The 55,900-nt window shown below is 55.1% G+C and carries 59 protein-coding genes (2 of these 59 only partly in view); 31 read left to right on the top strand and 28 right to left on the bottom strand.

Going from position 1 to position 55,900, the window contains the following annotated elements; translation table 11 throughout:
• The 3 genes from ACVLVH_RS06500 to ACVLVH_RS06490 all read left to right on the top strand — a co-directional run.
• On the top strand, positions 1-593 hold the 3' portion of the coding sequence (locus ACVLVH_RS06500) for a DUF808 domain-containing protein (RefSeq protein ID WP_101763943.1). The gene continues 310 nt to the left of window position 1, outside the view; 593 of the gene's 903 nt are visible here — the last part of the coding sequence; the start codon falls outside the window, past its left edge; its stop codon occupies positions 591-593.
• Between the two features lie 44 nt (positions 594-637).
• Positions 638-772, top strand: a complete 135-nt coding sequence (locus ACVLVH_RS06495; RefSeq protein WP_255253243.1) for a hypothetical protein — start codon at positions 638-640, stop codon at positions 770-772.
• A gap of 182 nt (positions 773-954) precedes the next feature.
• On the top strand, positions 955-1,134 hold the full coding sequence (locus ACVLVH_RS06490) for a YodC family protein (RefSeq protein ID WP_101763944.1): 180 nt from the start codon (positions 955-957) through the stop codon (positions 1,132-1,134).
• Between the two features lie 48 nt (positions 1,135-1,182).
• On the opposite strand, the gene ACVLVH_RS06485 is transcribed toward ACVLVH_RS06490, so the two are convergent.
• From ACVLVH_RS06485 to yodD, 3 genes are all read right to left on the bottom strand, one after another.
• Positions 1,183-2,403 (bottom strand): glycosyltransferase family protein, encoded by a 1,221-nt coding sequence (locus ACVLVH_RS06485; protein WP_101763945.1) that lies wholly within the window; start codon positions 2,401-2,403, stop codon positions 1,183-1,185.
• Positions 2,404-2,429: 26 nt separating this feature from the next.
• The gene (locus ACVLVH_RS06480; RefSeq protein ID WP_309836655.1) at positions 2,430-3,227 is read right to left on the bottom strand and encodes a mannosyl-3-phosphoglycerate phosphatase-related protein; all 798 of its coding nucleotides are present in this window, start codon (positions 3,225-3,227) and stop codon (positions 2,430-2,432) included.
• A 358-nt stretch (positions 3,228-3,585) separates the two neighbouring features.
• Positions 3,586-3,819, bottom strand: coding sequence for a YodD family peroxide/acid resistance protein (yodD, locus tag ACVLVH_RS06475; RefSeq protein ID WP_498949006.1), 234 nt, complete (start codon positions 3,817-3,819; stop codon positions 3,586-3,588).
• Positions 3,820-4,132: 313 nt separating this feature from the next.
• Here yodD and ACVLVH_RS06470 point away from each other — a divergent pair, with 313 nt between their 5' ends.
• On the top strand, positions 4,133-4,291 hold the full coding sequence (locus ACVLVH_RS06470; RefSeq protein ID WP_007891469.1) for a YqaE/Pmp3 family membrane protein: 159 nt from the start codon (positions 4,133-4,135) through the stop codon (positions 4,289-4,291).
• Between the two features lie 68 nt (positions 4,292-4,359).
• Entirely contained in the window at positions 4,360-4,554 is a 195-nt protein-coding gene (gene dsrB, locus ACVLVH_RS06465) for a protein DsrB (RefSeq protein WP_101763947.1), read from the top strand.
• A 123-nt stretch (positions 4,555-4,677) separates the two neighbouring features.
• On the opposite strand, the gene ACVLVH_RS06460 is transcribed toward dsrB, so the two are convergent.
• The 15 genes from ACVLVH_RS06460 to fliF form a co-directional block, all read right to left on the bottom strand.
• Positions 4,678-6,381 carry a methyl-accepting chemotaxis protein gene (locus ACVLVH_RS06460; protein ID WP_498949003.1) on the bottom strand — a complete coding sequence of 568 codons (1,704 nt, stop codon included), beginning with the start codon at positions 6,379-6,381 and terminating at the stop codon, positions 4,678-4,680.
• 142 nt (positions 6,382-6,523) lie between these two features.
• Positions 6,524-7,159 carry a transcriptional regulator RcsA gene (gene rcsA / locus ACVLVH_RS06455; protein WP_008105413.1) on the bottom strand — a complete coding sequence of 212 codons (636 nt, stop codon included), beginning with the start codon at positions 7,157-7,159 and terminating at the stop codon, positions 6,524-6,526.
• 629 nt (positions 7,160-7,788) lie between these two features.
• The gene (gene fliR / locus ACVLVH_RS06450; RefSeq protein ID WP_280171821.1) at positions 7,789-8,577 is read right to left on the bottom strand and encodes a flagellar biosynthetic protein FliR; all 789 of its coding nucleotides are present in this window, start codon (positions 8,575-8,577) and stop codon (positions 7,789-7,791) included.
• Entirely contained in the window at positions 8,577-8,846 is a 270-nt protein-coding gene (fliQ, locus tag ACVLVH_RS06445; protein ID WP_008105408.1) for a flagellar biosynthesis protein FliQ, read from the bottom strand. Before fliQ ends, fliR begins: the two co-directional genes overlap by 1 nt.
• Positions 8,847-8,886: 40 nt before the next feature.
• Entirely contained in the window at positions 8,887-9,618 is a 732-nt protein-coding gene (fliP, locus tag ACVLVH_RS06440) for a flagellar type III secretion system pore protein FliP (protein WP_061723562.1), read from the bottom strand.
• Complete coding sequence (gene fliO, locus ACVLVH_RS06435; protein ID WP_192411593.1) at positions 9,618-10,013, bottom strand: flagellar biosynthetic protein FliO; 396 nt, start codon at positions 10,011-10,013, stop codon at positions 9,618-9,620. The genes fliP and fliO overlap by 1 nt, the downstream gene beginning before the upstream one ends.
• A gap of 2 nt (positions 10,014-10,015) precedes the next feature.
• Positions 10,016-10,426 (bottom strand): flagellar motor switch protein FliN, encoded by a 411-nt coding sequence (gene fliN, locus ACVLVH_RS06430; protein ID WP_498949002.1) that lies wholly within the window; start codon positions 10,424-10,426, stop codon positions 10,016-10,018.
• A complete protein-coding gene (gene fliM, locus ACVLVH_RS06425) occupies positions 10,419-11,426 on the bottom strand; it encodes a flagellar motor switch protein FliM (RefSeq protein WP_064739115.1) in 1,008 nt (335 codons plus the stop codon). Before fliM ends, fliN begins: the two co-directional genes overlap by 8 nt.
• 4 nt (positions 11,427-11,430) lie before the next feature.
• On the bottom strand, positions 11,431-11,916 hold the full coding sequence (fliL, locus tag ACVLVH_RS06420) for a flagellar basal body-associated protein FliL (RefSeq protein ID WP_101763951.1): 486 nt from the start codon (positions 11,914-11,916) through the stop codon (positions 11,431-11,433).
• A 129-nt stretch (positions 11,917-12,045) separates the two neighbouring features.
• Positions 12,046-13,308 (bottom strand): flagellar hook-length control protein FliK, encoded by a 1,263-nt coding sequence (locus ACVLVH_RS06415; RefSeq protein ID WP_498948999.1) that lies wholly within the window; start codon positions 13,306-13,308, stop codon positions 12,046-12,048.
• Positions 13,305-13,748, bottom strand: a complete 444-nt coding sequence (fliJ, locus tag ACVLVH_RS06410; protein WP_064739112.1) for a flagellar export protein FliJ — start codon at positions 13,746-13,748, stop codon at positions 13,305-13,307. The genes ACVLVH_RS06415 and fliJ overlap by 4 nt, the downstream gene beginning before the upstream one ends.
• A 19-nt stretch (positions 13,749-13,767) precedes the next feature.
• Complete coding sequence (fliI, locus tag ACVLVH_RS06405; RefSeq protein ID WP_008105395.1) at positions 13,768-15,132, bottom strand: flagellar protein export ATPase FliI; 1,365 nt, start codon at positions 15,130-15,132, stop codon at positions 13,768-13,770.
• Complete coding sequence (gene fliH / locus ACVLVH_RS06400) at positions 15,132-15,833, bottom strand: flagellar assembly protein FliH (RefSeq protein ID WP_498948997.1); 702 nt, start codon at positions 15,831-15,833, stop codon at positions 15,132-15,134. Before fliH ends, fliI begins: the two co-directional genes overlap by 1 nt.
• The gene (fliG, locus tag ACVLVH_RS06395) at positions 15,826-16,818 is read right to left on the bottom strand and encodes a flagellar motor switch protein FliG (protein ID WP_101763955.1); all 993 of its coding nucleotides are present in this window, start codon (positions 16,816-16,818) and stop codon (positions 15,826-15,828) included. Before fliG ends, fliH begins: the two co-directional genes overlap by 8 nt.
• Positions 16,815-18,545 carry a flagellar basal-body MS-ring/collar protein FliF gene (gene fliF / locus ACVLVH_RS06390; RefSeq protein WP_101763956.1) on the bottom strand — a complete coding sequence of 577 codons (1,731 nt, stop codon included), beginning with the start codon at positions 18,543-18,545 and terminating at the stop codon, positions 16,815-16,817. Before fliF ends, fliG begins: the two co-directional genes overlap by 4 nt.
• 258 nt (positions 18,546-18,803) lie before the next feature.
• Between fliF and fliE the strand changes: the two genes are divergently transcribed.
• Together fliE and ACVLVH_RS06380 are read left to right on the top strand one after the other, a co-directional pair.
• Positions 18,804-19,115 carry a flagellar hook-basal body complex protein FliE gene (gene fliE / locus ACVLVH_RS06385; protein ID WP_008105389.1) on the top strand — a complete coding sequence of 104 codons (312 nt, stop codon included), beginning with the start codon at positions 18,804-18,806 and terminating at the stop codon, positions 19,113-19,115.
• A 128-nt stretch (positions 19,116-19,243) separates the two neighbouring features.
• Positions 19,244-19,951 carry a YnfC family lipoprotein gene (locus ACVLVH_RS06380; RefSeq protein ID WP_498948996.1) on the top strand — a complete coding sequence of 236 codons (708 nt, stop codon included), beginning with the start codon at positions 19,244-19,246 and terminating at the stop codon, positions 19,949-19,951.
• 31 nt (positions 19,952-19,982) lie between these two features.
• Here ACVLVH_RS06380 and ACVLVH_RS06375 read toward each other — a convergent pair whose 3' ends face one another.
• A complete protein-coding gene (locus ACVLVH_RS06375) occupies positions 19,983-21,194 on the bottom strand; it encodes a diguanylate phosphodiesterase (protein ID WP_498948994.1) in 1,212 nt (403 codons plus the stop codon).
• Between the two features lie 120 nt (positions 21,195-21,314).
• Positions 21,315-21,962, bottom strand: a complete 648-nt coding sequence (locus ACVLVH_RS06370; RefSeq protein WP_110866416.1) for a S24 family peptidase — start codon at positions 21,960-21,962, stop codon at positions 21,315-21,317.
• A 144-nt stretch (positions 21,963-22,106) separates the two neighbouring features.
• Between ACVLVH_RS06370 and ACVLVH_RS06365 the strand changes: the two genes are divergently transcribed.
• The 4 genes from ACVLVH_RS06365 (at position 22,107) to ACVLVH_RS06350 (ending at position 23,812) form a co-directional block, all read left to right on the top strand.
• A complete protein-coding gene (locus ACVLVH_RS06365) occupies positions 22,107-22,496 on the top strand; it encodes a hypothetical protein (protein WP_007891426.1) in 390 nt (129 codons plus the stop codon).
• Positions 22,477-22,806, top strand: a complete 330-nt coding sequence (locus ACVLVH_RS06360) for a hypothetical protein (RefSeq protein WP_192233531.1) — start codon at positions 22,477-22,479, stop codon at positions 22,804-22,806. Before ACVLVH_RS06365 ends, ACVLVH_RS06360 begins: the two co-directional genes overlap by 20 nt.
• A gap of 82 nt (positions 22,807-22,888) precedes the next feature.
• The gene (locus ACVLVH_RS06355) at positions 22,889-23,389 is read left to right on the top strand and encodes a hypothetical protein (protein ID WP_498948992.1); all 501 of its coding nucleotides are present in this window, start codon (positions 22,889-22,891) and stop codon (positions 23,387-23,389) included.
• 156 nt (positions 23,390-23,545) lie between these two features.
• Positions 23,546-23,812 carry a hypothetical protein gene (locus tag ACVLVH_RS06350; RefSeq protein WP_101764034.1) on the top strand — a complete coding sequence of 89 codons (267 nt, stop codon included), beginning with the start codon at positions 23,546-23,548 and terminating at the stop codon, positions 23,810-23,812.
• A gap of 20 nt (positions 23,813-23,832) precedes the next feature.
• On the opposite strand, the gene ACVLVH_RS06345 is transcribed toward ACVLVH_RS06350, so the two are convergent.
• Positions 23,833-24,072: a DinI-like family protein gene (locus ACVLVH_RS06345; RefSeq protein WP_101764035.1), complete on the bottom strand. Its 240-nt coding sequence runs from the start codon at positions 24,070-24,072 to the stop codon at positions 23,833-23,835.
• A gap of 63 nt (positions 24,073-24,135) precedes the next feature.
• On the opposite strand from ACVLVH_RS06345, the gene iraP reads away from it, so the two are divergent.
• Positions 24,136-24,429 carry an anti-adapter protein IraP gene (gene iraP / locus ACVLVH_RS06340; RefSeq protein ID WP_061717593.1) on the top strand — a complete coding sequence of 98 codons (294 nt, stop codon included), beginning with the start codon at positions 24,136-24,138 and terminating at the stop codon, positions 24,427-24,429.
• A 197-nt stretch (positions 24,430-24,626) separates the two neighbouring features.
• Here iraP and ACVLVH_RS06335 read toward each other — a convergent pair whose 3' ends face one another.
• From ACVLVH_RS06335 to ACVLVH_RS06325, 3 genes are all read right to left on the bottom strand, one after another.
• The gene (locus tag ACVLVH_RS06335) at positions 24,627-24,950 is read right to left on the bottom strand and encodes a DUF6388 family protein (protein WP_101764036.1); all 324 of its coding nucleotides are present in this window, start codon (positions 24,948-24,950) and stop codon (positions 24,627-24,629) included.
• A 154-nt stretch (positions 24,951-25,104) separates the two neighbouring features.
• Positions 25,105-26,397 (bottom strand): ABC transporter substrate-binding protein, encoded by a 1,293-nt coding sequence (locus tag ACVLVH_RS06330; protein WP_277973749.1) that lies wholly within the window; start codon positions 26,395-26,397, stop codon positions 25,105-25,107.
• 8 nt (positions 26,398-26,405) lie between these two features.
• A complete protein-coding gene (locus ACVLVH_RS06325; protein WP_277973748.1) occupies positions 26,406-27,950 on the bottom strand; it encodes a methyl-accepting chemotaxis protein in 1,545 nt (514 codons plus the stop codon).
• Between the two features lie 195 nt (positions 27,951-28,145).
• On the opposite strand from ACVLVH_RS06325, the gene yedD reads away from it, so the two are divergent.
• Positions 28,146-28,613 (top strand): lipoprotein YedD, encoded by a 468-nt coding sequence (gene yedD / locus ACVLVH_RS06320; RefSeq protein ID WP_137386035.1) that lies wholly within the window; start codon positions 28,146-28,148, stop codon positions 28,611-28,613.
• Between the two features lie 128 nt (positions 28,614-28,741).
• On the opposite strand, the gene fliT is transcribed toward yedD, so the two are convergent.
• Genes fliT through fliD form a run of 3 tightly spaced genes read right to left on the bottom strand, consistent with a single transcriptional unit; the run spans position 28,742 to position 30,939 of the window.
• Positions 28,742-29,095, bottom strand: a complete 354-nt coding sequence (gene fliT / locus ACVLVH_RS06315) for a flagella biosynthesis regulatory protein FliT (RefSeq protein ID WP_312182535.1) — start codon at positions 29,093-29,095, stop codon at positions 28,742-28,744.
• A complete protein-coding gene (fliS, locus tag ACVLVH_RS06310; RefSeq protein WP_498948989.1) occupies positions 29,095-29,502 on the bottom strand; it encodes a flagellar export chaperone FliS in 408 nt (135 codons plus the stop codon). The genes fliT and fliS overlap by 1 nt, the downstream gene beginning before the upstream one ends.
• 12 nt (positions 29,503-29,514) lie before the next feature.
• Positions 29,515-30,939 carry a flagellar filament capping protein FliD gene (fliD, locus tag ACVLVH_RS06305; protein WP_192411602.1) on the bottom strand — a complete coding sequence of 475 codons (1,425 nt, stop codon included), beginning with the start codon at positions 30,937-30,939 and terminating at the stop codon, positions 29,515-29,517.
• A gap of 337 nt (positions 30,940-31,276) precedes the next feature.
• Between fliD and ACVLVH_RS06300 the strand changes: the two genes are divergently transcribed.
• From ACVLVH_RS06300 to ACVLVH_RS06235, 14 genes are all read left to right on the top strand, one after another.
• The gene (locus ACVLVH_RS06300) at positions 31,277-32,992 is read left to right on the top strand and encodes a FliC/FljB family flagellin (protein ID WP_498948987.1); all 1,716 of its coding nucleotides are present in this window, start codon (positions 31,277-31,279) and stop codon (positions 32,990-32,992) included.
• A 179-nt stretch (positions 32,993-33,171) separates the two neighbouring features.
• Positions 33,172-33,762 carry a response regulator transcription factor UhpA gene (uhpA, locus tag ACVLVH_RS06295; protein WP_498948985.1) on the top strand — a complete coding sequence of 197 codons (591 nt, stop codon included), beginning with the start codon at positions 33,172-33,174 and terminating at the stop codon, positions 33,760-33,762.
• Positions 33,762-35,258, top strand: coding sequence for a signal transduction histidine-protein kinase/phosphatase UhpB (gene uhpB, locus ACVLVH_RS06290; protein ID WP_277973742.1), 1,497 nt, complete (start codon positions 33,762-33,764; stop codon positions 35,256-35,258). The genes uhpA and uhpB overlap by 1 nt, the downstream gene beginning before the upstream one ends.
• An 8-nt stretch (positions 35,259-35,266) precedes the next feature.
• Positions 35,267-36,595, top strand: coding sequence for an MFS transporter (locus ACVLVH_RS06285; RefSeq protein ID WP_498949054.1), 1,329 nt, complete (start codon positions 35,267-35,269; stop codon positions 36,593-36,595).
• 137 nt (positions 36,596-36,732) lie between these two features.
• Positions 36,733-38,124 (top strand): hexose-6-phosphate:phosphate antiporter UhpT, encoded by a 1,392-nt coding sequence (gene uhpT / locus ACVLVH_RS06280; RefSeq protein ID WP_256696734.1) that lies wholly within the window; start codon positions 36,733-36,735, stop codon positions 38,122-38,124.
• Positions 38,125-38,335: 211 nt separating this feature from the next.
• Complete coding sequence (locus tag ACVLVH_RS06275; RefSeq protein ID WP_101764045.1) at positions 38,336-39,304, top strand: HNH endonuclease signature motif containing protein; 969 nt, start codon at positions 38,336-38,338, stop codon at positions 39,302-39,304.
• Between the two features lie 143 nt (positions 39,305-39,447).
• Positions 39,448-40,170 carry an RNA polymerase sigma factor FliA gene (locus ACVLVH_RS06270; protein WP_007891379.1) on the top strand — a complete coding sequence of 241 codons (723 nt, stop codon included), beginning with the start codon at positions 39,448-39,450 and terminating at the stop codon, positions 40,168-40,170.
• Positions 40,171-40,221: 51 nt separating this feature from the next.
• Positions 40,222-40,725 carry a flagella biosynthesis regulatory protein FliZ gene (fliZ, locus tag ACVLVH_RS06265; RefSeq protein WP_007891377.1) on the top strand — a complete coding sequence of 168 codons (504 nt, stop codon included), beginning with the start codon at positions 40,222-40,224 and terminating at the stop codon, positions 40,723-40,725.
• A 131-nt stretch (positions 40,726-40,856) separates the two neighbouring features.
• On the top strand, positions 40,857-41,843 hold the full coding sequence (locus ACVLVH_RS06260) for a D-cysteine desulfhydrase (RefSeq protein WP_498948982.1): 987 nt from the start codon (positions 40,857-40,859) through the stop codon (positions 41,841-41,843).
• A 105-nt stretch (positions 41,844-41,948) separates the two neighbouring features.
• A complete protein-coding gene (gene tcyJ / locus ACVLVH_RS06255) occupies positions 41,949-42,749 on the top strand; it encodes a cystine ABC transporter substrate-binding protein (protein WP_101764047.1) in 801 nt (266 codons plus the stop codon).
• The gene (tcyL, locus tag ACVLVH_RS06250) at positions 42,749-43,417 is read left to right on the top strand and encodes a cystine ABC transporter permease (protein ID WP_064739084.1); all 669 of its coding nucleotides are present in this window, start codon (positions 42,749-42,751) and stop codon (positions 43,415-43,417) included. Before tcyJ ends, tcyL begins: the two co-directional genes overlap by 1 nt.
• Positions 43,414-44,166 (top strand): L-cystine ABC transporter ATP-binding protein TcyN, encoded by a 753-nt coding sequence (gene tcyN / locus ACVLVH_RS06245; RefSeq protein WP_064739083.1) that lies wholly within the window; start codon positions 43,414-43,416, stop codon positions 44,164-44,166. The genes tcyL and tcyN overlap by 4 nt, the downstream gene beginning before the upstream one ends.
• A gap of 236 nt (positions 44,167-44,402) precedes the next feature.
• Positions 44,403-45,491, top strand: a complete 1,089-nt coding sequence (locus ACVLVH_RS06240) for an acyltransferase family protein (RefSeq protein ID WP_498948981.1) — start codon at positions 44,403-44,405, stop codon at positions 45,489-45,491.
• Positions 45,492-45,959: 468 nt separating this feature from the next.
• Positions 45,960-47,042, top strand: a complete 1,083-nt coding sequence (locus ACVLVH_RS06235; protein ID WP_498948979.1) for an acyltransferase family protein — start codon at positions 45,960-45,962, stop codon at positions 47,040-47,042.
• A 70-nt stretch (positions 47,043-47,112) separates the two neighbouring features.
• Here ACVLVH_RS06235 and putA read toward each other — a convergent pair whose 3' ends face one another.
• Entirely contained in the window at positions 47,113-51,057 is a 3,945-nt protein-coding gene (gene putA, locus ACVLVH_RS06230; RefSeq protein ID WP_498948978.1) for a trifunctional transcriptional regulator/proline dehydrogenase/L-glutamate gamma-semialdehyde dehydrogenase, read from the bottom strand.
• Positions 51,058-51,505: 448 nt separating this feature from the next.
• On the opposite strand from putA, the gene putP reads away from it, so the two are divergent.
• The 4 genes from putP to efeB all read left to right on the top strand — a co-directional run.
• Positions 51,506-52,990, top strand: a complete 1,485-nt coding sequence (gene putP / locus ACVLVH_RS06225) for a sodium/proline symporter PutP (RefSeq protein WP_192411612.1) — start codon at positions 51,506-51,508, stop codon at positions 52,988-52,990.
• A 208-nt stretch (positions 52,991-53,198) separates the two neighbouring features.
• Positions 53,199-54,032, top strand: a complete 834-nt coding sequence (efeU, locus tag ACVLVH_RS06220) for an iron uptake transporter permease EfeU (protein WP_101764052.1) — start codon at positions 53,199-53,201, stop codon at positions 54,030-54,032.
• 54 nt (positions 54,033-54,086) lie between these two features.
• Positions 54,087-55,202, top strand: coding sequence for an iron uptake system protein EfeO (gene efeO / locus ACVLVH_RS06215; RefSeq protein WP_110866396.1), 1,116 nt, complete (start codon positions 54,087-54,089; stop codon positions 55,200-55,202).
• A 2-nt stretch (positions 55,203-55,204) separates the two neighbouring features.
• Positions 55,205-55,900, top strand: partial view of an iron uptake transporter deferrochelatase/peroxidase subunit gene (gene efeB / locus ACVLVH_RS06210; RefSeq protein ID WP_498948976.1) — the 5' portion only. Its footprint extends 582 nt past the window's final position; only the first 696 of its 1,278 coding nucleotides appear in the window; the start codon lies at positions 55,205-55,207; the stop codon falls past the right edge of the window.

Raw genomic sequence — 55,900 nt, 5'->3', positions numbered from 1 at the left:
AGAAAGTGCTGCATAGCCTCAATCACGATAAGGCTGAGCAGAGTCCGGAGGCGCGTCAGCAGCGTCTCGACAAACTGGCGCAGCAGGATCCGCGGGCGTTTGAAAAGGACAAAGTAAAAGGCGCAGTGCGCACTGACTTTATCCTCTCGGCGGAGATTGTCGCCATCACGCTGGGCATCGTCTCAGAGGCGCCGCTGCTGAATCAGGTGCTGATTCTCGCCGGTGTCGCCATTCTGGTGACCATTGGCGTGTACGGCATCGTGGCGATGATTGTTAAAATTGACGATTTGGGCTTTTGGTTAAAAGAGAAATCTTCCACGGTCGCGCAGGCCATTGGCGGCGTATTGCTGGCCTTTGCCCCCTGGTTGATGAAAGCCTTAACGTTAGTCGGCACGCTGGCGATGTTTTTGGTTGGTGGCGGCATTGTGGTGCACGGCATCACGCCGCTGCATCACGCCATTACGGAATACAGCGCCGGATTCAACGGTTTGGTCTCGGCACTGCTGAGCAACGGCGCCAATTTGGTGATCGGCTTTATCATTGGGTCGATCGTGCTGTTGGGCGTAAATCTGATTGCTAAGCTGCGCGGCTAGCAGTTATAAAGCGCTGTAAATTTTTAATCACGGTCAGGAGAACGATGATGAACGACGATATGTTTGAATTTGATATCGATGCACAGCTGGAACAGGCTGAAGCCAAAGCGGCAGAAAAAGCCAACGAAGTGCCTGCGGATATCAGCGACGAAGCGGATTGCGAAGGCTGCAAAATCTAATTTTCCTGTCCAGGACGTGCTATCAAAGCCGACAATAAATTTTGTCGGCTTTTTTTATTTACAGAGTTTTTAACTGCTTATTCTGATTTAGTAGCAGTAATAGATTAATCGTATAGGAAAAAATCGGTCACAGCTGCTATACCTAAATTCGGTCATTTAACGATGAAAGAGGGAGGTGCGGTATGATCTTTGCAATCAGTGACGAAGTTCAGCACAAACAGGGCGGACCCACCATGGTGGTCACCGGCTATGCCAGCGGAATGGTAGAGTGTCGTTGGTATGATGGTTACAGCGTGCGACGTGAGGCGTTTCGCAGTGATGAACTCAGTCACGTATCGAGCGCGCAACAGCTGGCCAGTTAAACACATTCGGGACGATGCCTGTCGTCCCGAATGTGGTTCAACCCTGCATTACACCTTACCGTCGTTATCCTCTTCCACCGCCTGATAAATCCGCTGCAGAATATCCGGGAAAGCCGATTGCACGCGACTCCAGCTGGGAATAAAGGGTTTCTCATTCGGACGCTCAATAAAGGCTTGTCCGGCATCGAGAATCGCCTGAGTGAACATCTCTACCGCCGCTTCCTCAATGTGCTGATCAAACTTGAGGCCGTTCATGGTGGCTTCGTGGTTGTAGATCTCCATCATGTCCAGCGCATTACGGTAGTAAGTGGCTTTCAACACCCGGAACGAATCGCTGGTGAGCGGCACGCCCATGGTGGCCAGCTTACGCAGCAGCGACTGCACAATGTCATTGCTCATGCGTTTCAATCCGCCGGTACCATCATCTTCGGCCAGCGGCTGATGCTTGTGGTCGTAGTTATCGGCGATCTCAACCTGGCAGGTCTGACGCGTGGTGTAGTTACGATAAATCTCCGACAGCACGCCAATCTCTAATCCCCAATCGCCGGGAATCTTGATGCCGTTGAGCACATGCGTGCGCATGGCAAACTCGCCAGAGAGCGGATAGCGGAAGCTGGTGAGGTAATCAAGATATTCCGAGTGACCGTAGACTTTCTGCAAGGAGCGCAGCAGCGGACCGACCAGCAAACGACCGACGCGGCCATTCAGCTTGCCGTCGGCGACGCGCGCATAAAAACCTTTGCAGAACTCATACTGAAACGACGGATTGGCCAGCGGATAGAGTAAACGCGCCAGCATGCCGCGTTCATAGGTGACGATATCGCAGTCGTGCAGCGCCACGCACTGAGTGCGGTCGGAAGCCAGCGTGTAGCCAGTACAGAACCACACATTGCGCCCTTTGCCGGGTTGGCTCGGCGATAAACCCTCTTTATCCAGTTCGGCATCCAACGCTTTCAGGCGCGGCCCGTCATTCCATAAAATGCGATGGCGCTGCGGCAGGCGGGAGAAGAACTCACGCGCAAACAGAAACTGGTCGCGATCGGCGCGGTCGAGGCCAATCACAATCTCCTCCAGGTAAGGTACCTTCGCCAGTTCGTTAACGATATTATCCAGCGCCGGGCCTTCCAGTTCCGAGAACAGCGACGGCAATATCAGCCCCATTTTGCGTTTGCGTGAGAAGCGCACCATCTCTTTTTCCAGCGATTCGACGCTGCGGTGGGTGAGATTATGGAAATTAGTAATGACACCATTCTGGTAAAAATCACTCATCGTCTCATCCTTTTGGTTAAAGGCCGTTACTCATTCGGCGCAAGAAAATAGTCCAGACCTTCACGCCAGCCCTGCGGACCGACGTGCGCGGTGTGGTAAACGTTCTCAGTATCGGTGCGTTGCAACTCCACCGGCGTTTTACTGAAGCCTTTTATCACCACGGCATAATCAACGCGCTCCAGCATCGGCACATCGTTAGGACCATCGCCCAAGCCGATTGTGGTGCGCGCTTCTCCTTCCTGCGCGGCGAGATGCTGCTGAATGTCCGCCAGCGCGATACCTTTGCCGGTGCCGGCGGGCATCACATGCCAGAAACGCCCGCCCTGGGTTAACGCCAGATTGTGTTCTGCCAGCGCCGCGCGGAATTCCGGTAAACGCTGTTCGTCATCGCGCCACAACACCACTTCCGACGCTTCGCGCAGGCGGCTTTGGCTGGCTTCGGTAAGGGTTAAACCGGTAAAACGTGCGACTTCGGCATCACTAAATTCATGAAAGCCGTTGAAGCGAAATCGTGCCTGCAACGCCTGCAGCGTCTGGCACAGCGCATGATAGCTGGCGCTGGTTTCGATCGGCGGCGTGTGTTCACCGCCCAACACCACGCGCGCACCGTTTTCAGCAATAAAGGGCGCACCGACAATGCCTAACTTCTTTTGTAGCGGAATAATCTCGGCCGCCGTTTTGCTGGAACAAATCACCAGCGGAATCTGATGTTGTTGCAGACGCGCCAGCCATTCACTGGCCGCATCCCAGTTATAGTCATGATGATCCAGCAATGAGCCATCAAGATCGGTAATGATCATCAGGGAAGAGTTAAGACTCAGCATCATCACACTCCTTACGCCAGTGGCATCCGTAAAGCGAAGAGTAATCAGTATAATAGCGGAATCGCGATCACACTTTTTCCCGCGACCCGGCCAGCGACATCCAGGATAATTCTTAAATGGCAAACGTGACGGAAGGCGCGATGCACATTTCGTGCACAGCTGAAACCAGCAGTGACGCGGCGCGTAGGACGATTCACATGAATGCTTATACAAAATTGTTCGATTTACATGCAGGGATGAGTCTTGTCTTAATCAGACTAAGGCGTAATCTGACAGGGTGTTAAGAATTCCCTGGTGTAACGAACTTACTGATTTACTTTACCCGGCCATCCCGCCGGGTATTTTTTTGAAATCGATTTCAGCGGTTCACTTCGCTGCTGGCGAAGTCGCGAATGTCGAGTTCGAAGGCTTCCGCTAGCTCGGAGTAAGAGTCATAGGCTGCGCCATTTACCGTAACGCGATGCGCGTCTTCGGCTTCCATAAACTCTTTTACCTCGCCCGACGTTCTCTTCTGAATCGCTTCCAGCAACGCATCAACATCGACATTCACTTCGCGCTGAACTGTCTCGCTGTACTCTTTTGCAGTGGTCATGGCGGCCTCCCGGAGGCAATCGGATCTACACCAGTATAGTCGTTGGTGAAAAGAGGGCGCGGAGGGCAAATGGCAGGCAAAAAAAAGCCCGCGCTGCGCGGGCAAAAATCCTTGTTACTTTTAGGTTGACTGCGCCTTTGGGGTTGGTGCAGTACCGAGAAGTGTACGAGCAGGCTGCGTCAAAAGTCTCTCTGCGAAACGTTAAGAAAGCGAAAAAGCGCATCTTGACAGAGTTTTACCTGCCTTTAAGTGCACAGTGCGTAACAGCGACTATGCTTAGCGATTGATTGTTAAGTGATATCAGGGAGTGAATATGGACTTTTTACGTATTGTCATCGCCATCTTGGTTCCGCCACTGGGCGTATTCTTGCAAGTCGGTTTTGGTGGGGCTTTCTGGCTCAATATTCTGCTGACGTTGTGCGGCTACATTCCAGGCATCGTGCATGCGGTGTGGGTTATCGCCCGACGCTGATCGCGATCAGGCAGTGTTGATTATCTTCCGTTAAACTGTGTCGCAGGACAATTTGTGGAGAGTAATCAATGAAGGTTAACGATCGCGTTACGGTTAAAACCGACGGCGGCCCGCGCCGTGTGGGTACGGTGCTGGCAGTGGAAGCATTCAATGAAGGCATCATGTATCTGGTGGCGTTAGAAGATTACCCGCTGGGGATTTGGTTCTTTAATGAAAGCGATCATGCTGAAGGGGTTTTTGTGGAGCCGTATGAAGAGGCTTGATTGATTTTTCCCTCACCTTTCCCCTCTCCCGCAAGCGGGAGAGGGGAAAGATCGGCGCACCATCCACTCCTTTGCCAATATGTGGGAGAGGGCCGGGTGAGGGACAACGCGCACTACCTCAAATCAAAACGTTTCCCAGTTATCATTCCCTGACGTCGCCAATGCAGGACGTGGCGCCAGATTTGGCGTACGCAACGCAGACTGCGCCGCTTTAGCCACGTGCGCCACCGGCGCGTCATTCAAACGGAACACCGCCACCGCTTGCGTCAATCTGCCGGCCTGATCTTCCAGCGAAGCCGCTGCCGAAGAGGCTTCCTCAACCAGCGAGGCGTTCTGCTGCGTCACGTTATCCATCTCGGTCACCGCCAGGCTCACCTGCTGGATGCCACGGCTCTGCTCATCCGACGCGGCGGCAATCTCCGCCATAATGTCCGTCACGCGCCGCACCGCTTCAACAATCTCGCTCATGGTATTACCGGCTTCACCGACCTGGCGTGAACCGTTGGTGATCAACCCTACCGATTCAGCAATCAGCGTTTCAATCTCTTTCGCCGCCTGCGCACTGCGTTGCGCCAGGTTACGCACTTCGCTGGCCACCACGGCAAAACCACGGCCTTGCTCACCGGCACGCGCCGCTTCCACCGCAGCATTCAGCGCCAGAATATTGGTCTGGAAGGCGATGCTGTTGATGACGTTGGTGATCTCGGCAATCTTTTTCGAGCTGCCAGAAATATTGTTCATGGTTTGCACCACGCCGCTCACCAGATCGCCACCGCTGCGCGCTTTGCCTGAGGCATCGGCGGCCAGCTGGCTGGCGTGATGGGCGTTCTCGGCGTTCTGTTTCACCGTGGCGGTGAGCTGCTCCATGCTGGCGGCGGTTTGCTCCAGCGCGGAGGCCTGCTCTTCAGTACGTGATGAGAGATCGGTGTTACCGGCGGAAATCTCGCTGGAACCCTGATAAATCGCTACCGCGCCTTCTCGCACCGTACCAACGGTACGCACCAGCGAGGCCTGCATTAGCTGCAGGTTATGCAGCAAGCTACCAATCTCGCTGCGGCCATAGGCTTGTTCCGGCACGGTGAGATCGCCTTGCGCGATACGCTCGATGCGATCGACGGACTGACGTAGCGGGGTGATCACCACGCGACGCAGGAACACGAAGGTCAGCAGCACCAGCAGCAAGGCGGCAACAAACGCCACCGCCATAGCAATAAAGCCAATGCGTGATTGATGCGCGGCTTCGGCATTAATCGCTTCAGCGCGGTCAGTACGGATTTTAATCGCCTTCAGCAGCACGGCGTTGTAGGCATCATCCAGTTTGCGCGTGACGTCAGTTTCCTGCGCCACAATGCCTTCGAAGCTGCCCTGTTTAGCCGATTCAATCATCGGCTTGAGACCTTTATCAATATAAGCATTGAAGCTGGCGGTCAGCGGTTCATCGAGTGCAATATCCGCCGGCGTTTTCGCCTTGCGATCCATATAGAGTTTAAAACCTTCGCGCGCTTGTTTAATACGCGTCTCGGTGCGCGCTAAATCGGCACGATAACCATCCATTTCACCAATACGCGCGGCGGCACCGGATTGCAGCACATTGAGTCGCGCAGTACGCAGATGGTTAGAACTGTTAGAGATGCCCATACGAATTTGAATTTCTTCGGTGGCATCGTTCAGGGAATTATTACTCTGAATCAAAAAGTAGCTGGCGAGTCCAATGCACAGGGCAAAAAGCAGCAGAATGCCACCAAAGATCATACTGAACAAAGGCATCAGGCGCAGGTTCTGCCAGATGCTGAGCTTATATTGCTCATCAATCGATGCTGTTTTCATATCCTTGCTCTCATGTAGGTAGGTGTTATGAGAATAAGCATCGGCAGGCAGGGAGAAAGGATTAGGCAGGAAAGTGGGATCAAACTCTCAAAACGTGAAAAGGGCCAATCAGATGATCAGCCCTTTTATTCACTATAGGTAATTATCGCACGTTAACATAAATCCCTGAGGTGACATTATCAGTCAAACGGACGACATGATAAATAACCTGCTTATTATGGGTTTTAATTTTACGTTTAATATTACCTTTATGTGACGATACGGTTTTGGCTTTAATTTGCATGTTCTCAGATATCTGAATGGTGTCATGACCTGACATCCACATTTTCAGCATATTTGATTCAGTCTGACTTAATGTCAGTGGATGCACGTCGAGCCCGGCAGAAATACGCGGCGAAGCGTTGAGTTTCTTTTGCAAATAGGTGCCTAACAACGAATCCAACGTCGAAGTTTTTATCGATTTTGATGTAATAATCAGGTTCTTACGAACGTAGAGGTATTCCTCAAAATGGATATTCGAGATCGCCATGAAAATAAAGAATAAGGTATCAGGATGCTGCATGATAATAGCACGAATACGATCGCTGGAATCAGATTCGTGAATAAAGCACTCTTCGTTGATAAACACAACGCCCGGCTTAATTTGCTCACATCTTTGTTGCAATTGGTCGATATCCGAGACAGGAGTAATATTTTTCTTTTTAACTCCTTTCGCAGACATATAGTCAGACAAACCCAGGCGTGTGTAATTACATGAATCCATAATAATCGTTGGCATTATAGCGACCCTCACCAATTTGTTATCCGTTTAAATCAACGATGAATACGCGTTTGCGGTACGAGAGAAATTTCCAAAGACACTTTTTTATTCTGCTCAGCAGATTGGCGATAGTTGTCCATGCGCCATCATGACTCTTCCCTGAACCGTGCTGCGAAGTTTTTTTTATAGTACATCCACGTCACTCTCATCTCAGCCATAGTGGGAATGGCTAAGGATTTGCATTAAGTGTTTTATTCGCTCTGTTTTGAGAGCCCTGTCACTATCGCGCAGATCACAGACAAATCTGATAGGACAAATCTTAAAAACATTTGTGTGGCGAAAGTATGACGCTTCAGCGAGCGTTGACAATGCCGGAAAAAAGGGATTTAGACAAGAAAAATCGCTGTGAAATTTTTTTTGTTTAAAAACAGCCCTTTGAGCATTTAATCAACCGATTCAACAGGTTTAACCCCTTAGGAATCGTCTGACTAAAATACGCGAAGCGCGGTTTAATAAGAATAATTTTCACCAAAAATGCGCACTTATCAGAATTTCCTCAGTTGATTTCTGAGAAATATGGTTCAGAAAATGCACTAACAGATTTTGAATGCTTAACTATTACTTAAGGGCGTCTACAGAATAGTTAATCAACGGGCGCGGGAAAGTTCTGACACAAACTGGGCGAGTAAATCAAAGACTTCGCTAAACAGATGTTCGCAGAAGGGAGCAAGCAGCGGCATCATCAACCCTACGCTGAGGATGCCCACCGTTAAGGTAATCGGGAAGCCAACCGCGAAAATAGAGAGTTGTGGTGAAACACGGTTTAACAAACCTAGTGCCATGTTTAGCGTGAGGAGCAGAACTATTAAGGGCAGCGCTAACATCATGCCATTAAGGAAAATTAATCCCGCGGATTTCACCAACGCCATAAAAGCATTGGCGTTGAGCGGCTGATCGCTGATTGGCAACGTATGAAAACTGTCCACCAGCAGTGAAATCAGCCACAGATGTCCGTTGAAGGTAAGAAACAGCAGCATGGCCAGCATATCGAGAAAACGAGCCAGCACCGGCATGTTCAGGCGGCTGCCCGGATCGAAGAAGGTGGCGAAGGACAATCCCATCTGCAAACCAATCACTTCCCCCGCCATGCGCACCGCCGCAAAGGCGAACTGCATGGTCAGGCCGATGCTCACGCCAATCAGCAGCTGTTGCAGTAGCAACCAAAATCCCGCGGGTGTAAACAGGGTCGCCTCCACCGGCGGTAGCACCGGCAGGATGATCCAGGTGGTCAATACCGCGAGGCCAATCTTGACGCGTTTGGGAATCGATTTTTCGCTCAGCACCGGCGCGCTGGCGAACAGCGCCAGCATACGCACCATCGGCCAGAAGAATTGTGCGACCCAATGGATCAGCTGGCTGCTGTCGAGGTTAATCATTAGCCAATAATGTACGGCAGATTGCTAAACAGCGTGCGAATGTAATCCAGCATCAGATTAAGCATCCACGGACCAGCGATTACCGCCGTAGCGGCGACGGCCAGAATCTTGGGGATAAAGGAGAGCGTTTGTTCGTTAATCTGGGTCGCGGCTTGCAGCACGCTGATGATCAACCCGCTGATCAACGCCACCAGCAACATCGGCGCGGCCATCAGCAGGGCTACACGCATTGCTTCCTGGCCCATAACCATCACTGATTCAGGTGTCATGCTGCACTCCTCGAGAAAGAAAGGTGAGGGCGAACGCCACTCAAGAGTAGAAACTTTGCGCCAGTGAACCCACCAGCAGCTGCCAGCCATCCACCAGCACGAACAGCATCAGCTTGAACGGCAGGGAAATGGTCGCCGGCGGCACCATCATCATCCCCAGCGCCATCAGTACGCTGGCGACCACCAGATCGATGATCAGGAACGGAATGAACACGGTGAAACCAATCTGGAAGGCGGTTTTCAGTTCACTGGTGACATACGCCGGCAGCAGAATACGCATCGGAACCGCTTCCGGACCCTGAATCGGTGCGGTGTTGGCCAGACGGGCAAACAGCGCTAAATCGGCTTCGCGCGTTTGACGCAGCATAAATTCACGCAGCGGCTGAGCACCTTTGTCAATCGCGTCCGCCATACTGATTTTGTCCTGGCTGAACGGCAGATAGGCGTCGGAGTAAATCTTGTCGAAGGTCGGCGCCATGATAAAGAAGGTCAGAAACAGCGCCAGGCCGAGCAGCACCTGGTTTGGCGGCGCCGACGGCGTGCCGAGGGCGTTACGCAGCAAACCAAACACAATAATGATGCGCGTGAAGCTGGTCATCATCAGCAGCACCGCCGGAATAAAGGTCAGCGAGGTGATGAACACCAGCGTCTGTACCGGCAGCGACCAGCTCTGGCCACCGTTCGCCAGCGGCTGGCTGATTAAGCCTGGCAGCTGCGCATGCGCAACCGGTGCCAGCAACAGCAGCGGCAAGAGAGGAAGTAATCGACGCATCATTGTGGTTTTCCGGGACGTTTAACCAGGTTCTGGAACAGCTGACGAAAATCCTGTGGCGCAGCGCTTTGATTTGCCCGTTCTTCCGGCGGCAGCGGCGGTAACGAATGCAGATGGGTGATCTGCTGGGCGGTCACGCCCAACACCAGACGCGCATCGGCGGTATCGACAATGACCACACGCTCACGCTGGCCAACCTGCACCGTCGCGCTGACTTTCAGCGCCTGGCCGGTCACCGTTTTCGGTGCAAAGCCAAGGCGTTTGGCCAGCCAGCCGCAGCCGAGAATCAGCAGAACAATTACTGCCAGCACGCTGCTGACCTGGCCAATCACCGAACCGGTTGAGACCACCGGCTGGCTGGGTACCGGTTGTTCGGCTTGCGTGTGTTTTAACATGCTTAACGGCTCAGACGACGCATACGTTCAGACGGGGTAATGATGTCGGTGATGCGCACGCCATATTTGTCGTTCACCACCACCACTTCACCCTGCGCGATCAGATAACCGTTGATCAGAATATCCAGCGGTTCCCCGGCCAGGCCATCCAGCGCCACCACCGAACCCTGCGTCAAGCGCAGCAGCTCTTTAATGGTCATTTTGGTGCGACCCAGTTCCACGGTCAGTTTGACCGGGATATCCATGATCAGATCGATATCCTGCAGCGAGCCGCTGATGCCAGGATTTTCCAGCGACTTGAACACATTTTCAGTTGGATCTGGCGCGCTGGTGGTGGTTTGTTCGTTCATAGCTGCAGCCCACAGATCGTCCGCGGAGATGTCGTCGTCGGACGGTTTCTTGTTGTCACTCATCGGGCTGTTCCTCGTTCAGCGAATTCAAAATCGGGTTAATCAAATGTTCTACACGCAGCGCGTACTGGCCATTGATGGTGCCGTATTGGCTGGTCAGCACCGGCACGCTATCGACGTGAGCGATGATGCGGTCCGGCTTCTCAATGGGCAGGACGTCACCGGGTTTCAGCTGCAAAATACGTGACAGGCGCAGCGATGTTTCGGCGAAATGGGCAATCAGCTCCAGCTCCGAGTGCTGCACCTGTTTCACCAGATTGTCGCGCCAGTGATTATCTTCCCGGCGTGAGTTTTCCAGTGGGGGATTGACCAGCAGCTCGCGCAGCGGCTCAATCATCGAAAACGGAATACAGATATTGAATTCACCGACCAGGTTTCCAATCTCTACCTGGAACGGCGTGTTCACCACGATGTCATTCGGTGAAGTGGTGATGTTGGTGAACTTCACCTGCATCTCGGAACGCACATACTCCACTTCCAGCGGATAAATCGCTTTCCACGCGTCGCTGTAGCCATCCAGCGCCAATTTCAACATGCGGCGAATCACGCGCTGTTCGGTATGGGTAAATTCACGTCCTTCAACTTTGGTCGGGAAACGACCGTCGCCGCCAAACAGGTTATCGACAGCAATAAAAACCAGGCTCGGTGAAAACACCACCAGCGCCGTGCCGCGCAGCGGCTTCAGGTGAATCAGGTTCAGGTTGGTTGGCACCGGCAGGTTGCGGGCGAACTCGTGGTACGGCTGAATCTTGATCGCACCCACACTAATATCGGGGCTACGGCGCAGCAGGTTAAACAGCGCCATACGGAAATGACGGGCAAAGCGCTCGTTAATGATCTCCAGCGCCTGCAGACGCTCACGTACGACGCGGCGCTGAGTATTGGGATCATAGGGACGGATATCGCCATCGGTCCCTTTGGAACTGTTCTCTACTTCCGCACTGTCACTGTCGCCATTAAGCAGCGCGTCAATCTCAGCCTGGGAGAGAATGCTATCGCCCATTAAATCACCTCAAAATGAAGGCGGTAAACAGCACGTCATTGACAACCTGAGCCGGTTGGCCTTTTACCAGCGGCGGCGCCAGCACCTGTTTGATCTGCTCAACCAGGGCCTGTTTGCCTTGCTCTGTAGCCAGAGCCGTCGCGCTTTGACGCGAAAGCAGTAACAGCAGACGGCTGCGCACTTCCGGCAGGTAATCGTTCAACCGACGACGGGTATCCTCATCGGGCAGACGCAGGGTGAACCCCACGTACAGCACACGGTCGGGATCGTTGTCAGGATTGACCAGGTTTACTGTAAACGTATCCATTGCAAAAAATACGGGAGCAGCCGGTGGCTCGACTTTCGCCGCGTCCGGTTGGCTGCCTTCGTGTTTATTCATCATTCGCCAGACTGCATAGCCTGCCACGCTGCAAGCGGCCAGCGTTACAATCAGTAACACCGGTAGTAGTAGTGAACGTTTGCGGCCTTTAGCTTTCGCGTTATCAGACATCTTGCAGTTACTTCCTGTGAATTATGGGCAAGCCTCTCGGCTTACCTGGACAGATTATCCCGCGTCTTAAGTCAAACAATGGGAAGAAAAGACGCGGGTTTTACGCTTACCTTCAGCGTTTAGCGGCTATCAGGCAAAGATATCGACAGCGCCGTTACCGGCCGCGCGCGCTTGAAGGGCTGCCGGGACGGCAATAGGCGTTATCTCGTTGTCACTGTCCTGGGAGAGGGTAAAGCTGCCGTGCTGTCCGTCACGACGTCCTTCCTGCTGGCCCTGATAACTCTGGCCCTGTGCGAAGGCGTCGCTGCTGACGTTACTCTGTCCCAGGTTTATTCCGCTCTCCGCCAGCGCGCTACGCAGCTGAGGAAGAGCCGCTTCCAGCGCGGCCCTCACTTGGCTGTGGCTGGAAACCATATTTAACTGTGCCTGATCCTTATCAAGGGTCAGGCTGATCTGGATAGCGCCCAGATCCTGCGGATGTAGACGCAACTCGGCGTTCTGCTGCCCGTTGCGGCTAAACATCACAATCTGCTGACTCAGCGCCTGCTGCCACTCGCTGCTGCCGAGCTGCGCATTCAGCATGGGCGTCGACGGCGTGGTGCTTGTCGAAGCGGTGCTGCTTACCAGCGAGCTGGTGGCGCTGAGCGGTGCGCTGGTGAATGGTGTCACCGGGTCATCACTGCTCTGCGCGGCGCTGCGCGCTTCCGGCTTACTCAGCGCATTCAGCACCTGCTTAAAACTCTCATCCAGCGTCAACCCGCTGCTGTTACTGGCGGTGGTGCTGACGCTGCTGCTCTGCGTGCTGCTGGCCGTTTGCGTTAAGAGCGTTACAGCATCGCTGGATTTCTTCTGTGCGCCATCCTGCTGCGCGTGCTCTTCTTTTACTGCACCGTCCAGGGAACCCCTTAACAGTGCGGTATTAAGCGAAGCGCGAGTGTCGGTTTTCCCTTCGCCTGCGCTGCTACTTACGCTGGTTGGGCTGGTGCGGTTCTCTACCGCCACCGGCAACATGGCGAATAACGCCTGCACATTCTGTAAGTCGCTGGCAGTTAACGAACTTGCCTCACTCTTGTCTTTATCATCGGCTGATTTCAGCGTGGCTTTAGTGTTTTCCGGCTGTAAAAGTGCGTTTAACGCATCGGGTTTCTCCAGCGCCTGTAATAACGCGCTTAGCGAAGCCTTACTGACGTCTTTTTCATCAACTTCTGCTGTCAGATCAGTCGATTGCGTGTTAACAGCTTGTTGCTTTACCAGCGTCAGCAAGCGGTTGCCGAGTTCAGTAATAAATCCCTGCGGCAGCGACTCCGCGCCCTGCAAAACATCTGATGAAACTGAAGTGTCAGCGTCTCCCAAAACCGAGGTTTGCGTAGCAACTGTTGGCAGCGTAATCATTCGCCTTTCCTCAATGCGGCCCGTTGGGCAAATTCATCCATCCGTTTCTGATCGAGACGGTTTTCTTGTCGTAATGCGTTTTCCTCAGCGCGCGTAATCAGCGTTTGATAAGCATTGAGCCGCTTATGCTTTTCACGCCAGTTGCTCAGCGCGCTGTCGAGGCGTTGATTCCACTGGGAAAGCTGTTGGCGATGCTGTTCGATGGCTTTTTCCAGCGTCTGAATAAACTGGTGATAATTGGTCCAGCGCGTGCTGGCGATGCCGCCGGACATATCCTGATTGAGCTTGTTGCGATACTCATCCTGATAATCCAGCAGCATGCTGAGTTGTTCGTCGGCCTGCTGCACACCCCGGCGCATATCGCCAAGGTGAATCACCGCACTCTCCAGTTCCTGCTCCGCCATATCGCGCAGCTTGTTGATCGCACTGGCCGTTTTCATCACTTAACCTCGTTTGGCGTTAACCGAACATCGCCTGCAGATGCAAACAGGCATCGTCGTAGTCGCTGCGTTCGAAAATGCCCTGATGCAGGAAGGCTTCCATCTCCGGATAGAGCTTGATGGCGCGGTCCAGCATCGGATCGCTGCCTGCGGCATACGCACCCACACTCACCAGATCGCGGTTACGCTGGAAGCTGGAGAGCAACTGTTTAAACTGACGCACGCGCGCGTAGTGCGTCTCATCAATTAATGAGGTCATGGCGCGGCTGATTGACGCTTCGATATCAATCGCCGGATAGTGACCGGCTTCCGCCAGACGGCGCGACAGCACGATGTGGCCGTCGAGAATGGCACGCGCCGAGTCGGCAATCGGGTCTTGCTGATCGTCGCCTTCGGTCAGCACGGTATAAAAGGCGGTGATTGAACCGCCGCCGTGCGTACCGTTACCGGCGCGTTCCACCAGCGCGGGCAGTTTGGCGAACACCGAAGGCGGATAACCTTTGGTCGCCGGCGGCTCACCTATGGCCAATGCGATTTCACGTTGCGCCATGGCGTAGCGGGTGAGGGAATCCATAATCAGCAGCACATGCTGGCCGCGATCGCGGAAATCTTCAGCGATACGCGTGGCATAGGCGGCACCCTGCATACGCAGCAGCGGCGAGACGTCCGCCGGCGCGGCGATCACCACCGAACGCGCACGGCCTTCGGCACCGAGAATATTTTCAATGAACTCTTTAACTTCACGGCCACGTTCACCAATCAACCCCACCACGATCACGTCGGCTTTGGTGTAGCGCGCCATCATGCCGAGCAGCACGCTTTTACCGACGCCGGAACCGGCGAACAGGCCCATACGTTGACCGCGACCCACGGTGAGCAGGGCATTGATGGCGCGCACGCCGGTATCCAGCACATCTTCAATCGGCGTACGTTGCAGCGGGTTGAATGGCGCGGTGATCAGCGGGGCGCGATAGCCGGTTTCCGGCGCGGGTAAACCGTCGAGGGGTTTGCCGCTGCCGTCCAGCACGCGACCCAGCAGTTCCGGGCCCAGCAACATCTGTTTGCCGCTGTGCCCGCTGTCGCCACTGACGCGCGCATAAACGCGTGCGCCCGGTAAAATACCGTCGACTTCTTCCAGCGGCATCATCAGCAGTTTCTGCCCGTTGAAGCCGACCACTTCACTTTCAACTTCAGTGATCTTGCTGCCATCGGTACGTTCAATAATGCAGGTAGCACCGAGCGGCAGCTGCAGGCCGGTGGCTTCCAGCACTAAGCCGGTGGCGCGCGTCAGGCGCCCGTAACGACGCACGGTTTGTACCTGCGAAATGCGTTCTTCGAAGGCGTCGAGCGCGCCGAGCCAGCGTGAAAGGCGTGAGGAGGTCATTACAGTGTCCCCGGAGCGGCCAGGCGGCACAGCTCCTGCCAGCGTGTTGCCACGCTCGCATCAAGGTCGCCATCTTCGGCGCTAAGCTTACAGCCGCCAGGATGCAGCGTGCTGTCGGCCAGCAAGCGCCAGCCGTGCAGATCGAGCGTTGGACCCAGCGTCTGCTCGATGCGTTGCAGATCGTCCGGATGGACGCGCAGCTGCGGTTTGCCGCTGAACATCGGTTCCTGCTGAATCAGCTGCTGGATTTGACGCAGCAGGGCGGTGCCGTCCACCTGCGTGGCCTGGCCAATCACCGTGCGCGCGGCTTCCAGCGCCAGCTGCATCAGACGTGAAGCGATCACGCTGTCGAGCGCTTCGAGCGTGTGATGGAACTCGGTCACCAGCTGCTGCATGCGTGCCTGCAGCGGCGCTTGCTGCTGCTGCGCATCGGCTAAGCCTTGCTGGAAACCGGCGTCATAACCGTTCTGTTGCGCTTCGGCGAAACCTTTCTGATAGCCTTCGCTGTAGCCTTGCGTCTGCGCATCTTTGCGCATCTGCTGCTGCATGCGTTCCAGCTGTTGCTGCTGTTCCGCTTCGGCGCTCAGTTCGACATCGTTCTCCGGCTCCTCTAACTGAGGCTCCGGTTCGGCACCGAACGGGCTGCCTAAATCATCAGGCTGCCAGCGCTGCCACGCGCGGGCGGAAAAGGCATCAGACATAGGTTTCCTCGCCACCACCAATCACCATCTCGCCGGATTCTGCTAAGCGGCGCACCACCAGAAGAATGGCCTTCTGCTCGTTCTCCACCGCCGACATACGTACCGGACCCCGGTTGGCCAGATCGTCGCGCAGGATATCGGCCGCACGGGCGGACATGTTCTTGAGGAACTTCTCGCGCAGCGGCTGTTCGGCACCCTTCAATGCCACCAGCAACTGTTCGGATTCCACTTCCTGCAACAGACGCTGGATGCTGCGGTCGTCCACTTCCACCAGGTTTTCGAACAGGAACATCTCGTCGATGATCTTCTGTGCCAGCTCGCCATCGAAGTCGCGTACTGCTTCGATAACCGCTTCTTCCTGCTGGGTTTTCATCAGGTTGATAATTTCTGCTGCGGTTCTCACGCCGCCCATCTTCGCGCGCTTGAGGTTGGTGCCGTCGAGCAGGCCATTCAGTACTTCGGTCAACTCCGCCAGCGCCGCCGGCTGGACACCGCCGAAGGTGGCGATACGCAGCATCACATCGTGACGCAGACGCTCGTCGAACAGCGCCAGAATATCCGCCGCCTGGCCACGTTTGAGGTGGACAAGGATGGTGGCGATAATCTGCGGATGCTCGTCGCGAATAAGGTCGGCCGCCGCCTGTGGCTCCATGAAGTTGAGCGTTTCCATGCCGCTGGTGGTCTCGTTTTTCTCGAGAATATCTTCCAGCAGACTTGACGCTCGCTCCTCGCCCAACGCTTTGATCAGCACCGAACGCAGATAATCGTTGGAGTTGAGGCTCAGCGCCGCAAACTGTTCGGCATCGGCTTCGAACTCGCGCAGCACTTCGGTCAGCTGTTTGTGTGAAACCTGGCGCATGTTGGCCATGGCACCACTCAGGTGCTGAACTTCACGCTGGTTAAGGTGTTTGAACACCTCCGCCGCGCGCTCTTCGCCGATGGTCATCATCAGAATGGCGCTTTTTTCTGTACCGGTCAGACTCATAGTTCTTTACTCATCCATTCGCGGATAACCAGCGCGACGACGCGCGGATCGTTTTCAGACATGTCGCGGATACGCTGGCTCATCACCTCGGCGCTCATGCGGTTAGTAGATTTACGCTCCTGATCCAGCTCGTCTTTGCTGAGCTGAACGTTAAAGGCTTCTTCTTCTTCCATGGCCGCAGAGCGTGCCGCCAGCGCTTCAGCCGCTGCCTTCTCCTGCTCTTTCTTACGCACCAGCTGTGGACGTACCAGCTTGCGATAGAGGATGAAGCCAACCAACGCCACCAGCAGCCAGCGACCGGCAGTCATCAACTGATCGAAGAACGATTGCTGCTGCCAGAATGGCAGGTCGCCACCGCTTGGCTCGGTCATGTTGAACTGAGAGTTCACCACGTTGACGCTGTCGCCACGGGTTTGTGAATAGCCCATCGCTTCACGGGTTAAATCTTCAATCTGCTTGATCTGCTGCTCGTTAAGCGCCACCGCTTTGCCTTTTCCGTCGTCGCGGTAGTTCACCACTACGGCAACCGACAGGCGCTGCACATCGCCGACGTTCAGCTTGGTATGACGAATGGTGCGGTCCAGCTCGTAGTTCACCGTGTCGTTGCGCGTTGAGCTGCTCGGACCAGAAGGCTGTGCGGTACTGGTGGTGCTGCCGTTATTCTGCGCATTGGCGGTTTGCGCGTTGGCGTTTTGGCCGTTGGCATTATTGTTGTTATTCGTTGGCGGATTGGTCACCGGCGCGGTATTGGCTGGCGCAGGCTGATTCGACAATGCACCCGGCACGCCGCCTGGATACGGGCTGCCATTCTGTTCGGAGTTGCTGGTCTGGCGTGAACGCACCGCGCTGTTGTTAGGATTGGCGTTCGGCTGGTATTTCTCGTCGGTCTGCTCGCTGCGGTCGAAGTTGATCTGCGCCGTCACCTGCGCATGCACATTGCCCTGACCGACAATCGGATTGAGGATCGCTTCGATACGCTGCTGGAAGCGCGCTTCCACTTCAGACGCATATTTCAGTTGCGCGTCATTCAGGTCGCGACCTTCGCTGTCAGAGCGGGTCAACAGACGACCGGCCTGATCGACAACGGTAACGTTGCCCGGCGGTAAACCGGCCACGCTGCTGGAAACCATATGCTGAATGGCCTGAATCTGGCCTTCATCTAATGCGCGGCCTGGCTGCAGGTTCAGCGTCACCGAGGCGGAAGGGGCTTTCTGCTCACGCACGAATAAGGTCGGTTTCGGCATTGCCAGATGCACGCGTACGCTCTTCACCGGACCGAGCGTTTCGATGGTGCGCGACAGTTCACCTTCCAGCGCACGTTGATAGTTGATCTGCTCGCTGAACTGGCTGATCCCGAACTTCTCTTTGTCCATCAGTTCGAAGCCAACGTTGCCGCCTTTCGGTAAGCCTTGTTGTGCCAGACGCAGACGCAGCTCATGCACTTTATCGGCGGGCACCATCAGTGCTCCACCGTTATCGGCGAACTGGTAAGGGATGTTCATTTGCGTCAGCTGCGTGACGATCGCGCCACCATCCTCATCGGAGAGGTTGTTATAAAGCACGCGATAGTCTGGCGCTTTTGCCCACAGCACCAACGCAAACACCACCGCGATAACCGCAGCAGCAGCGATAATTAAGGGAATACGCGGGTTGGCGCGCAGGCGGGCGAGAAGGTCATTGAAGCCTTTCTTAGCTGTATCCTGTGTAGCGGCTGCACTCGCATTCATGACCGATTCCTGCCTGACATTATTGATCGGGTGTGGTGTTGTGGTGACAAAACGTACTCCCTGAAGACTTCTCCCCTAAAATCGGGAGAGGAGAAAAATTAAATTCCACTTAATGGCAGGCATTATTTGTTGAAAGCCGCGACATCGATGGGTGGATAAGCCGGGTTTTTTGCGGTCATTTAGCGCCTTTGTCCTATTGACAGTGTGTTAACTTTCTCATCGTGAAAATTTAATCACTTCTTCATTAGGGGTCAGGCAATGTCAATTCAGGCGATTGAGGGTGTGCTGCAGCAGCTGCAGATGACGTCTCTGCAGGCCAGCGGTAAGCAAGCGGAGTCCACTAATCAGGTCGATTTCAGTGCCACCATGAAAGCAGCACTCGACAAGATCAGTGAAACCCAGACTACGGCCCGCGCTCAGGCACAGGATTTCGAAATGGGTAAACCGGGCATCCAGTTAAATGATGTGATGGTCGATCTGCAAAAATCCTCTATTTCCATGCAGATGGGCGTGCAGGTGCGTAACAAACTGGTGTCGGCGTATACCGATATTATGAGTATGCAGGTTTAGTTTCTTTCGGGTATTTCTTTCGGGTATAGTCCAGCGCGGTAATGGTGTTATATCAGGCGGGAAGGTTGCTGCATCACAGTGAGTACACCGCCAAACGCGCTGCCTTATTTTGAGAAGAGGATTCTCACGTGAAGAAAACCCTGTTGTTTTTAATCGCTATTGTCCTGCTCACGGGATGTGACAAGGATGACGCGACTTACTACCCGCAAATGAAAAACTTTGCCTATCTGTATCAATTCGAAGCGCTGCCCGGCAACGTCAAAACGACCCATCAAACGCTGTTTACCGCCGACGGCCAGCAGATCTTCGAAGTGAATGTCGATTTCGACCGCAACGGCTGTCCGACGCACGTGAAATCGGTGCGCAAACAGGGCGAAGTGATTGATGTCACGCGCGATGGCGACCAATTAAAAGGCAGTGAAAACGGTCAGGACGTGGTGGTGACGCTGGATAAGAACTGCGCCATGGTCAAGAAAGTCACGCCGACCATGACCGTGGATATTGCCTATAACAAACAGGGTTTGGTTGAGCAGATCTCATCGCCTGCCTCCGATGCCGCGTTTTACCTCGCTTATAATAGCGCCGGTGAAATGGCGGTATTGAGTATTACCCAGGCCGGAACGGAAGTGTCGCGTGCTACCGCGGTGCGAGCAGAAGATAAGAAAAAGATCTCTGACGTGGTCACCACGGTGAAGCGAAATGACCAAATTAAAACCGTCAGTAATGTCTGCAAATACAAACACGATGTTCCCTATTATTGCGACATTATTAGCGTTGACGCGGCAGGCAACGTGATTGATAAGCAGTATGGCAATATTGAGGTAACGTATTACTGATTGGTGGGGTCGCCATGCATGGCGACCAACACTATTTAATCTCCGGCCACGCCACAGCCGGGAATCCATTCAGCAGCGGATAAGCAAACAGGAAACCCTGGAACTGGCTAATGCCTGCGGCTTCCAGCCACATCCACTCTTCAGCTTGCTCGACACCTTCGGCGATCACCGCAATCTCCAGCGATGCGCAGCACTTAATAATGGCGTGCATGATCGCCTGCTTCGGTCCGCTTTTATGCACATCGCGGATCAGCTCGCGATCGATTTTGATTTTGTCCGGCTGGAATTTTGATAACAGCGACAAGCCAGCAAAACCGGCACCAAAATCGTCCAGCGCCAGGCTGATACCCGCCGCTTTCAACTTTCTCACTTCGGCAGCGAATTCATCCGAGCGCGAAATGATCTCATTTTCGGTCACTTCGACGATCACCTGTTGCGGCACCAGCCCGCTGGCGTTGATCTCAGTAAGCAGGAATTCCACCGCGTTTGGCACCGTCACCAGTGACATCGGCAGCAGATTGATCGACAGACGATGCTCGCTAATCCCCAGTTTGCTCGCCACGCGAAAGGCCAGACGTTTCGATTTGATATCCGCGTGATAAATCGCTTCGCCGCCAAACGCGGAGAAATACTCATCGGGTGAACCACCGTTAGGCGTGCGGATCAGCGCTTCAAACGAAGTGACGCGGCGCGCGAAGGGATCGATGATGGGTTGAAAAGCAAAGCGGCAATCCTGCAGGCTCTGATCGATACCCTCCAGATCGTTCTGCCATTCAATATCCGGAACAAATTCCCAGGTATTGGCTGGCGGGATCTCGAAGTAGTTCTCTTTGTCGCGCGCCACCACGAAGGTACGCAAAAACTGCAGCGCGCGATCTTTGTAGGTGAGCTGATAACGCGAGGTGCCTTTATCCAGCACGGCTTGCAGCACAGTGTCCTTGTCATGCTCGCGCAGATCGAACAGCTCCATGCCGACTTTGCCAAAACGGCGTTCAGGCGCGAAGTCGTGCATTAACTCCACCAGATTATGGTGGCGTGCGTCCTGACAAATACGCTTGTATATGCCCTGAACGGACTCACGCGGTCCTTCCAGCAACTGGAAGAAGTGCAGGCCGTCGAACAGCAGGATGCCAGTAACGTCGAAGTTTTTGTTTTTGCTATTGGCTTTAGCAACCATATCTTCGAGCGTTTTGATTGGCACGTGATCGTGCAGATGGCTGCGGTAAATAATTGTGGTGAGCATCGAGATTGTCCGGATAATTTATTATTTTGCGACTAGATTAGCAGCCTTACCGCGGGGTCTGTCCATAGCTTACCGCGATCAGGCTAAACTTTTTTTATTATAACAGCTTAAGCGAAGCGGCTAGCCGCTTCGGTAACGTCGCAACTCCATCAGCGTGCCGATAATTTCTAGCGCCGATTCCGCCGAATGCAGCTGCGGAAAATCATCATTCAACGCGCGCAATGTGAAGATCTGCTCATCCTGCTGTTGCGTTTGCAGGCGATAAATCCGCACTCGTGCCACGCCATCCACCAGCGCCAGCACCACATCGCCCGGCTGCGGCTGAACGTCAGGATCAAAGATCACTTTGTCACCGGGCCGGTAATCGGGCTGCATCGCCTGATCGTCTATCGTGACCGCCAGCGCGCCATCGCCCAACTGACTCTCGCTGTAGAGAAAGTGCGCAGCCTGCTGTTTGAGCAACAACCGTTCTTCGCTCAACCACGCTGACGCTTGCGCCAGGCTAATCAATGGCACCGCCGCAACCGGTGCGGCTTTGGCGTGGGTGGCAAACACTTCGCCATCCCCGTCGATAATCCATGCCGCCGTGCATTGCAGCCACTGCGCGAGCCGCAGCAAATTCTCGCCACGCGGTACGGTTTCCTCTTTTTCCCACTGCGATACAGCCACATGCGACACCCCAATACTTTTGGCCAGCGCCTGCTGCGTCAACTGTAGAGCTTTACGTCGTGCCCGGATGCGCTCACCGGAAGATTCTTTTTTCATCATCTTGACATCTCCTGAAGGAACGACTTAAGTATACTTAAATTCATAAGTTAAAGTAAACTTAAATTCAGGCGTTGACCGCGAAGCTGGCAAGGGTGGTCAGCGTGCTTATGGGGCACATCCCTTGCCAGGGGTGAGAGGTGAAGCATGGAAAGTAGTTTAGTCACCAGCGTAGGTGCGTTGCTTCTCGGCGGCGGCGCAGCAGCTGTGTTCTGGAAACCGTTAATGGCGGGTATCGCCGCTATCGTCACCAGCAATCGTGCCGGTGGGGAGATCATCACCAGTTACAAAGAACAGGTGATGCTGCTCAAAGAAGGTCACGCCTTGATGCGCCAGGAAAACGATGAATTGCGCATCCGACATGACAAAAACCTGCGGCGTATCTCTTCGCTGGAAACCGATCTGCGGCTGATAAAAAACGCCCTGAGCATTTTGCTGGCCACCACGGAAGCCGAGCACAGCGATAAGTTTCGCAGCCAGGTTAACCAACTGATTACCACTCTGGAGGAGAGTCGTGATGATGCAGATAAACAGTGAGTACGTAGTGAAAAACCATCGGCGCCAACTGTTCTTCGGCGGCTTTTTGCTGATGTTGTCGTTGATGTGCGTGGCGATGACGGTGCTATTCCTGTTCGTCAGTAACAGCGCCAATCAGCGTGTTGAAGAGATTCGACAGCAATATCGAACCATATCGGAACGACGTGAAGCGCGCGTGGCGGAGCTTACCAGCCAGCTGGTGGCGCTGCAGAACAAGCTCGATGGCACCGTGAAACACCCGGTCAGCAATCCGGCTGACAAAGGGAAACCGGCAGAAGGAGATAAGTCGCCACCTCAACCCAAGCGTTAAGGAGGGCATCATGCGAATTACCCCGTGGATTGCAGCCCGTCTTGCCCGACTGCGATCTTTATTCAGTAAGAAGGAGAGCATTATGAGCGATCAAACTGTCATCAATCCAACCAGCACCATCGCATCGTCACCAGCGGAAGATTTTGCCAACGAAGTCGCCACGCCCGTTGCTGCACCGACGGCGACCGCAGCACCTGAAGCGACGCCTGCTGTAATAGCAGAAGCACCTCCTGAAGTTGCGCCCACAGTGGTAGCGGCAGCGGCACCGGCTGAAGTTCCACCGGCTACGGCACCCGAGGCGATAACCGCTGCACCCGCGGAGGCGGCGGCCACTGCCGCGCCTGAGGCGGTAACGCCTGCTCCAGCCGAGGTTGCGCCGCCCAGCGAACCGGAAGTCGCTGCTCCCGCTGCAGCCGATGCGCCGCCAGCCGCCGCAACGGCGCAGAGCCACGACGGAACTCAGGCGTTCTCAGAAGGGGTGAAGGATTTTGTCAGAGCGTTTAGCTTTGTCGAGCAGGGCGTAATCAAGCTGGGCGATGCCGCGAAGGATGAGCTGATTGATCTGGCGAGGAAGTATCTGTAATGCCTGACGACTCAGCATCGGGGACCGGGATGTCCCCTGTTTACTAACAGGTTTTAGTCACTTCCGATTATTCCTAAGGCAGCTTCGATATTTTGCACTACCTTTAATCATTCAAGCGTTATTTAAATCGTCTTATTAAGCGAAAAGGAAGATAGCATGAGTGATACAGAAACTGTAAAAACCAAAACTGAATACTTGCGTGATGTCACCTCCCAGCTTAAAGAGATGCGCCATTACGCGCAGACCAACACTGAGACGCTATCTGCCCACTGGCTGGCGTTTGATGCGGGTGAGTATAAAGACACCGAATACGCGGGACGCTTCGACACCTTGCTGAACAAGCAGGGCAAGCTGCTGGATGACATTGATGAGGCGATTCAGGATCTCGAAATCGCCATCAACCATGCCGAGCAGGAAAGCTAAGCGTTTATCGCACTGGTGGCCTAATCGGCCACCAGCCACATTTCTGCCTCATCGAACATCTCTTCAACAATCCGCGCAACTGTCGCTTTATCGTTCTTACTCATATCAGTATCTATCGCGTTACGCTCCATCGGTTTGACGCGCACCTCAATATCGGGAAAGACGCGCTGTACACGCTTTTCCAACTCCTGCAAAATCATCTCGCGTGCACCCGGTAATCCGGCCACGTTACGCTTATCGTAAATCAACTCCACAAACATCAGGGTCGTTCCATTCATTGGATCGGGTGCGATATAGTACTGTAAATAAAAACAGGGGTAAATATGCGCCAACTGGTTATCGATATCTTATTGAAAATGGCAAAAATGGATGTGGAAGCAAAAGAGCTGGTGGCGCAGGTAGAGGCGCAGTCGTTATTGATTGCCGCGTTGCTGATTCAGGCGAAAGAGAATAACTCGTTGACTATTTCCGATACGGTGCAGGAGGCGATTGTTACCGCTTCGCGCGCATCGCAGGAGTTTTTACAGTCCGATGTTGATCTGCTGCTGACCCACGTCAATCGTCTGCTGGCGGTGGCAAGTTATATCGAAGTAAAAGGGATTGAGCGGGAAGGGTAAGAAAAAATATTACCTCTGGAAGTGGAAATCCAGCAACACTTCCAGAGGCGGTGCAACAGCACCATTCGTTCAAGGACAATCTACGACTGACGTCGTGATGAGTAAGTTATACAAGTTTTCTCAACTTGTACAACTTTTTCCTGAACATTTTGTGTGGTTGGCGATGTATCTTTGATGCCGTTACAGTGCGTGGCCGATTACAACTCGTTTTTGATGCAGAACTCTTCCCACGTCATGCCTAAGGCTTCCGCGTGAGATTTCAGATACTTTTCAATGGCATCCGCGGCAACGGCTTTATCGGGTTCCGCGAGTTGAATGGAAAACAGCATGCCATCCAGCTTCTTCTGACGCAAAAAAGCGGCATAAATACGTTCTGCATGCCAGTCGCGTAACTGCGCTAATGACAGGTTCGCCTGGCGGGCATCGCTTTCGGTGAGTTCATCCAGTGCAGACTGGAAATCGGGGTGAGCGGCGAAAAACATCGTGCGCGCCTGAGCGTAATACTCTTCTGGGGTTTTCATTCGGTGTTCCTGCGTATCAACTTGCGCGCTAGTGTAACGCGCGCATGTGGCCTTGTCAGTTTCCGATCTTACAGAACATGGGCATCGTAGCGGCGCAATTTACTGCGCGATAAAGCGCGCCGCTACGGTATGTGCAACTTGTGATCACAGCCTATCAATGCATCTGCTGATAAATCCGCGTCACATCTTGTTGGTTCTTTGCCAGCGTTTCATCCAGCGTCAGTTTACCGCTCAGCATATCCGCCAGATTCTGCCCGACGGCGTTACCCATCTGATCAAACCCGGGAATACTCACGTACTGCACGCCCTGATAAGGCACCGGATTGAGCGTCGGCTGCTCGACGGTGGCCGAATCAATCGCCGCACGCACCTGCGCGGCATACGGCGCCAGGCGCTGATAGCTCGCCTGCTGATACGTCGAATTGCGGCTGCCCGGCGGTACCGCCCCCCAGCCGACGGTATCGGCCACTTGCTGGATATACTGTTTTGACGTCGCCCAGCTAATAAAGGCAATCGCCGCCTCGCGATTCGGCGTATTCGCCGGTACCGCCAGCGCCCACGACCATAACCAATTGGAGCCGTTACGCGTTATGCCGCCCGGTGCAGGCGCAAAGGCCAGCTTATCGGCGACTAATGAGATCTGCGGATTCACTAGCAAACCGGCTGCCACCGTACTGTCGATCCACATCGCGCATTTACCTTGCGCGGTCAGGCGCAGAATCTGGCCGAAACTGTTTTTCACCGTATCCGGCGGTCCATCCTGCTTCACTACCTGCAAATAATCACCCAGCGCTTCGCGCCACTCCGGCGAGTTGAGCGTCGGCTGCCAGGTTTCATCGAACCACTGCGCGCCATAGGCATTCGCCATGGTGGTCATGAACGCCACGTTATCGCCCCAGCCTGGCTGGCCACGCAGGCACAGACCGTAAATGCCTTTCTGCGGGTCGGTGAGTTTGGCGGCGAAGTTTTTGATATCGGTCCAGTCGGGATTATCGGGCATGGTTAACCCTTTTTGCGCAAACAGATCTTTGCGGTAGTAGGTCATGCTACTTTCACCGTAGAACGGCAGGGCGTAAAGCGTTTGCTGAAACGACAGCGCTTTGCGCACTGGCGCGATGAGATCCTGGCTGTCGTAATCGGCGGGCAGCTTATTGAGCGGCGCCAGCCAGCCTTTTTCACCCCACAGCGGCGCTTCATAGGTGCCGACGGTGATGACATCGAACTGCGCCTGGCCGCTATTCATCGCCGACAGCACCGCCTGACGCAGCGCGCCATCGTCCATCACATGCCATTGCAGTTTGACGTCAGGATGCTCCTGTTCGTAGCGCGTGGCGAGCTGCTGCATGATGGTCATATCGCCGTTAGCGATGGTGGCAATATTCAGCGTGGTCGCGGCGTGGCTCAGCAGCGGCGTGGCTAGCAACATAGCGAGAAGTTTACGCATCATCTCGCTCCTTAGCGCTGTTGCAGGCGGAAGAAGGCCATCTTCTCCACCAGCAATCCGGCATGTTCGCTAACGGTCTGGCTGGCGGCGCTGGCTTCCTGCACCAGCGAGGCGTTCTGCTGCGTCGCGCCATCCATCTGAATCACTGCGGTGTTGACCTGCTCAATGCCGCTGGATTGCTGGCGGCTGGCCACGGCAATTTCACCGACAATGTCCACCACGCGCGCCACGCCCTGATTGATGTCATTGAGCATTGCGCCGGAACGCTGCACCAGCGCACTGCCGGCTTCCACTTTACCCACGCTGGCATCGATTAACGCTTTGATCTCGTGGGCGGCCCCGGCGGACCGCTGCGCCAGCTGACGCACTTCGGACGCCACCACGGCAAAGCCGCGTCCCTGTTCACCGGCGCGTGCCGCTTCAACCGCTGCGTTGAGCGCCAGCAGGTTGGTCTGGAAGGCGATCTCATCGATCACCCGGTTGATATCCGCGATGCGCTTGCTGGAAGATTCGATCTCCTCCATCGCGCTGACCGCATCACGCAGCACGCTGCTGCCACGTTCGGCCTGATGACGCACGTCGGTGGCCAGTTCGTTGGCCTGTGCAGCGTTATCGGCGTTGTGTTTCACCGTGGCGGTCATCTGCTCCATGCTGGCGGCGGTCTGTTCCAGCGAGCTGGCCTGCGAATGGGTGCGTTCAGAGAGATCGTCATTGCCATCGGCCATCTGACGCGCCGCATCACTCAGCGCAGTGGCGCTTTCGCCCACGTCGCGCACGATCTCCGCCAGACGTACATCCATGCGCAGCAGCGACTGCATCAGTTCGCCCATCTCATCGCGTGAAACGCTGCCAATATCGTGGTTCAGTTCACCGGCCGCAATCGATTCGGCCAGCTCGCGCGCCTGAGCAATCGAGCGGTTGATCGAGCGGATCAGCAGCCAGCCGAACACCAGCGCCACGCTCAGCCCGACCAGCAAAATGATAATCAGGCTGTTACGCGCCAGCTGGTAATCGCTATTGCTCTGCTGATAGGTGAGTTCCGCATGCTGGCGCATTAACGCATCAAGCTGATCGATGTCCTGTTGCAGCAGCTGACTGCCGCTGCGTAGGCGGGTTTCAATCACCACCAGCGCGCCGGACGGGTTGCCGCCCTTTAGCAGTTCACCGGCATCTTTCAGCGCGGTTTGCCAGCCATCGAGATGGCTGATGAATTTCTGGCTAAGCGGTTTGGTTTGCGCATCAAACGACAGCTGCTGCCAGGTTTGGCGGTCTTTGGCTATCTGCTCGCCGTACTGCGCGATGCGCGCCAGACGTTTTTCCACTTCGCTGCTGTCGGTCCAGTAGCGCAGGGCATCGAACAGGGTCGCGGATTGTTCCTGCACCATGCGGTACAGGCGGGATGAATATTGCAGCGGTAACAGCTCATTCTGATAGGCGTTTTGCGCCCGTTGGTCGGCGGCGCGCAGGCCGATGATTCCCCAGATGGCGGCAACAATCAGTAAAATGCACAGCAGGCCAACAATCGATGTCAGACGCGCGCGAAGGGTCAATCGCATAACGGGATTCTCCGTAACGAAGGTGAGTGTGTAATCGGTCATTATTGTTTTTACAGGCACTTTTAACTCCAGAAGAGTTATCGGCGCAGAAGTGAGCAGCTTGAGGAAAATCATGTGGCGCGCAGCAGATACCTTGCGCAACCTGCGGGAAAAATTATAACGTAGCCGCCATTGATGCGAGTGTAGGGACCGAGAATGAAAAAGTGGATGATAGTGGCCGCGCTGGCGCTGAGTGGCTGTGCGCAGATCAGCAATTATGACCAGGCGGTGAAAACCCCGGCACCGCTGGAGCTGCAGGGCAACTGGCAAACCGTGGGGCCGCAAAGCAAGCTGATCAGTAAGCAAGCGATGGGCAGCCTGATTATTGGTGCCGAAGGCGACACGCTGGATTGCCGTCAGTGGCAGCGCGTGATTGCCAAACCGGGCAAATTAACGCGTCTGGGCGATGACTGGGTTAATGTGACGCGTCAGGTGCGCGTGATGCCGCTGGTGCTGGAGAACGGTGAGCTGCGTTACGATGGATTGAGACTGCGTAAAGTGGATCGCCCAACCGTTGAGTGCCAGCAGGCGCTGGAAGAAGTGGCGAAGCGTCCGAATGAGGCGGTGATTCAGAATATCGAGCCAGAGATTATGCGCCCGGTTTCAACGGCGACGCAGAAGTAGTTTTCCCTCACCCTAACCCTCTCCCAGTGGGAGAGGGAACAGATCGAGCCCATCTGACATATTGCAACATCTCCCTCTCCCTGTGGGAGAGGGCCGGGGTGAGGGCATCAGCGCGCAGAGTCCTAAATTTAACCCTGCGGCAAATACACGCTACCTTGCCTACCATACGCGCTCATCACCGATTTCTGCATCGATGACTGGCCCACCAGCTGCGTCAATTCATCCATACGCAACTGCAGCAGACGTTTCACTTCGCTCTCATTATCAAGAATATGGCGTAACACCGGACGCAACTGCTCTTGCAGCTGGCGCGACGGTGCGGCGGCTTCGGTTGTTTGCGCCAGTCTTTGCACCGCACTGACATAGTCCACTTCCTTGGTAATCAAATCATCCCATTCGCCGTCTGCTGCCAAACGCAGCATTCCGTGGCTGAGGTCGAGTAACTGTTGGTAAACGGTGACAAGTGACGGTGCAATATTCATTAAACGGCGTCCTGAAGGTGTTGGGATTGTACGACTTCTTTCCAGGCATCAGAGATATTGCGCAGAAGACCTTCAACTTCTTCGAGGGCTTCGACATCATTACGCAGATTAGCCTGAACCAGACGGCGAACCATGTAGGAGTAGAGTCCTAACAGGTTATCGGTCAGGTCATCGCCTGATTGCTCATCGAGGCCCTGCTTGAGTCCGCCCTCGATGATGTTAATGGCCTTGGAAATCGAGTTACCTTTTCCCTGGATATTGTTGTCCTGCATAAACAGGCGGGCGCGGACCAGTGCGCTGATCGCACCGTCAAACAGCAGCGTAACCAGCTGTTGTTGATTGGCGCTCATCACTGAGCTCTCCACCCCGATTTTTGCGTAGGCTTGTGTGCCTGTAGCGCTGTACATGGTCACTCCTTACTATTTAGAACTGCTGCTCGAAGTCATGCTATCGAACTGCTGTGTCAGGTAATCGCTGGTGCTGTTCAGCGAGCTCATGGTGACGTCGAGTTGCGTGAACTGCGTCTTATAACGCGCAATAAGGGCGTTGATACGCGTGTTCATGTTGTTGTACTGCTCAGTCAGGTTATTCAGCGTCTTGCTGACGCCATCTTTCGCGGACTGAATGCTGCCGGTAGATGACAGCCAACTGGTCAGGTTAGTCGCCAGTTTGGTGGTGATACCGGTGGTTTTACCGTCACCCACAATCATCTCTTTCACGCCCGCCGGATCTTTGGTCAGCTCGGTTTTCAGCTTGTCGGAATCCAGCGACAACTCACCGGTGGTCGGGTCGGTGGTGATACCGATTTGCGCCAGCGTTTTGTAGGTTGAAGAGCTAGCCGTGTTGGTCAGCAAACTTTTAATCTGGGTTTGAATACCGCGCAGCGTGCTATCGCCAACTAGCGCACCGTTGCTGGAATCTTGTGTATCTGAGCCGACATCCACAGCGGTGTATTTAGTCAGGCTAGTGAACTGATCCAGCAGATTGTTGTAGGCATCCACAAAGTTGGAAATTGCGGTGGAGGCTTTAGAGGTATCTTGCGTGATGGTCAACGTCTGATTACCGCTGGTGACATCATTCAGATTCAGCGTAATCCCTTCCAGCGCATCGCTAATGGTGTTGGTGCTGCTGGTGATGGCGACGTTATTGACCGTTAACTCGGCATCTTGTGCGGCAACGCTGACGTCCAGCGGGTTATCGGCATCGGTTTTGGTTGAATCAAAGCCGACAATGCCTTGCAGTGTGTCATCGCCAGTCACGGTAACGGAAGAAACCGCATTGGCCTCTCCGGTTTTCGACGCGGTTAGCGACAGACGATAAGCGCCATCACCGGTTTTGATAATACTGGCGCTGACACCGGCATTGGCACCGTTAATCGCGTCACGCATGCCAGTTAATGAGGTTTGTGCACTGGTCAGCGTAATGTCTTTACTGGTGCCGTCGGCCAGTTTGATCGACAGCGTGCGGCTGGCATCCGAGCTGCCCAGCGCAGTGGTGTTGCTGGTCTGTACGCCCGAAGTTAGCGTCTGTGCCTGCGCCAGTTGCGTCACGCTAATGCTGTATTTACCGGCAATGGTACTGCCAGACGTGGTGGCGCTGAACGCAGTGGTGCTGCTGGCTGCGCTGGTTGCGGTGAACAAATCAGCGCTGTTTAATGCCGTGTTGGCGGTTTGGAAGGTGGTTAACGCGCTCGACAAGGTGCCGTAAGCGCTCAGCTTCGCGGTATAAGCCGTCTGCTGATTAGAGATAGGCGTTAAAGACGCTTTCTCAGCCGTACTCAAGTTATCCAGGATGGTACTTAAATCGAGGCCTGAACCGATACCGAGGGTAGAAATGGTGGTCATGTTGTTTCCTTTCTATGTCGACACGGAGAATCAATACCGCGGGTTATCGGCTCTTTATGGGCAAAGTTTAGAATTATTTACCGGCGGGTAATAAAGCGAATAGCGTATATAGAGAAGGGTATTTCGGACGCTAGAAAAATGATCAGGTTGGCCTAAAGAACACTGCGGGCAGGGCGATAAAGATAAACGTGACAGGTTGAAGGGAAAAATTTTCACCTGGTCCTAAAAAAAATCTAAAGGTTGTTTAAGGGCAGACGATAACAACATTGACGGCGCTGAAGCCGGCGGGTTGAAGCCCACACCTTAACCGAAAGACTTGATTAACAGGAAAATTATCATGGCCCAAGTCATTAATACCAACAGCCTCTCGCTGATCACTCAGAACAACATCAACAAGAACCAGTCTGCTCTGTCTACCTCTATCGAGCGTCTGTCTTCTGGTCTTCGTATTAACAGCGCTAAAGATGACGCAGCGGGCCAGGCCATTGCTAACCGCTTCCAGTCTAACATCACCGGCCTGACTCAGGCGGCGCGTAACGCCAACGACGGTATCTCTGCTGCGCAGACTACTGAAGGCGCGCTGTCAGAAATCAACAACAACTTACAACGTGTTCGTGAACTGACCGTACAGTCTCAGAACGGCACCAACAGCCAATCTGACCTGGACTCAATTCAGGACGAAATCAAATCACGTCTGGACGAAATTGACCGCGTATCGGGTCAGACTCAGTTCAACGGCGTGAACGTACTGTCTAAAGACGGCTCCCTGAAAATTCAGGTTGGCGCGAACGATGGCCAGACCATCTCTATCGACCTGAAGAAGATTGACTCTTCTACTCTGGGTCTGAACGGCTTTAACGTGAATGGTTCAGGTACTATCGCTAACAAAGCGGCGACTATTAGCGACCTGTCTGCTGCTGGCGCAAACGTAACTGGTGCAGGCCCATATGCTGTAACCACTACTAATGCCTCTCTGACTGCAAGTGATGCACTTTCTCGTCTGAAAACAGGTGATACCGTCGTAACTACTGGTACCAGTGGTGCTACTTATACTTATGATGCTGACAAAGGCAACTTCACAACTACTGCGACTGTAACTGATGCAAACACCACTACTTTTGCTAACACACTTAAACCAGCCGCAGGTACAACAGCTTCAGGTACCTATACTCGTAGCACTGGGAGTGTTGATTTCGATGTAGATGCGAACGGCGCTGTAACTATCGGTGGCCAAGCTGCTTATCTGACCACTGAAGGTAACCTTACAACAAACAACGCTGGTGCAGGCACAACTGCTGCTACCTTGGGATCTATGTTCCAGAGCGGAAGTGATGTTGCTTCAGCAGGTTCAATCAAACTCAGCGGTACTACTTATAACTTCGCTGGCACAGCAGATTCAGGTCTGACTTATACCAAAACTGTTAGCAAAGATGCTGTCCTGAGTGACATCAATGCAGCTGCAACTGCTAACGCAGCAGTAACTGGCGCTACCATTAACTATAACAGCGGCGTGCAGACTTTTGCTGCAACCTTCGGTGGCGCAAACACCAACGGTGCTGGCAACGCACTGAACACTTACGTCGATAGTGATAAAGAGCTGACTACTACTGCTGCTTATACTGTTAACTACAACGTTGACAAAGACACAGGTACAGTAACTGTTGCTTCAAACGGTGCTGGCGCAACTGGTAAATACGCTGCTGAAGTTGGCTCACAGGCTTATGTAAACACTGCTGGCAAACTGACCACCGAAACTACCAGCGCTGGTACTGCAACTACCGATCCACTGGCCGCTCTGGACTCAGCTATCAGCAGCATCGATAAGTTCCGTTCAAGCCTGGGTGCGATTCAGAACCGTCTGGATTCAGCGGTAACTAACCTGAACAACACCACCACTAACCTGTCTGAAGCACAGTCTCGTATTCAGGATGCTGACTACGCAACTGAAGTTTCGAACATGTCTAAAGCACAGATCATCCAGCAGGCGGGTAACTCAGTGTTGGCGAAAGCTAACCAGGTTCCACAGCAGGTTCTGTCTCTGCTGCAGGGCTAATCGCTCAAAGCTTCTTGCTTATCAAACCCCGCTTCGGCGGGGTTTTTTTATACCTGCATATTCATAATATGCATATTTGCAGGCGCAACAAATTACGTGACCCAAACCCACCCATTCCCCTTGAAGCTTCCCCCGCTTATCGCTAAGGTAAGCGCGTTTTTTCACCGCCAGGAAACCTCATGACCACCATTGCGCTCATCGACGACCATGTGATCGTCCGTTCGGGTTTTGCCCAATTGTTGGGGCTGGAACCGGATTTTCAGGTTGTTGCCGAGTGCGGTTCCGGGCGGGAAGCGCTCAATATGCTGCCGGGGCGTGGCGTACAAGTGTGCATCTGCGATATCTCGATGCCGGATATTTCCGGGCTCGAGTTATTGAGCCAACTGCCGAAAGGCATGGCGACCATTATGCTGTCGGTGCACGACAGTCCGGCGCTGGTGGAGCAGGCGCTGAATGCGGGCGCGCGCGGATTCCTCTCCAAACGTTGCAGCCCCGATGAACTGATCGCCGCGGTGCATACCGTGGCCAAAGGCGGCTGCTATCTGACGCCCGACATCGCCCTGAAGCTCGCCTCCGGACGTCAGGACCCGCTCACCAAACGCGAACGCCAGGTGGCGGAAAAACTGGCGCAAGGTTTAGCGGTAAAAGAGATCGCGGCCAAACTGGGCCTGTCGCCAAAAACCGTTCACGTTCATCGCGCCAATTTGCTGGAAAAGCTCAACGTCAGTAACGACGTTGAACTGGCGCGCCGCATGTTTGATGGCTGGTAATGCAGCCACTCTTTTCGCGGCTGATTGCCGTCATCGCCAGTTTTTGTATCTTTTCTGCCGCGTGGTTTTGCCTGTGGAGCATCAGCCTGCATCTGGCGGATCGTCCTGAGCTGGCGGTGTTGCTGTTTCCCTTTGGCCTGCGCCTTGGCCTGATGTTGCAATGCCCGCGCGCCTACTGGCCGGTGCTGCTCGGTGCCGAAGGGTTGCTGCTTTATTGGCTGTCGCGCGAAGTGGCGCTGGCGCATCTGCCGCTGCTGATGCTGGGTAGCGTGCTGACGCTGCTGCCGGTGGCGCTGATCTCCCGTTATCGTCATCAACGCGACTGGCACACCTTGCTGTGGCAGGGCGGTGCGATGGTGTGCGCGGCGCTGCTGCAGGCGTTGCCGTGGATCGCAGAACCCGCCGCACTGAATGCGGTGCTGCTCACACTCACCGGCGCGCTGACCGTGGCACCAACCTGTTTGGTGATCTGGCATTACCTCACCAGCACGCGCTGGCAGCCGCTTGGCCCTTCGCTGGTCGGTCAGCCGGTTAACTGGCGCGTGCGCCATCTGTTTGGTTATGTGCTGCTGTTTATGGTCAGCCTGTGGTTGCAGCTGGGTCTGCCCGCAGAGCTGTCGCGCTTCACACCGTTTTGTCTGGCGCTGCCGATCATTGCGCTGGCATGGCATTACGGCTGGCAGGGCGCGCTGATTGCCACACTGATGAACGCCATCGCGCTGATCGCCAGCCAGACCTGGCACGATCACGCGGTCGATCTGCTGCTCTCCCTGCTGGCGCAAAGCCTGACCGGGCTGCTGCTCGGCGCGGGTATTCAGCGTTTACGCGAGCTCAATCAGTCGCTGCAAACCGAGTTGGTGCGCAATCGCCGTCTGACGGAGCGCCTGCTGGAGACCGAAGAGAGCGTCAGACGCGAAGTGGCGCGCGAGCTGCACGATGATATCGGCCAAACCATCACCGCGATTCGTACCCAAGCCGGGATCATGCAGCGCATCAGCCCGGAAAGTGGCGTGAAGCAGAGCGGCATGTTGATTGAGCAGCTGTCGCTGGGCATTTACGATTCGGTGCGCCGTTTGCTGGGACGCTTGCGTCCGCGCCAGTTGGACGATCTTTCGCTCGAGCAGGCAATCCGTTCGCTGATGCGGGAAATGGAGCTGGAAGGGCACGGCATTATCAGCCATCTCGACTGGCAGATTGATGAAGCGCGACTGAGTGAAGCGCAGCGCGTCACGCTGTTTCGCGTTTGTCAGGAAGGACTCAATAACGTGGTGAAACACGCCAGCGCCCGTGCGGTGACGCTGCAAGGCACATTGCAGGACGAGCGGTTGCAGCTGGTAATCGAAGACGACGGCTGCGGCTTACCGCTGGGTTCCCCGCAGCACGGTTTTGGCCTTGCCGGCATGCGCGAACGCGTGACGGCACTCGGCGGCTCGCTGGGGATCTCCTGCACCCACGGCACGCGCGTTAGCGTCACGTTACCGCTGCGCAAGGGATAACCAATATGATGTTCAGATTTCTCAAAGCGCCCGCCAGCGCGGAGCCGATCAGCGATAAAGCGGCCATTGATGCACGCTATCGCTACTGGCGTCGCCATATCATGATCACCATCTGGCTCGGCTATGCGCTGTTCTATTTCACCCGTAAAAGCTTCAACGCCGCGTCGCCGGAAATTCTGGCGGCGGGCGTGATGACGCGCACCGACATCGGCCTGCTGGCGACGCTGTTTTACATCACTTACGGCCTGTCGAAGTTTTTCTCTGGCATCGTCAGCGACCGCTCTAACGCGCGCTACTTCATGGGCATCGGGCTGATAGCGACAGGCGTGGTGAATATTCTGTTTGGTTTCTCCACATCGCTGTGGGCTTTCGCCGTGTTGTGGGTGTTAAATGCCTTTTTCCAGGGATGGGGATCGCCGGTCTGTGCGCGTCTGCTGACCAGCTGGTTTTCCCGCACCGAACGCGGCGGCTGGTGGGCGCTGTGGAACACGGCACAGAACGTTGGCGGTGCGCTGATCCCGATGATCGTCGGTGCCGCCGCGCTGCACTATGGCTGGCGCGCTGGCATGATGATCGCGGGCGGACTGGCGATCGTCGCCGGTATTTTTCTCTGCTGGCGCCTGCGCGATCGCCCGCAAACCGTGGGTTTACCGCCGGTCGGTGACTGGCGCCACGATGCGCTGGAGATCGCCCAGCAGCAAGAGGGCGCAGGGCTGACTCACAAACAGATCCTTGCCAAATATGTGCTGCTCAACCCTTACATCTGGCTGCTGTCGTTGTGTTACGTGCTGGTTTACGTGGTGCGTGCCGCGATTAACGACTGGGGCAATCTCTATATGTCCGAGACGCTGGGCGTCAATCTGGTGACGGCCAACTCGGCGGTGACCATGTTTGAACTCGGTGGCTTCGGCGGCGCTTTAGTGGCGGGATGGGGATCGGATAAATTGTTCAACGGCAATCGCGGGCCGATGAACCTGATCTTTGCCGCTGGCATTTTGCTGTCAGTGGGATCGCTGTGGCTGATGCCGTTTGCCAGCTACGTGATGCAGGCTGCGTGTTTCTTTACCATCGGCTTTTTTGTCTTCGGCCCGCAGATGTTGATTGGCATGGCGGCGGCGGAATGTTCGCATAAAGACGCGGCGGGCGCGGCGACCGGCTTTGTTGGCCTGTTTGCCTATCTGGGCGCATCGCTCTCCGGCTGGCCGCTGGCGCGGGTGATCGATGTCTGGCACTGGAACGGTTTCTTTGCGGTCATCGCATGCGCGGCGGGCATATCGGCCTTGCTGCTGTTGCCATTCCTGCATGCTCAAACGCCGCGCCAGCGCGAGGAAGTGTGATGCATCCCCGCTTTTTACCCTTACATCGACAAAACTAAGAAATTTTCCCGGTTGCGCCGGGCAGTTGTCTCAGGCCGAAACCGCTGCTGATTTTTACAATGCCTGCCATCACGCAGGTCATTAATCAGGAGCACTCCATGCTGGCTTTCTTAAATCAGGTGCGCAAGCCGACCCTGAATCTGTCGCTCGAAGAGCGGCGCAAGATGTGGTTCAAACCCTTTATGCAGTCCTATCTGGTGGTCTTTATCGGCTACCTGACCATGTATCTGATCCGCAAAAATTTCAACATTGCGCAGAACGACATGATCACCACCTACGGACTCAGCATGACCCAGTTGGGGATGATTGGCCTCGGCTTCTCCATTACGTACGGCGTCGGTAAAACGCTGGTCTCCTATTACGCCGATGGGAAAAATACCAAGCAGTTCCTGCCGTTTATGCTGATCCTCTCGGCCATCTGCATGCTGGGCTTCAGCGCCAGCATGGGCGCGGGCTCGGTGAGTTTGTTCCTGATGATCACGTTTTATGCGCTGAGCGGCTTCTTCCAAAGTACTGGCGGATCCTGTAGCTACTCCACCATCACCAAATGGACGCCGCGCCGGAAACGCGGCAGCTATCTGGGGATGTGGAATATTTCGCACAACCTGGGCGGCGCAGGTGCAGCGGGTGTGGCGCTGTTTGGTGCCAATTACCTGTTTGATGGGCATGTGGTCGGCATGTTTGTGTTTCCGTCACTGATAGCGCTGGTGGTCGGTTTTATCGGTCTGCGCTACGGCAGCGATTCACCCGAATCTTACGGTCTGGGTAAAGCCGAGGAACTGTTTGGCGAAGAGATCAGCGAAGAGGACAAAGAGACCGAAGATCAGGCGATGACCAAATGGCAGATCTTTGTCGAGTACGTGCTGAAAAACAAAGTGATTTGGCTGCTGTGCTTCGCCAACATCTTCCTGTACGTGGTGCGCATTGGTATCGATCAGTGGTCGACGGTGTATGCCTTCCAGGAATTAAAACTGTCAAAAGAGGTGGCGATTCAGGGCTTCACGCTGTTTGAAGTCGGTGCGTTAGTCGGCACGCTGCTGTGGGGCTGGTTGTCGGATCTGGCGAATGGTCGTCGTGCGCTGGTGGCATGCGTGGCGCTGGCGTTGATTATCGCCACGCTTGGTATCTATCAACATGCCAGCAATCAGTATGTTTATCTGGCGTCGCTGTTTGCCTTGGGCTTCCTGGTGTTTGGTCCGCAGCTGTTAATTGGCGTTGCCGCTGTCGGCTTTGTGCCGAAAAAAGCCATTGGCGCCGCCGATGGCATCAAAGGCACCTTTGCTTACCTGATTGGTGACAGCTTCGCCAAGTTAGGCTTGGGAATGATCGCCGATGGCACGCCCATCTTTGGCTTAACCGGTTGGGCCGGGACCTTTGCGGCGCTGGATGCCGCCGCGATCGGCTGTATCGCCTTAATGGCGATGGTGGCGGTATTTGAAGAGCGTAAGATTCGCCGTGAAAAGCGTCTGCAACGGTTGAAAGCAGCATGATGTTTAGCCCCGGTTTTCACCGGGGCTTTTTCGGGCGATAAATCCTGCTGACCTAAAACAAATTCATACGCAGGGGAATGGACGATTTTAGCTGCTGCACTACTTCCTCAGAAAAGTAACCACCTTGTTACAGTCCTCGCGCAGATTGCCGATAACTCCCCTCAGAATCATTCCAATTTTTGAACCACATTTTTCCGTTTCTGGGGTGTCTATGCGCTTCAATTATGACTTGTTACCGGGTGAGCTACTGACCTTCGAAGAGATTGCCCTGCGCTACACGCAGCAGCATCCCGACGAGAAAGAGCTTACCGCACGCGGGTTGCTGAGCCCATCGACCAGCTTTCGCAATTTGGTGATCCGCGCGCTGTTCGCGCAGGAGGAGATCAACAGCCCGATCGAGGATCTGCTGTTTGTCTCGGACGACAACGAGCGCAAAAATTATCTGCGTCGCTTTGAGCACTACCTGAAAAACCAGCAGGCGTTTCTCTACTTCCGGCGCAACGACGAAGCGCGCAAAGAAGGGCGCTGGAAAGTGGTCGGCGAAACCCAGGTGTTCGCCATGCTCGATCCCAATTCAGCAGCGGCACAGAATCTGCTCAACAGCCGGGGCTTTAAGCTGGTGCTGATGCGGCAGACCGAAGAGGATGAGTATTGGCAGCTGTTCGATGCGCAGGCGCATCCGTGCTTCCCGCTGTCGCGCAAAATCCAGTTTCTGGTGGTGTTGAGCACGCCGCAATACAAAGTGCCGAGCGGCGTGATGCCCGGCACAGAAGTCGGACGCCGCGTAAAAGCTAAAGTGCTGCAGCGCTCCAGCCAGGCGGAGTTTACCTCGGCGGTAAAAGCGCGCTACGGCGCCTGCATTATCACCGGCACGCAGCTAACCGAACGTCACAGCTGGCCGTGGGTGGAAGCCTGCTACATCGACACGCAAGAGAACGAAGAGGGCTTTCTGGCGGATAACAGCGCCGATAACGGCTTATTCCTGCGCAGCGACCTGCAGCGGCTGTTTATCAACAAAATGATAAGCATCAACGCGGAAACCGGTCAGGTGCTGTTTAATCCTGCGCTGGAAACTGAAGCGTTGATTACCCCTTTTTATCAGGCACTTGAGGGCAAAGTTTGCGCATTATGGGACGCGGTGCCGCCTGGCACGCGGGAAAGACTGCGTAATTTGCGCTAACGCCCGCGCGGATGGCGGTGCGATCCACCGCCATCCATAACAAATTTGAAATAACCTCGCTTTTGCCCGCCTATTCTGCCAATCAAAACCCCTACAGAATTGGATAATCATGCCGATAACTTTACTAACGCAGGGTAGTCAACGTGAACGATCTCTATACCGCCGATGGCGTGATGGATAAACATTCGCTCTGGCAGCGCTACGTTCCTCTGGTGCGGCATGAAGCGCTGCGCCTGCAGGTTCGTTTGCCAGCCAGCGTTGAGCTTGACGATCTGCTGCAGGCCGGTGGCATTGGCTTATTAAATGCCGTGGAGCGCTACGATGCGCTACAGGGCACCGCCTTTACTACCTACGCCGTGCAGCGTATCCGGGGAGCAATGCTGGATGAGCTGCGCAGTCGCGACTGGGCACCACGCAGCGTACGCAGAAATGCGCGCGAAGTGGCAGGTGCCATGCATCAGGTAGAACAAGCGTTGGGGCGCTCGGCTACTGAGCAGGAAGTGGCTGAGCGACTGAATGTTTCGCTGGAGGAGTATCGGCAGATTCTGCTCGATACCAACAACAGCCAACTCTTCTCCTACGACGAGTATCGGGAAGAACACGGCGACAGTGCGGAGCTGGTGACGGAGGGGCATGAGGAAGCCAACCCGCTTCATCAGTTGTTGGAAGGAAACCTACGTGACCGCGTGATTGAAGCGATTGAGGCCTTGCCTGAACGTGAAAAACTCGTGCTCACACTGTACTACCAGGAAGAACTGAACCTGAAGGAGATTGGCGCGGTGCTGGAAGTGGGGGAATCCCGCGTCAGTCAACTGCACAGTCAGGCGATCAAACGCCTGCGTGCCCGATTATCGGGGGCGCGCTAACAGTCTCAGTTCCTGGCGATCGAAAAAAACAATAAAACCGGGGACTCAGCAATGGGAGCCAAAGTTAAAGCCAGACCGTTAAGTCGCTATCTTAAAGACTATAAGCACAGCCAAAGCAATTGTTCACACTGTGGCAAAGTTTTAGATCGTATGGCGTTAGTCTTTCGCGGCCAGATCATCAATAAAGAGGCCATCGCACGCATGGACCAAATGATTGACGATCAGGTGTGGATGAAACTCCAGCCAGAATTGACCGCCTTGTGTCGTTTCTGCAGCGATATATTTTGTAATACCCATCCGAATTACTTCGACATTATGGCGTTTAAGCAATACCTGTTTGAGCAGACCGAGATGAGCCACAGTACCATACGTGAGTATGTGGTACGTTTGCGTCGGCTTGATGACATGCTGAAGGCGAAAAATTTCCCGGCCGATCGTTTACGGGGCAATAGCTGGCATGAATGTCTGGAGAACGATCTGCCTGATGCGGGCAATAACAATTACCGCATCGCACTGCGCAAATATGACCAGTTTTTAGGCTGGCAGCAGGGCTGAGGGAGATCCCACCCTTGTTGTTGTCGAGCATGACAGCAACAAGGGCAGCACGCGGTGAATTCCGGGTGCGACTTTTCTCATCTTCTGCAACACTGTATGGATAACTGCACATTGCCCGAATGGAGGCTGCATTGTCCTTACATCTTCTGCACCAGTTCCCCCGTCTTGAATTACTCGGTGCACCAACGCCGCTTGAGCATTTGCCCCGGCTTTCTGACTATCTTGGTCGCGATATCTTTATTAAGCGCGATGACTTCACGCCGGTGGCCCTCGGCGGTAACAAACTGCGTAAACTCGAATTCCTGGCTGCGGATGCGCTGCGCGAAGGCGCGGATGTGCTGCTGACGGCGGGCGCCATTCAATCTAACCATGTGCGTCAAACCGCCGCCGTGGCGGCGAAGCTCGGCCTGAAGTGCGTGGCGCTGCTGGAAAACCCGATTGGCACCACGTCAGAAAACTACCTCAGCAACGGCAATCGCCTGATGCTTGATTTGATGGATGTGGAAATCGTCATGGTTGATGCGCTGCACAATCCCACTGAACAGCTGGCCGCTCAGGCCGAACACCTCGAAGCGCAGGGATTCCGCCCGTATATTGTGCCGGTCGGCGGTTCCAATGCGCTCGGTGCGCTCGGCTACGTTGAGTGCGCGCAGGAGATTGCGCATCAAAGCGAAGGCGTGGTGGATTTTGCCGCGGTGGTGGTCGCTTCCGGCAGCGCCGGCACGCACGCGGGCCTGGCGGTGGGTCTGGAACAGCTGCTGCCCGAAACCGAATTGGTCGGCGTCACCGTGTCGCGCAAAGTTGAGGCGCAGTTGCCGGTGGTGGAGCGCATTCGCAGCGCGCTGGCTGAGCAGCTGGAAGTGCAGTCCAAAGCGCCGATCACCTTGTGGGATGATTACTTCGCGCCGCGTTACGGCGAGCCAAACGATGAGGGCATGGCGGCGGTGAAACTGCTGGCGCGCCTGGAAGGCATCATGCTCGATCCGGTCTACACCGGTAAAGCGATGGCGGGATTAATCGATGGTATTGCGCAAAATCGCTTCCGTCGTGAAGGTCCATTGCTGTTCGTGCATACCGGGGGATCGCCGGCGTTATTTGCTTATCACCCTTCGGTCTGAGACAGAACGTAAAAACGGTTTATAATCCAGCGGTTATTCAAACGGTCGCCGTCGAGGGCGGCCTGACTAAGCACACAACAACACATCACAATAAATGGGGTAAACATGACTTTCTCTCCAATTCGTCGCCAAATGGTGATGGGCATGATGGCGGTCGCGCTGGTCGCGGGCGTTAACGTTAAATCCTTTGCCGCTGAAGATTTGCTGGCAAAAGTAAAGAGTAAAGGCGAGCTGCGCGTCGGTCTGGAAGGCACTTATCCGCCGTTCAGCTTCCAGGATGAAAAAGGCCAGTTGACCGGCTTCGAAGTGGAGTTCGCGCAGGCGCTGGCTCAACACCTTGGCGTGAAAGCCGATCTGCGTCCGACCAAATGGGACGGCATGCTGGCGTCGCTGGATTCCAAACGCATCGACGTAGTGATCAATCAGGTCACCATTTCCCCTGAGCGCAAGAAAAAGTATGACTTCTCTACGCCGTACACCATTTCTGGCGTGCAGGCGCTGACGCTGAAGAAAAACGCAGCGACCGTCACCAAGCCAGACGATCTGGCCGGCAAGAAAGTCGGCGTCGGTCTCGGCTCCAACTACGAGCAGTGGCTGAAGGATAACGTGCCGAAAGCCGATGTGCGTACCTATGATGATGACCCAACCAAGTATCAGGATCTGCGTTCAGGCCGTTTAGACGCCATTCTGGTTGATCGTCTGGCGGCACTGGATCTGGTGAAGAAAACCGGAGACACCATGGCGGTAGCGGGTCCGGCCTTCTCCCGTCTGGAATCGGGCGTGGCGCTGCGTAAAGGCAACGACGATCTGCTGAAAGCGATCGACTCCGCCATCGCGGACATGCAGAAAGATGGCTCGCTGAGCAAACTGTCTGAAAAATGGTTCGGCGCGGACGTCACTAAATAATGCAGGAAAGCTTACAACTGGTGCTGGATTCAGCACCATTTTTACTGAAAGGCGCGCTCTTCACGCTGCAGTTGAGTATCGGCGGGATGTTCTTCGGCCTGATACTCGGCTTCGTGCTGGCGTTGATGCGCCTGTCACACTTCTGGCCGATCAACTGGCTGGCACGCATCTACGTGTCGATTTTCCGTGGCACGCCGCTCATCGCCCAACTGTTTATGATCTATTACGGACTGCCGCAGTTTGGTATCGAGCTGGATCCGATTCCGTCGGCGATGATTGGTCTGTCGCTGAATACCGCCGCTTACGCCTCTGAATCGCTGCGTGGTGCGATTGCCGCGATTGAGCGCGGGCAGTGGGAAGCCGCTGCCAGCATCGGCATGACGCCGTGGCAAACGCTGCGTCGCGTGATCCTGCCGCAGGCCGCGCGCACCGCGCTGCCGCCGCTGGGCAACAGCTTTATCAGCCTGGTGAAAGATACCTCGCTGGCCGCCACCATTCAGGTGCCGGAGCTGTTCCGTCAGGCGCAGCTGATCACCTCACGTACGCTGGAAGTGTTCACCATGTATCTGGCGGCCTCGCTGATTTACTGGGTGATGGCGACCGTGCTGTCGGCGTTGCAAAATCGCCTGGAAGCGCATGTGAATCGACAGGATCGGGAGGGCAAATGAGTGCAATTGAAGTCCGTCAGCTGGTGAAGCAGTTTCACGGCCAGACGGTGCTGCACGGCATCGATCTCGACGTGGCACCAGGCGAAGTGGTGGCCATTATCGGACCGAGCGGCTCCGGTAAAACCACGCTGCTGCGCAGTATCAATTTGCTGGAAGTGCCGGAAAGCGGACGTATCAAAGTTGGCGATATTGCCATTGATGCGGCGCTCGGCCTCAACAAGCAGAAGCAGCTGGTGCGCCAGTTGCGTCAGCAGGTTGGCTTTGTGTTCCAGAACTTCAATCTGTTCCCGCACCGCTCGGTGCTGGAGAACATCATTGAAGGGCCGGTGATCGTCAAGGGCGAGCCGAAGGCGGAAGCCATCGCGCGTGCGCGCAGTCTGCTGGAAAAAGTGGGATTGCACGGCAAGGAAGAGAGTTTTCCGCGTCGTCTCTCCGGCGGACAGCAACAGCGTGTGGCGATTGCTCGCGCGCTGGCGATGCGTCCGGAAGTGATTCTGTTTGATGAGCCGACCTCGGCGCTTGATCCTGAGCTGGTGGGCGAGGTGCTCAACACCATTCGCGCGCTGGCGCAGGAGAAACGCACCATGGTGATCGTCACCCATGAGATGAGCTTTGCGCGCGACGTCGCGGATCGCGCCATCTTTATGGATCAGGGACGCATCGTGGAGCAGGGCGCAGCAAAAGCGCTGTTCAGCAATCCTCAACAGGCACGTACCCGGCAATTTCTCGACAAGTTTCTTAACCAATAATCTTCAGCGTCGCCTGATAAGGGCGACGCTTTTCTTATCTCTCCCGGTATTTTTCTTCTCAGTATTTTCCTAAAGTTAATTTATCTGACTTTAATAACTTTATGAATTTTAACGTTTAAATTTCAGCAGCATCCTGCGCGACTTAGGGTGATTTCTTATTAGGAAAGTCCCGATTGAGACATCTTTGTAAATATAAATAATTCTTTACAAATTCATGGCGCAATTAGGACATAGCAATGACAACTGCCAGGAAAGAGGTCCTGTGGATCAACACGCTCAAAGGGGGCTGCATTTTGATGGTGGTATTACACCACTCCATCATCACCACGTTCGCGCCTTCACTGCATCATCTCACGGCTGGGCTGCTGCCAGCGCACTGGTGGGTGGCGTTTAACACCTATCTGTCGCCGCTGCGCATGCCGGCCTTCTTTTTTGTCTCCGGTTTGCTGGCTGCCAGTTCAATCACCAAAAAGAGCTGGAAAGAGGTGTTCACCAAGAAGTTCAGCAACATCGTCTATCTCTACCTGCTGTGGGGCGTCATTCAGTGGCTGAGCATTCACTACATCTCCACCCATCTCGGGGAACGGCTCTCCAGCAGCAAAAACGCCGCCTATGCGGACACGCCGTTTGAGTTCGTTAAGCTGCTGATGACCTCGATGACGAGCCTGTGGTATCTCTACGCGCTGGCCGGATTCTTCCTGTTCACCAAGCTGTTCCACAAACAGAAGATGGCCTTGATGGCGCTGGCGATTGTCGCGACTTACGCCGCGCAGTTTAGCCTGATTCCCGGCTGGGGACCCGCCAGCGTGGCGCAGAACTATCTCTATTTCCTGCTCGGCGTGTTCTTCAGCCAGGCGTTGATCGAGTTGAGCGAACTGAAGCGTCAGCACTGGTTGATGCTGGGCGGCATTGCGCTGATTGGCCTGCTGCACCATGTCGGCGGCATCTATAAGAATCCGTTCTACAGCTTGCTGACCATTGTGTTTGGCATTGTGCTGTGCCGCTTGCTCAATGAACATTTCAATATGGCGTGGCTTAACTGGATTGGCCGTAACACGCTGCAAATCTACGTGCTGCACCGTATCTTTATTGAGCTGCTGGGGCTGAGTGCGATTGTGCTGGCGGTGCATTATGGCTGGTTTGACCATACCGTCTTTAGCTGGGCATGGGCGCTGCTGATGCCGATTACCGGCGTTGCGTTGTGTACCAGTATTTCGCTGCTGGTGTGGACGCTGCTCAACCGTGGTCCGGGCCGCATGCTGTTTCTCTATCCGCGCCTGCTGCGCAAACCTGCGCTCGAAAGCAAAAGCGCACCGCTGCAATGATTTTGTTGGTCAAGCGCCGCTACATTCCGTAGCGGCGCAATTCATTGTGCGATAAATCACGACGCTACGGAATGCGCGGTAATAAATCGCTTAGCACAACGCTAATATTCCTGCTTATCCATTTGCCACATTAAATAAATCCACATTTAGAATTTGAATTTAGTCTGGCATAAGAAAGGGTGGATTGTTCTTAATTTCCCTGCGCGACAACGATCACACTTATTTTACTCAATTATCTTTTAGTGACTCAAATTAAGACAAATTTCCTTAGCCTGCTCAGGGTTCTATTTTTGTCTGGATGTGTAAAGTATTGTTATATCAGGACCACAAAAAAACATTTAGGACTTTCGCTACATCATGCCCGCCCCGCCTGTTGAATAATCGTTTAATAATCATAAATGCTACAACGCTTATTTCCTCATCCTTCTTCTTTAAGACCTACACAGCAACAGCAGCGGGAGTCATCATATGAATAACGCCAGGAAAGAAGATATCGCATGGATAAATACCCTAAAGGGAGCCTGCATATTACTGGTGGTGTTGTATCACACCGTATTACCTGGATTTGAAGGTACGGTGAAATTATTGACGGCAGGTTGGATCCCGGCAGAAATATGGGTGCAGTTTAATACCGTATTGTCGCCGCTGCGTATGCCGGCGTTTTTCTTTGTTTCGGGCTTATTAGCCACTAACGGTATTTTAAATCGGCCGTGGAAACAGGTGTTTACCAGTCGCATCACCAACCTGTTTTATCTCTATATTTTGTGGGGCTTTATTCAGTGGTGGTCGATTGTAGGCATCTCCACCGAGATCACCGGGCAGCGTATTTCACAGAACCTCAACGCGGCGTATGCCGGTTCGCTGCTGGAGTTCTTAAAGCTGACATTCCTCGCCATGAGCACCTCGTGGTATCTCTACGGCCTGGCGCTCTATTTCCTGTGCGCCAAGATCTTTAAACAGCAGAAAGTGGCGTTGCTGGTGGTGGCGATTGCGCTCAACTATCTGGCGGTGGAGAAGATCATTCCGTATTGGGGGCCACAAAGCGTGGCGCAGTATTTCCTGTTCTTCCTGCTGGGGGCATTCTGGAGCCCGATGATGCTGCGTCTCAGTGAATGGCGTCGTGACAATATTGTGCCTTGGGCGATATTGGCGGCGGTCTCGGGCCTGCATATCATCTTTGGTCTGGATAAGAGCCTGTTCCTGTGCATCCTTGCGGTGCTGGGTAGCGTGGCGGCGTGTCGCTGGTTGAACGCGCGTTTCAAGATGAGTTACTTGAATTGGGTTGGGCGCAACACGCTGCAAATTTACGTGATTCACCGCATCTTCATTGAGTTCTTCGGTATGTCGGCGATTCTGTTCGCCCAGCGCCATCAACTGTTTGAGCAAGCATGGTTCTCCATTATGTGGGCCTGTTTCTATCCGCTGGCGATTGTTGGCATCTGTTCGCTGTGTTCGGTGGCGGTGTGGCAGGTGACGAATCGTGGATTGGGGCAGTCGCTGTTTGTGTTTCCAACGCTGATCGGATTGAAGCGGAATAAGTCTGCGGCCTGAAAATTCTCGCGATGAATCGCGCCGCTACGAAGTCATGCACTGACTGTAGCGGCGCACTTTATTGCGCGTTTTAACCGATGGTCATCAAACTCGCATTACCGCCCGCAGCGGCGGTATTGACGCTGAGTGAACGCTCAATGAGCAAACGCTCCAGCAGCAGATTGGTTTCGCCGCGGGCGAAGCCCTGCACCGAGACAATCGCGCCATCGCGTGCCGCGACCTGCTCACACAGGCTGCGCAGCTGATCGGCATCACCGTGATAAATCACCGCATCAAACTCCGCCGCCAGCGCATCCTTCACCAGCTTGACGTGCGCTTGCACTGCAGCAGGCAAAGACGTACGCAGCGCACGATGCAGCTCATCATCCTGCCAGATGGCCTGACTGCCGACGCTGGTCACCGCCGCCAGTTGCGTCAGCGCGTCTTCCGCGTTATCGGCGATGCACAGCACATGTTCGCGCGGCAGCAGGGTGAAGGTATTGCGCTCGCCGGTTGGGCCCGGCAGCAGACGCACCGTACCGGCCTGCGCCAGCTCGTCGTAACGCTGACACAGCGCCAGCAGCTCAGGCTTATCCTGCGCCCACTGCTGCAATGCCTGATGCGCACGCATCAGCTCGGCACGCACTGTGCTATCCACCGGGCGCTCGGCATCCTGACGATCAAAGGTGATACGCAGCGCGCCATCTGGACGGTTGGCCAGCAGGCGATAGAGATAGAGCGGACCACCGGCTTTTGGACCGGTGCCCGACAAGCCTTCGCCGCCGAACGGCTGCACGCCGACGACCGCACCCACCATATTGCGGTTTACATACAGGTTGCCGACTTTAGCGCTCGCCGTAACCTGCGCGATGGTTTCATCGATGCGCGTATGCACGCCGAGCGTCAGGCCGTAACCCGACGCGTTAATCTGCTCCACCAGCTGCGGCAAGTTATTGCGCGAGAAACGCACCACGTGCAGCACCGGACCAAACACCTCTTTATCCAGATCGCTCACCTGATCTAGCTCGATCAGCGTCGGCTTGATAAAGGTGCCGCTGTTCCACTCTTTGCTGTCCTGCGGATTCTCCTGCGCCGCCTGATAGACGGTGAAGTCCTTGTTGCGCAGCGCCTGAATGTGACGTTCGATATTGGCTTTCGCTTCGACATCGATCACCGGACCAATGTCGGTCGAGAGACGTTCCGGGTTGCCCATGCGGCACTCGGCCATCGCACCGCGCAGCATTTTCAGCGTGTGATCGGCCACATCGTCCTGCACGCACAGCAGACGCAGCGCCGAGCAGCGTTGACCGGCACTATCAAAGGCCGAAGCCACGATATCCACCACCACCTGTTCGGTGAGCGCTGAGGAATCCACGATCATCGCGTTCATGCCGCCGGTTTCGGCAATCAGCGGCGTCGGACGACCCTGAGGATCGAGACGACCAGCCAGATTACGCTGCAGCAATGTCGCCACCGCGGTTGAACCGGTGAACATCACACCGCGCACGCGCTCGTCGCCGGTCAGTTGCGCACCCACGGTTTCGCCCTGGCCCGGCAGCAGTTGCAACACGCCAGCCGGTACGCCGGCATCCAGCAGGATGTGCACCGCCTGCGCGGCAATCAGCGGCGTTTGCTCCGCCGGTTTTGCCAGCACGCTGTTACCCGCCGCCAGCGCTGCGGCAACTTGTCCGGTAAAGATCGCCAGCGGGAAGTTCCACGGGCTAATGCACACCACCGGACCAAGCGGACGATGGGTTTCGTTATCGAAATCGTCGCGCACCATGCCCGCGTAGTAGTAGAGGAAATCAACCGCTTCACGCACTTCGGCGATGGCGTTGTTGTAGGTTTTACCGGCTTCACGCACCAGCAGGCCAATCAGCTGCTGCATCTGGCCTTCCATCGCTTCGGCGGCACGCTCCAGAATCGCGGCACGCTCCTGCGGTGGCGTCGCGAACCAGATTGGACCGGCATTGACTGCCGCATCCAGTGCAGCCGAGACTTCGGCTTCGGTAGCTTCACGCACGCTGCCCACCACATCCGCAGGCGCGGCAGGATTGAGCACCGGGCGGCTGACGCCTTCGCCCAATTCACCTTCTACCAGCGGCTGGGCAATCCACGGCTGGCTGGCGCTGTTGAGCAGGGCGCTGGAGAGCGACGCCAGACGATGTTCGTTGGCCATATCCAGACCGGCGGAGTTAGCGCGTTTGGCGCCATACAGATCGCGCGGCAGCGGGATTTTCGGATGCGGTAAACCAATCGCGCCTTCCGCAATGCCCATTTTCTCCACGGCGGCAACCGGATCGGCGACCAGCTCATCCAGCGGCAAGGTGTTATCAGCGATGCGGTTAACGAAGGAGGTATTGGCACCGTTCTCCAGCAGACGACGCACCAGATACGCCAGCAGCGTTTCGTGGGTACCGACCGGCGCATAAATACGACACGGTCGGTTCAGCTTGCCATCGGCCACTTTACCGACAACCTGCTCATACAGCGGTTCACCCATGCCGTGCAGGCACTGGAATTCGTACTGGCCTGGATAATAGTTATTGCCCGCCAGCTGGTAGATCGCCGCCAGCGTGTGCGCGTTGTGGGTAGCAAACTGCGGATAGATCAGGTTCGGCACCGCGAGCAGTTTGCGCGCGCACGCCAGATAAGAGATGTCGGTGTACACCTTGCGGGTATAGACCGGATAGCCTTCCAGACCTTCAATCTGCGCGCGTTTGATTTCGCTGTCCCAATACGCGCCTTTCACCAGGCGGATCATCAGACGGCGACGGCTGCGCTGCGCCAAATCAATCAGCGAATCAATCACGAACGGACAGCGCTTCTGATACGCCTGAATCACAAAGCCGATGCCGTTCCAGCCTTCCAGCTCCGGTTCAAAGCAAAGTTTTTCCAGCAGATCGAGCGACAGCTCAAGGCGATCGGCTTCTTCCGCATCGATGTTAATACCGATGTCATACGAGCGCGCCAGCAGCGTCAGAGATTTGAGGATCGGGTAGAGTTCGTCCATCACGCGCTCATACTGCGCGCGGCTGTAGCGCGGATGCAGCGCTGACAGTTTGATGGAGATGCCCGGACCTTCATAAATACCGCGACCGTTCGACGCCTTGCCGATGGCGTGAATCGCCTGCTGATAGGAAATCAAATAGGCTTTGGCATCGCTGGCGGTCAGCGCCGCTTCGCCCAGCATGTCGTATGAGTAACGGAACCCTTTCTCTTCCAGTTTGCGCGCATTGGCCAGCGCTTCGGCGATGGTTTCACCCGTAACAAACTGCTCGCCCATCAGGCGCATCGCCATGTCCACGCCTTTACGGATCAGCGGTTCGCCGCTTTTACCGATGATGCGATTGAGCGAGCGCGACAGATTAGCCTCATTATGGGTAGAGACCAGACGGCCGGTAAACAGCAAGCCCCAGGTGGCGGCGTTAACAAACATCGACGGGCTGCGGCCAAGATGCGATTGCCAGTTGCCATTGCTGATTTTGTCGCGGATTAACGCATCACGCGTCGGCTTATCCGGAATACGCAGTAGCGCTTCCGCCAGACACATCAGCGCCACGCCTTCCTGCGAGGAGAGTGAGAACTCCTGCAGCAAGCTTTGCACCATGCCGGCGCGGCCGGTTGCACCTTTCTGGTGCCGCAATTTATCGGCAAGGCTGTAAGCCAGCTGATGGGTTTTCTCGGCCAGCGGGGCAGGGAGACGCGCTTGTTCCAGCAGCATTGGCACCGCATCCGTTTCCGGACGACGCCATGCGGCGGTGATCGCTGAGCGGCTGACTGACTGCGGTAAAATATGTTCGGCGAAGTCGAGGAAAGGCTGCAGCGCCTCGTCGGGCACGCTTTCATCACCGGCGGCATCAATCAGCAACTGCGGAATTTCCGGCACGGATTCACCGGCTTCCAGCTGCTCCAGATAATTAAAAATGGCCTGCTTGATCAGCCAGTGTGATGTGCGGTCAAGCTTCTGCGCCGCCAGTTTAATGCGATCGCGGGTGGCTTCATCCAGCTTCACCCCCATGGTAGTCGTTCCCATGATGTCCTCGTTCTCAAAAGTAGTGATTCAACGCTTGCGTGGCAGCAATATCACCTATGTTGCAACTTTGTGCAACCAGGTTAAATGTGACCTCGGTTGCACGCTTTGAACCGCCGAAAGTGTTAAATCGATAAATGCGGCATGAAAATTGCTGCAAGAAACTCGCCAATGTTGCAACCGCCAGCAACAAGACGGTTCCTGAACCCGATGAGGTGCAACTCAAACTGTGAGCAGGCGCAACCTGCTGGCATTAAAAAAGCGAAGGAAGGTGAAACCGGTGTAACAGCTGTGTTAAATGCATTGTGCGCGCCGACCCTTTGCGGCAGGATACCGCGCCTTAAGAGAAATCGCTTTCTCTGGATGCGGTGAAACCAGGCTGCTGTCCCGTTCCGACAGCGCTGATCAAAAAGATTTCTCTTGATGGATCAAATAATAAGTGGAGAGACTCATGAGTGTAAGTACACCGATGTTGGTGACCTTTGTAGTGTATATCCTTGGGATGGTGCTGATAGGTTTCATCGCCTGGCGATCAACCAAAAGCTTCGATGACTATATTCTCGGCGGGCGCAGTTTAGGGAGCGTCGTGACCGCGCTCTCTGCGGGTGCTTCCGATATGAGCGGCTGGTTATTGATGGGCCTGCCGGGCGCCATTTTCCTGTCCGGGATCTCCGAAAGTTGGATCGCCATCGGCCTGATCATCGGCGCCTGGCTGAACTGGCGCATCGTGGCGGGCCGTCTGCGTGTGCAGACCGAGCATCACGATAATGCCTTAACCCTGCCAGACTTCTTCTCCAGCCGTTTCGAAGATAACAGCAAACTGCTGCGCGTTATCTCGGCGGTGGTGATTCTGATCTTCTTCACTATCTATTGTGCGTCTGGCGTGGTTGCCGGTGCGCGTCTGTTTGAAAGTACCTTTGGTATGGATTACCAGACCGCGCTGTGGGCAGGTGCCGCTGCCACCATTCTCTACACGCTGGTGGGCGGTTTCCTCGCGGTGAGCTGGACCGATACCGTGCAGGCCAGCCTGATGATTTTTGCGCTAATTCTGACGCCAATTATCGTGATTGTCGCCGTCGGCGGCCTGGATGATTCACTGGCGGTGATCAGGGCGAAGAGCCTCGAAAACCTCGATATGCTGAAAGGGCTGAACTTTGTCGCGGTGATTTCGCTGCTCGGTTGGGGACTTGGCTACTTTGGGCAGCCGCATATTCTGGCGCGCTTTATGGCGGCCGATTCGCATCACACCATCCGCAGCGCGCGTCGTATCGGTATGATTTGGATGATCCTGTGCCTGGGTGGCGCGGTGGCGGTGGGCTTCTTTGGTATCGCCTACTTCGAGAACCATCCCGATCAGGCGGCGGGCGTAAGCCAGAATGGCGAGCGTATCTTTATCGAACTGGCGCGTATTCTGTTCAATCCGTGGATTGCCGGTATCTTGCTCTCAGCGATTCTCGCCGCGGTGATGTCGACCTTAAGCTGCCAGCTGCTGGTGTGCTCCAGCGCCTTGACCGAGGATCTCTATAAAGGCTTCCTGCGTAAAAACGCCAGCCAGAAAGAGCTGGTGTGGGTAGGGCGCTTGATGGTGCTGCTGATTGCCTTGATTGCTATCGCGTTGGCTGCCAACCCGGAAAACCGCGTGTTAGGTCTGGTGAGCTATGCGTGGGCTGGCTTCGGTGCCGCCTTTGGTCCGGTGGTGCTGTTCGGCGTGTGCTGGAAACGCATGACGCGCAACGGCGCGTTGGCCGGTATGGTGATTGGCGCGCTGACCGTATTGCTGTGGAAAGATTATGGCTACGCAGAGCTGTATGAAATCATCCCAGGCTTCGCGTTCGCCAGTATTGCGATTGTGGTATTTAGCTTGCTGGGTCGCGGCCCATCAGAAGCGGCGCAGCAGCGCTTTGCCGCCGCCGAAGCCCAATACCACAGCAAATAACCTCTATCGCCATTGATGGCGACGTGTTTGATGAACCCCCGGGTGCGTAGAAATGCGCACCCTCTAAAACCCGCCCCCCAATCCGCAAAACAAAATTAATTTCCTGCAGTGACTTGTATTTCTCTCTTCAGTAATGATAATCACTATCGTTCGCACTTTACGTTTTTTTACCTAAGGTTTACCCTTCTTAAAATTCAAGAGGTTGGTGATGTTCGTTCCCTTTCTCATTATGCTGCGCGAAGGTCTGGAAGCAGCGCTCATCGTCAGCCTGATTGCCAGCTATCTCAAACGAACCCAGCGCACCCAATGGTTTCCCGCCATGTGGGCCGGCGTATTTATCGCTGCCGCGCTCTGCTTAGCGTTGGGCATCTTTATTAATGAAACTACCGGTGAGTTTCCTCAGAAACAGCAGGAGCTGTTCGAAGGCATTGTCGCGGTGATTGCCGTGGTGATCCTGACGTCGATGGTGTTCTGGATGCGCAAAGTTTCGCGCAATATCAAAGCCACGCTGGAAAAATCGGTCGATCAGGCGTTGCAGAAGCAGGGCAGCAGCGGCTTCCCGCTGGTGCTGATGGTGTTTCTGGCGGTGGCGCGTGAAGGGCTGGAATCGGTGTTCTTCCTGCTGGCCGCGTTCACGCAAGATGTGGGTTATGCGCCGCCGCTCGGCGCGGTGCTCGGCCTTGCAACCGCCGTGGCGCTGGGCTTTTTGCTCTATTACGGCGGCATTCGCCTGAACCTGGCGCACTTTTTCCGCTGGACCAGTTTGTTCATTCTGTTTGTCGCAGCGGGGTTGTCCGCCGGCGCCATTCGCGCCTTCCATGAGGCCGGTTTGTGGAATCACTTCCAGGATGTAGCGTTTGATATGAGCAACACGCTCTCAACGCACTCGGTGTTCGGCACGCTTTTGGAAGGGATTTTAGGTTACCAGGAAACGCCAAGCGTCAGCGAAGTGGCGGTGTGGCTTGCCTATCTCATCCCGGCGCTGCTGCTGTTTTTCTTCCCGGCCCGGCCTGCAGTCAACGCGGCACGTACCACACGCTGAAATTTAATCAGGCGCGATTGCGCGCCTGTTCTTCCATGTAACAGGGATATCACTATGACGATTCGCTTCCGCCGCAAGGCGCTGTTGGTTGCTATGCTGGCGCTTTCCGGTGCGGCTACTGCTGCCGTCCCGCAAGTCACGGTCACCGTGACGGACAAACAATGTGAGCCGATGTCGCTCAACGTGCAGGCCGGTAAAACCCAGTTCATCATCAAAAACAACAGCCAGAAAGCGCTGGAGTGGGAAATCCTGAAAGGGGTGATGGTGGTGGAAGAGCGTGAAAACATCGCGCCTGGCTTCAGCCAGAAACTCACCGCCAATCTGGAAGCGGGCGAATATGACATGACCTGCGGCCTGCTCAGCAACCCGAAAGGCAAGCTGGTGGTGAGCGGCGATGCGAAGAAAGCGGCAAACGGTAAACCGGATGTGCTGGAGCTGGTTGGCCCGATCGCCGACTACAAAGTCTACGTGATGAATGAAGTGAAAGAGCTGGTAGCGGGCACCAAAGCGTTTACCGATGCGGTGAAAGCCGGCGACATTGAGAAAGCCAAAGCGCTATTCGCACCTACGCGCGTGCATTACGAGCGTATTGAACCTATTGCTGAGCTGTTCTCAGATCTGGATGGCAGCATTGATGCGCGTGAAGATGACTTCGAGAAGAAAAATGAAGATCCGAAATTCACCGGTTTCCACCGCCTGGAAAAAATCCTGTTCGCCGATAACACCACCAAAGGTGCCGAAGAGTTCGCCAGCAAGCTAAATCAGGATGTGCTCGATCTGCAAACCCGCATCAGCGAACTGGCGTTCCCACCGGCGAAGGTGGTTGGCGGCGCAGCCGGTCTGATTGAAGAAGTGGCCTCCAGCAAGATCTCTGGTGAAGAGGATCGTTACAGCCGTACCGATCTCTCCGACTTCCAGGCCAACATTGATGGCGCGCAGAAAATCGTTGATCTGCTGCGTCCGCTGCTGCAGAAAAACAACCCGCAGCTGCTGGCGAAAGTGGATGCTAACTTCAGGAAAGTCGACGGCATTCTCAGCAAATATCGCACCAAAGATGGCTTTGAATCGTACGAAAAACTGACTACCGCTGACCGTAACGCGCTGAAAGGCCCGATTACCACGCTGGCGGAAGATCTCTCACTGTTGCGTGGAACCTTGGGTCTCGACTGATCATGAGTGATAAAAATGACGCGGCGCAGCCGTCGCGTCGTCGATTATTGCAGGGATTAGGCATGTTGGGTGGCGCAGCCGCCCTCGGCGGCGGTTGTCCGTTTCATACCGCAGCCGCCGATAGCTTCTCTCCCGGCACGGTTGCACCCAACTTGCGCCAACAGGCGCAACCTTTTTACGGCGCCCATCAGGCCGGTATCGTCACGCCGCAGCAGGCATCCATGATGCTGGTGGCGTTTGATGTGCTGGCGAGCGACAAAGCCGAGCTTGAACGTCTGTTCCGCTTGCTAACCGATCGCTTCGCTTTTCTCACGCAAGGTGGACCGGCGCCGGCGGTCACCAATCCGCAGCTGCCGCCGATGGATTCGGGAATTCTCGGTGCCGATATCGCGCCCGACAATCTCACCATGACGTTATCGGTTGGCACCTCGCTGTTTGATGAGCGCTTCGGCTTAAGCAAACACAAGCCTGCGCAGCTGCAAACCATGACGCGTTTTCCCAACGATTCGCTGGATGCGGAACAGTGCCATGGCGACCTGCTGCTCCAGATTTGCGCTAACACCCAGGATACGGTGATTCACGCGCTGCGCGACATCATTAAACGCACACCCGATCTGCTGGCGGTGCGCTGGCGTCGCGACGGTTTTATTGCCGACCACGCGGCGCGCAGCAACGGCAAAGAAACGCCGATCAACCTG

It is taken from the genome of Kluyvera sp. 1366 (assembly GCF_054823405.1).
This window is presented reverse-complemented; position numbering and strand designations above follow the sequence as displayed.

Excerpts from the sequence above, each read along its gene's own strand:
- fliN (WP_498949002.1), bottom strand. The coding sequence starts at position 10,426 with ATGAGTGACAACAAGAAACCGTCCGACGACGACATCTCCGCGGACGAT.
- ACVLVH_RS06345 (WP_101764035.1), bottom strand. The coding sequence starts at position 24,072 with ATGTTTGTGGAGTTGATTTACGATAAGCGTAACGTGGCCGGATTACCG.
- rcsA (WP_008105413.1), bottom strand. The coding sequence starts at position 7,159 with ATGCCAACGATTATTATGGATTCATGTAATTACACACGCCTGGGTTTG.
- ACVLVH_RS06495 (WP_255253243.1), top strand. The coding sequence starts at position 638 with ATGATGAACGACGATATGTTTGAATTTGATATCGATGCACAGCTGGAA.
- ACVLVH_RS06335 (WP_101764036.1), bottom strand. The coding sequence starts at position 24,950 with ATGAAAACCCCAGAAGAGTATTACGCTCAGGCGCGCACGATGTTTTTC.
- uhpA (WP_498948985.1), top strand. The coding sequence starts at position 33,172 with ATGACCACCATTGCGCTCATCGACGACCATGTGATCGTCCGTTCGGGT.
- fliP (WP_061723562.1), bottom strand. The coding sequence starts at position 9,618 with ATGCGTCGATTACTTCCTCTCTTGCCGCTGCTGTTGCTGGCACCGGTT.
- uhpT (WP_256696734.1), top strand. The coding sequence starts at position 36,733 with ATGCTGGCTTTCTTAAATCAGGTGCGCAAGCCGACCCTGAATCTGTCG.
- ACVLVH_RS06360 (WP_192233531.1), top strand. The coding sequence starts at position 22,477 with ATGATGCAGATAAACAGTGAGTACGTAGTGAAAAACCATCGGCGCCAA.
- fliE (WP_008105389.1), top strand. The coding sequence starts at position 18,804 with ATGTCAATTCAGGCGATTGAGGGTGTGCTGCAGCAGCTGCAGATGACG.
- ACVLVH_RS06355 (WP_498948992.1), top strand. The coding sequence starts at position 22,889 with ATGAGCGATCAAACTGTCATCAATCCAACCAGCACCATCGCATCGTCA.
- ACVLVH_RS06330 (WP_277973749.1), bottom strand. The coding sequence starts at position 26,397 with ATGATGCGTAAACTTCTCGCTATGTTGCTAGCCACGCCGCTGCTGAGC.
- ACVLVH_RS06485 (WP_101763945.1), bottom strand. The coding sequence starts at position 2,403 with ATGAGTGATTTTTACCAGAATGGTGTCATTACTAATTTCCATAATCTC.
- fliF (WP_101763956.1), bottom strand. The coding sequence starts at position 18,545 with ATGAATGCGAGTGCAGCCGCTACACAGGATACAGCTAAGAAAGGCTTC.
- ACVLVH_RS06470 (WP_007891469.1), top strand. The coding sequence starts at position 4,133 with ATGGACTTTTTACGTATTGTCATCGCCATCTTGGTTCCGCCACTGGGC.
- ACVLVH_RS06460 (WP_498949003.1), bottom strand. The coding sequence starts at position 6,381 with ATGAAAACAGCATCGATTGATGAGCAATATAAGCTCAGCATCTGGCAG.
- ACVLVH_RS06480 (WP_309836655.1), bottom strand. The coding sequence starts at position 3,227 with ATGCTGAGTCTTAACTCTTCCCTGATGATCATTACCGATCTTGATGGC.
- fliZ (WP_007891377.1), top strand. The coding sequence starts at position 40,222 with ATGGGAGCCAAAGTTAAAGCCAGACCGTTAAGTCGCTATCTTAAAGAC.
- yodD (WP_498949006.1), bottom strand. The coding sequence starts at position 3,819 with ATGACCACTGCAAAAGAGTACAGCGAGACAGTTCAGCGCGAAGTGAAT.
- putP (WP_192411612.1), top strand. The coding sequence starts at position 51,506 with ATGAGTGTAAGTACACCGATGTTGGTGACCTTTGTAGTGTATATCCTT.
- fliI (WP_008105395.1), bottom strand. The coding sequence starts at position 15,132 with ATGACCTCCTCACGCCTTTCACGCTGGCTCGGCGCGCTCGACGCCTTC.
- putA (WP_498948978.1), bottom strand. The coding sequence starts at position 51,057 with ATGGGAACGACTACCATGGGGGTGAAGCTGGATGAAGCCACCCGCGAT.
- fliT (WP_312182535.1), bottom strand. The coding sequence starts at position 29,095 with ATGAATATTGCACCGTCACTTGTCACCGTTTACCAACAGTTACTCGAC.
- fliH (WP_498948997.1), bottom strand. The coding sequence starts at position 15,833 with ATGTCTGATGCCTTTTCCGCCCGCGCGTGGCAGCGCTGGCAGCCTGAT.
- fliG (WP_101763955.1), bottom strand. The coding sequence starts at position 16,818 with ATGAGTCTGACCGGTACAGAAAAAAGCGCCATTCTGATGATGACCATC.
- tcyN (WP_064739083.1), top strand. The coding sequence starts at position 43,414 with ATGAGTGCAATTGAAGTCCGTCAGCTGGTGAAGCAGTTTCACGGCCAG.
- ACVLVH_RS06275 (WP_101764045.1), top strand. The coding sequence starts at position 38,336 with ATGCGCTTCAATTATGACTTGTTACCGGGTGAGCTACTGACCTTCGAA.
- fliM (WP_064739115.1), bottom strand. The coding sequence starts at position 11,426 with ATGGGCGATAGCATTCTCTCCCAGGCTGAGATTGACGCGCTGCTTAAT.
- efeU (WP_101764052.1), top strand. The coding sequence starts at position 53,199 with ATGTTCGTTCCCTTTCTCATTATGCTGCGCGAAGGTCTGGAAGCAGCG.
- fliR (WP_280171821.1), bottom strand. The coding sequence starts at position 8,577 with ATGATTAACCTCGACAGCAGCCAGCTGATCCATTGGGTCGCACAATTC.
- dsrB (WP_101763947.1), top strand. The coding sequence starts at position 4,360 with ATGAAGGTTAACGATCGCGTTACGGTTAAAACCGACGGCGGCCCGCGC.
- ACVLVH_RS06365 (WP_007891426.1), top strand. The coding sequence starts at position 22,107 with ATGGAAAGTAGTTTAGTCACCAGCGTAGGTGCGTTGCTTCTCGGCGGC.
- ACVLVH_RS06325 (WP_277973748.1), bottom strand. The coding sequence starts at position 27,950 with ATGCGATTGACCCTTCGCGCGCGTCTGACATCGATTGTTGGCCTGCTG.
- ACVLVH_RS06285 (WP_498949054.1), top strand. The coding sequence starts at position 35,267 with ATGTTCAGATTTCTCAAAGCGCCCGCCAGCGCGGAGCCGATCAGCGAT.
- fliS (WP_498948989.1), bottom strand. The coding sequence starts at position 29,502 with ATGTACAGCGCTACAGGCACACAAGCCTACGCAAAAATCGGGGTGGAG.
- fliQ (WP_008105408.1), bottom strand. The coding sequence starts at position 8,846 with ATGACACCTGAATCAGTGATGGTTATGGGCCAGGAAGCAATGCGTGTA.
- ACVLVH_RS06375 (WP_498948994.1), bottom strand. The coding sequence starts at position 21,194 with ATGCTCACCACAATTATTTACCGCAGCCATCTGCACGATCACGTGCCA.
- ACVLVH_RS06490 (WP_101763944.1), top strand. The coding sequence starts at position 955 with ATGATCTTTGCAATCAGTGACGAAGTTCAGCACAAACAGGGCGGACCC.
- ACVLVH_RS06415 (WP_498948999.1), bottom strand. The coding sequence starts at position 13,308 with ATGATTACGCTGCCAACAGTTGCTACGCAAACCTCGGTTTTGGGAGAC.
- uhpB (WP_277973742.1), top strand. The coding sequence starts at position 33,762 with ATGCAGCCACTCTTTTCGCGGCTGATTGCCGTCATCGCCAGTTTTTGT.
- ACVLVH_RS06350 (WP_101764034.1), top strand. The coding sequence starts at position 23,546 with ATGAGTGATACAGAAACTGTAAAAACCAAAACTGAATACTTGCGTGAT.
- efeO (WP_110866396.1), top strand. The coding sequence starts at position 54,087 with ATGACGATTCGCTTCCGCCGCAAGGCGCTGTTGGTTGCTATGCTGGCG.
- fliO (WP_192411593.1), bottom strand. The coding sequence starts at position 10,013 with ATGTTAAAACACACGCAAGCCGAACAACCGGTACCCAGCCAGCCGGTG.
- fliJ (WP_064739112.1), bottom strand. The coding sequence starts at position 13,748 with ATGAAAACGGCCAGTGCGATCAACAAGCTGCGCGATATGGCGGAGCAG.
- yedD (WP_137386035.1), top strand. The coding sequence starts at position 28,146 with ATGAAAAAGTGGATGATAGTGGCCGCGCTGGCGCTGAGTGGCTGTGCG.
- tcyJ (WP_101764047.1), top strand. The coding sequence starts at position 41,949 with ATGACTTTCTCTCCAATTCGTCGCCAAATGGTGATGGGCATGATGGCG.
- tcyL (WP_064739084.1), top strand. The coding sequence starts at position 42,749 with ATGCAGGAAAGCTTACAACTGGTGCTGGATTCAGCACCATTTTTACTG.
- ACVLVH_RS06300 (WP_498948987.1), top strand. The coding sequence starts at position 31,277 with ATGGCCCAAGTCATTAATACCAACAGCCTCTCGCTGATCACTCAGAAC.
- ACVLVH_RS06370 (WP_110866416.1), bottom strand. The coding sequence starts at position 21,962 with ATGATGAAAAAAGAATCTTCCGGTGAGCGCATCCGGGCACGACGTAAA.
- ACVLVH_RS06240 (WP_498948981.1), top strand. The coding sequence starts at position 44,403 with ATGACAACTGCCAGGAAAGAGGTCCTGTGGATCAACACGCTCAAAGGG.
- iraP (WP_061717593.1), top strand. The coding sequence starts at position 24,136 with ATGCGCCAACTGGTTATCGATATCTTATTGAAAATGGCAAAAATGGAT.
- fliL (WP_101763951.1), bottom strand. The coding sequence starts at position 11,916 with ATGTCTGATAACGCGAAAGCTAAAGGCCGCAAACGTTCACTACTACTA.
- ACVLVH_RS06235 (WP_498948979.1), top strand. The coding sequence starts at position 45,960 with ATGAATAACGCCAGGAAAGAAGATATCGCATGGATAAATACCCTAAAG.
- fliD (WP_192411602.1), bottom strand. The coding sequence starts at position 30,939 with ATGACCACCATTTCTACCCTCGGTATCGGTTCAGGCCTCGATTTAAGT.